The following is a 57,671-nucleotide window of genomic DNA, read 5'->3' as shown; positions in this document are numbered from 1 at the left end:
GGCCGACGAGGACTGGGACGCCGTCGTGGCGCTGGAGTCCGACGCCTACGCGGCGGACGACCTCTCCGAGGGCCGGGAGGCGCTGCAGTCCAGGGCGCGTTCCTCACCCGACACCTGCTTCGTGCTGGAGCACGGGGGCAAGGTCGGCGGCTATCTGCTGAGCCTGCCCTACCCGCTCTACCAGTGCCCGGACCTGGGGCAGGTGGAGGAGGCCGACTTCCAGTCGCGCAACCTGCACGTGCACGACTTCGTCATCGCGGAGCCGCTGCGCGGCAAGGACGTGGCGCTCCGGTTCATCCGCCACATCCGCGAGGAGGCGCAGGAGCAGGGCTTCGAGCGGATCTCCATGGTGGCGGTCCGGCGCAGCGACATCCTGCTCGCCCTGCTGGGCTACCGCACCCACCGCGAGGTCGCCGTTCCGGCCTGCTACGGCAAGCGCGCGGTGTACATGTCCATGGAGATCTAGCCGCACCCGCCGACTGGCGGTACGGCACAGGAGCCGGGAGCCGGGAGCCGGGAGCCGGGAGCCAGGAGGCAGGGCGAAGGGCACAGGAGGCAACGGACACCGGGCTCGCTCCAGCGGGCGGACCGCCCGGCCGATGTTCTCCCCATGAACACATGTCAGCCGCCCGTCGAGCGGCATGCCTCCTGGACCGAGCTCTTCTTCGACCTGGTCGTCGTCACCCCCGGCAGCCGGGTGCTGCGACTGGCGTAGGAGCGGATGGACCGCCTGATCAGAAAGCGGGGGACCGCCGAGCGCGTGCCGGTGGTCGAGGCGGCCTACGCCGACGCCCCGCACCTGGTGGAGCGGCTGGACCTGTTCGTCATCATCGTGCTGGGCGAGGGGGTCATCCAGATCACGTCGGTGGCGGGGGAGGCCGTCTGGCGCGCGGCCCTGGTCCGCGCCGCGGCGGGCGGCTTCGCGCTGCTCATCGGCTTGTGGAGCATGCCGCTGCCGCACGGGTACGGCGGTGTGCCGAAGGACGGCCCGGGCGACCTCCCGGTGCGCGTCATGACGGCGCTGCACGCTGCCACGACGTGCGCGCTCGCCGTCCTGGCGGCCGGGCCGGGCCCGGGCCTCGCGCACCCGTACGGCCACACCCCGGAGGGTGCGCGCCGGCTGCTGTGCGGGAGCCTCGTCGGGTACTTCGGGGTCGGCGTGCTGGCGGCCGCGGTGGCCGGGGCGTCCTGGCGGCGGACCCTGCGCTGGGCGCTGCCCTGCCTCGGGCTGACGCTGCTGCCGGCCGGGTGGTCCGGCCACTTCGGCGTGGGGTGGCTGAGCTGGGGGCTGACCGCGGCGGTGGACTAGCAACTCCTGTGCGCGTCGGGCGTACCGGCCCGCCCGGCCCGGCGCCGTGGCGTGTGAAGGACGCCCGGGCCGCCGTCCGCCCGGGCCGTACTCGCCGTCCCCCGGACCCCGTTCGCCGTTCGGCCGGAGTGATCGCGACGCGGCCTATACTCGGTCTGCTTGACCGGCGAACGGCACAACGGGGGGCGTTCATGGAGAGCTACACGGAGACTCCGCTGGGCCTGATCATCCTGGTCCTGGGCGGCGTCGCACTGGTCGTGCGGATGGTGTCCTTGCCGCTTCTGATGCGGGCTCAGCAGGCCACCCGCCATCGCGCGATCGGTCGCCTCGCGGGCGCGGGCGGGAGGGTGGCGGTGCCGTCGGGGCTGACGGCGGCGGCGGTCGGTGAACAGGTGCTCGTGCTGCTGAGCGCGGCCGGCCTGCTGGCCCTGCTGAACTCGACGATCGCCGAAACCGACTTCGTCTACATGATGCCGTCGATCGTCTCGGAGAGCCCGCTGGCCATCGCCCAGGCCCTGGACGTCCACTTCTCCATCACGCAGCCGATCTACCTCATCCCGGCGGTGGTCGCCCTGCTCGGCTGGGTGTTCCTCTGGCTCCTGACGCAGCGCAACCTGCTGGTCGTCGGCATGCCCCCGGGGGCCGGGACGACCACGGGCAGTATCGTCCGGCTGATCGGCGGCTTCGTCCTCCGCGCGGTGCTCGGTGCACTGGTGCTGCCGATCGGGGTGGTCGAGGGTGCGCTGATGTTCCAGATCATCGCGCTCGTGACCAGCCGGCGCCCGCTGGCCGGCGGTGCCGACCGCACGGCCCACGTCCCGGCGGATGCTCCGCCCGCCGCCCGGCCCGCGCCCTACCTGCCGATGCCCGCCGCCCCGGTCGACGCGCCGTGGTCCGTCCCCGCCCCACCGGCGCCGCAGGTCGCGCCGGCTCCGCTGCACCTCGGGCGCGTCGAACCCGCCGGGCAGGCCGGACCCGCCTCACCCGCCTCACCCGTCGGGCACGTCCCGCACCAGGCGCTGTACCCGCACGAGCCGCGGACGATCGGCGGGTACCAACTGCTCGGCCGGATCGGGGCCGGCGGCATGGGGACGGTCTACCTGGCCCGTCGGGAGGGCTCGGCCACCCAGGTCGCGCTGAAGACGATCAACCCCGAACTCCTCGGGGAAGCCGACCTGTTGCGTCGCTTCGAGCGCGAGGCGGAGGTGCTGGCGATGGTCTCCGGCGCCTACACCGCCCGGGTGCTGGACGCCGGTGTGGACTCCGGGCGCCCCTACCTGGCCATGGAACTGCTGGACGGCCGCCCGCTCGACGTCCATCTGCGCGAGCAGGGGCCGATCCGCTCCCCGGAGGCGCTGCGGGCCCTCGCGCTCGCGCTGGCCGTCGCGCTGCGCGGGGTGCACGGGCTGGGGCTGGTGCACCGGGACCTCAAGCCCGCCAACATCATGCTGACGACGGCGGGGCCGCGGCTGCTCGACTTCGGCATCGCGGCGATCGTCGACGGCACCCGGCTGACCCGCACCGGCGGCGGCCCGGGGACGCTGACCTACATGGCGCCCGAACAGTTCGGCGACGGGCCGGTCGGCCCGGCAGCGGACGTCTGGGCCTGGGCCTGCTGCGTGGTGTGCGCGGCCCACGGGGGGAGTCCGTTCGCGGCCGCCAGCACGGGGGCGGTGATCCGCCGGATCGTCGACACCGGCCCGGAGCCGACGGCTCTGGCAGCCCTCGCCGCGCTCGACCCGGCGCTCGCGGCGGTGGTCGGCCGGGCGCTGACCGCGGACCCGCAGACCCGCCCCGGCGACGGTGGCGCACTGCTGGACCTGCTGACGACGCGCCACGGCCCGGGCAGCACCGAGCCCGACGCGGGCGCGCTGCGCGAGGAGATCACCCACGGCTGGCGCACCCTCGCCCTCCGTGCGGACCAGGACTTCCCCCGACAGTGACCGCCTCCCCGGTTCCGGAGCGCTAGCCGGAGTCCGCTCCGGTACCGGCGAAGACCCGGGCACCGGCTCGGGCCGCCGAAAGGCTGACGGTCCTTGCCGTCGTACCCAGGGCGGCGCACCATCCGGCACACGGTGGCCGACCGTCCGGCCGCGGGCTCGGGGCCCTCTCGCAGGGCGAAGGGCCGGTACCCCAACGCCTGACCGACGACCTCGGGAGCCGTCGGCTGCCTTCCCTCGGGCCAGAGGATCAAGTCGCTGCCGTAGCCGCTCGGACAGCCGAGGGCCTTGCCCAACGCCACCACCACCCCGCACGGCTCGGCATCGTCGGCACAGTCCGCGTCCATGATCTTCTGCACCCACGCAACGGCCGCTTCACGAGCCGTCTCCGTCACAGCCACCCCTTCCCATGGGGGGCCGAGCCCGGCGCGTCACCTGATCGGCCGGACAGCTCCAGGGCGCGGTGCCGCTCCCACGGCCTCGCCGGTCCCCGCCACCGAAGCGTGCCGCAGCGAGTGCAGGACGGCGCCGGGCAGGCTCACCTGCTGGGGGGCCTCGACGTGCACCCGCTCGGCCCGGCCTCCCCGGAGGGCCGGCTGCGCGGGCCCGTCGACGAGTGCCGGGGGCCGCCAGCCCGCGTACCCCTTCTCCGGCCGGTCGGGTGCCGCGGTGCTCGCCGGGCGCCCCGGCCCGTCGCGGCGCAGGATGGAGATCCCGGGTGTCCGACGACGGCACCGGCGACACGGGAGGCTGCGGTGAACGGGAGGCTGCGGTGAACGGGAGGCTGCGGTGAACGGGAGGCTGCGGTGATCGGAATGGCTGACATCAGGGAGTGGCGCGGCCACGCCGTGGTCGACGAGAAGGACCACCGGATCGGCACGCTGGAGTCGGTGTACGTGGAGACGGCCAGTGACCAGCCGTTCTTCGTGACCGTCACGGTCGGCCTGCCGTCCCGGCGGCGGCTGGTGTTCGTCCCGCTCGACGGCGCCGTGGTCGGGCCCGGCTACGTCCGGGTCGCGTTCGCCAAGGGCGTGGTCAAGCAGGCGCCCTCGATCGGCACCGACGACGTGCTGCCCGCCGAGGACGAACCGGCGGTCTTCTCGCACTACGCACTCGCCTACACCCCCGGCGCCGGCGGTGAGCGGCGGCTGGCCAGGCGCTGAGCGGCCCGGGGGAGGGGTGCGTACGGGTCGGCCCCGGCGGCCGCGATACCCCGCGGGGTACGCTGGAGGCACGGTCACGACGGCGGAAGGCGGCTCCCGGGATGCAGGTGGACGAGGAAGCGGTGGGCGCCGTCCTGAACCGGCTCCGTCGGGCCCAGGGGCAGCTGGCCGGTGTGATCGCGATGATCGAGGCAGGCCGGGACTGCAAGGACGTCGTCACCCAGTTGGCGGCGGTCTCCCGCGCCCTGGACCGTGCCGGATTCAAGATCGTGGCCAGCGGGATGCGCCAGTGCATGGCCGCCGCCGACGGGGATGCCCCGCCGATGAGCGAGGCGGAGCTGGAGAAGCTCTTCCTGACCCTCGCCTGAGGCCGGACGGCCGGACGGCCCGGGCTCCGTCGCACGCCGTGACCAGCCGCGCCGATCGGCGGAGAATGGTCCCGGCGGAAGGTGGAGGCCATGGACGACATCGGCTTCGGCCGGGCGATGGAGGGCCTGCTGGCGGCCTCCCAGCGGATCGACCCCGGTGAGCTCGCTACGGCCGTCCGGGACGCGGCCCGGACGATGGGGCTCACCGACGCGCTGGTCCTGCTCGCCGACGTGCGGCAGGTGCAGCTCGCACCGCTGCTGCCACCGGGCCGGTCGTCGTGTCTCCGCTCCGGAGGCACTGCGGCGGCTGATCCACGCACTGCTGGAGCGCCAGGACCACCGGCTCACCGACGACGCCACGATCGTCCTGGTGGAATGGCACCCCGCCCTCTGATGCAGGGACCCCGCCCCGGCCGGCGACGCGGTGAGCTGCCCGCGGTTCCGCCCCGGATCCGGACCGGGCGTGAATTCCCGGCGCGCCGTGCCCCGTTCGGCGCACCGGGGTGGGAGGCTCGTCTGTCCCCGCAGGGCAGCCGCCGACCGGCAACCGCCCCGCGCACCGAACGCCGAACACCGCACCGCACCGCCGAACGCCGAACACCGCCTCCGCCGGACCGGCCGGACCGGCCGGACCCGCCCCACATCCACCCCACCACGACCCCCGGGCCACCACTGATGACCGTCTCCATCGCCCTGCTCACCCAGGATCTGCGCCTGCACGACAACCCCGTGCTCCGGGCCGCCGCCGAGGCCGCCGACGAGGTCGTGCCGCTGTTCGTCCTCGACCCCGAGGTCGACGCCGCCGGCTTCGCCCCGCCCAACCGGATGGCCTTCCTCGCCGACTGCCTCACCGACCTCGACGCCGCGCTGCGCCCGCTCGGCGGCAGGCTGCTGCTGCGCCGGGGCACCGCCGCCACCGAGACCGCCCGGCTGGCCACCGAGGTGGACGCCGTCTCGGTCCACGTCGCCGCCGGCGTGAGCGCCTTCGCCCACCGCCGCGAGCAGGCCCTGCGCGACGCCCTCGGCTCCCGTCTGCACGTCCACGACGGCGTGCTGACCGTGGCCGTACCGGGCGCGGTCAGCCCCGCCGGCAAGGACCACTACGCCGTGTTCACCCCGTACTTCCGGACCTGGCAGCAGGCCCCGCGCCGGACGGTGCACCGCGCGCCCCGGGCGCTGCGCACGCCCGAGGGCCTCGCGAGCGAGCCCGTCCCGGCCGTCACGCCGGATTCGCCGGGGCTGCCGCCGGGCGGTGAGCGCCCCGGCCGCAAGCTCTGGCAGGGCTACGCCCTGGAGCGGTACGAGGAACTGCACGACGACCTCGCCGCCGACGGCACCTCGCGCCTCTCGCCCTACCTGCACTTCGGCTGCGTCTCCGCGGCCGAGCTGGTGGCGTCCGCCGAACGACGCGGCGGCAGCGGTGCGGAGGCGTTCGTCCGGCAGCTGGCCTGGCGGGACTTCCACCACCAGGTGCTCGCCGCCCGCCCGGAGGCGGCGCACGCCGACTACCGGTCCAAGGGGGACCACTGGCTGCCCGACGACGCGGAGTCCGAGGCCTGGCGCCGGGGCCGCACCGGCTTCCCCCTGGTGGACGCGGGCATGCGCCAACTCGCCCAGGAGGGCTGGATGCACAACCGGGCCCGGCTGGTGACGGCCTCGTTCCTGACCAAGACGCTCTACAAGGACTGGCGGACGGGCGCCGCCCACTTCCTGCGGTTGCTGGTGGACGGTGACTTGGCCAACAACCAGCTCAACTGGCAGTGGGTGGCCGGGACCGGTACGGACACCCGGCCCAACCGGGTGCTCAACCCGCTCGCCCAGGCGGACCGGCTCGACCCGGACGGGGCCTACGTCCGGCGCTGGGTCCCTGAGTTGGCCGACCTGCCCGGTCGCTCCGTGCACCGCCCGTGGCGGCTGGACCACCCACCGGCCGACTACCCGGCACCGATCGTCGAGCCCGAGACGATCTCCGCCCGGCTCCGCCACGCCCGCGGCCTCGACTGAGCCCCTGACCGAACCGTCGGTTCGGGGCCCCTCGCGGGCCAGTAGGGGGACATGACGAGCGGTCAAGTATACCGGCCGGAGGTGTTCGAGCGGTTCTGACACGCATGGTCCCCGCCGACGGGGGTAGCCGGGCGTGCACCACTGCTGCAACAGAAGGGGGGCGCACGGTGCCCGAGATCGTCGAGGACGTCATCGAGGCCTGTCTCGTCGGCCCGGAGCCCCGGCCGGTGCCCATGGGGCTGCGCTACGACCCGGCCGACCCGTTCGCGCTGTCGCTCGGTTTCGGGGCCGGTGCCTCGCTCGGACTGGAGGGTGCACTGTCCTGGACGGCGGCCCGCGAGCTGTTCGGGGAGGGGCTGCGCAAGCCGTCCGGTCTGGGGGACCTACGGGTCCGGCCGTGGGCTCCCGGCGTGATCGCCGTCGAGTTCCACGGCGACGAGGGCTGTGCCGTCCTGGTGTTGTCCTCCCGGGACATGGTGCACTTCCTCCGCCGGACGTACGAGGTGGTCGCCCCGGGGACGGAGCACCGGCTGCTCGACTGGCCGGACACGGTGGCGGGCCTGGTGGGGGAGACCGGCTGAGCGGAGCGCGACGACCGGGGGCGGTGGCGACCTCAGCACGAGGCTGCGTCGCCGCCCCCAGTCATGGGCGGGGCTTCCGCCCGGAGCGGGCTTCGGGCGCAACCACCCGCGTCGGCCGGCGAGCCGCGGAGAGCCCGGTACGACGAACAGCCGACGCACGAGGATCGACCGGAGCACGACGAACACCACGGCCCGGGCGGGGAAACCGCCCGGGCCGTGGCCTGGGTCCTGCTGACCCCCGAGTGCCCTGACCCTGAGAGCCCTGAACCCCGAGAGCCCCTGAAGCCTGAGCCGCTCAGCGCCCGGGAGCGAGCCGGGCGGCATCGATCTCGACCCAGACCGCCTTGCCCTGCTCGTGGCGCTCGGCGCCCCAGCGGTCGGCGGCCCGCTGGATGATGAACAGGCCGTGGCCGCCGGGCAGCCCCGGCCGGTGCGGCAGGCGGGGCTCGGGGAGCGCGGACTCGCCGTCGCTCACCTCCACCCGGAGCCGGGCCGCGGACGCGTCCAGTACGAGTTCGAGCGGCCCGCCGCCGTGCATCATCGCGTTGGCCACCAGCTCGGCCACGAGCAGCACGACATCGTCCGCCACGTCCGGGTCCGCGCCGCTCTCCGGAGCCAGCCACGCCCAGTCGGCGAGCGCTTGCTGGGTGAAGGCACGCGAACGGGCCACCGGCTTGGGCAGGCCGGCCAGCCGCAGCCGCCGGCGTTGGCCGGCCTCCGGTAGCGTGGCTCCGGACCGGTTGTCGTCCAGGGTGCCCCGGCCCCTCGTCATATGCGGTTCACCCCTTCGTGCGGTTGCTGTGGCTCGTCGTCCGATCGGATTCCCGGGCAGCGCCAGGATATTCCTGTGACGGCCGTTCGACTGGTCGCCCGTGGTCATGGGCGGGCGGAGCGGGCCGGATCGCACGGTCGTGCTCAACGGACGAGCGCCGCGCCGACCGAGTCATGGATGGAGAACACGGCGCCGGCGCCGGTCAGTTCCAGGACGCGGGCGACCGGCGTGGCCACGGCCGCGAGGCGGAACTCCACCCCGGCTGCGGAGGCGGCCAGGCGGGTCTTCAACAACAGGTTCAGGCCGGAGGAGTCGCAGAAGCCGACGCCCTCCAGATCGACCACGACCAGGGGGGTGCCCTCGTCGACCAGGGAGGTCAGCGCCCGCTCGGCGGGCAGGAGGCTGTCGATGTCGAGATCACCCGCCACCGCGCAGACCGCCGCCTCGGCGTCGGCCCGCCTTATGTCCACGGTCAGCGCGGGCGGCAGAGTGCTCGCCGCCGCCGTGATCCGGTACTGCTCGTCCTCGACTGACATCGTGGTTGTCTTTCCCCTCCAGAGAGTTCCCTTCGACCATACGCGGGGGAAAGCCCGCGGCCAAGGCGCACGCCCCACAGGAGGAGTGACGCCCCGGCCGCCGGGGTCGCTCGGTCAGTCCTGGTCCAGACCGGCGCGGAGCCGGCCGAGGATCCGGCTGAGCAGCCGCGAGACGTGCATCTGGGAGACGCCCAGCCGGGCGCCGATCTCGGACTGCGTGAGCTCTTCGGTGAAGCGCATCGAGAGGATCTGCCGGTCACGCTCGGGCAGCGCGGCGATCAGGGGCTTCAGGGCGACCAGGCTCTCGATCTTCTCCAGCCGGCCGTCCTCCATGCCGAGCCGGTCGGCCAGGGAACCCCGGGAGTCGTCGTCGGTGGACTCGGAGCCCAGGTCGAGCGACCCCACGGTGTGGCCGTTGGCGGCGGTCAGCCCCTCGGTCACCTCCTCCGGGGTGAGCGACAGGTGCTCGGCCAGTTCGGCGACGGTCGGGGCGCGGTCGAGCCGCTGGGTGAGCTGCTCCTGGGCCCTGGCCAGGGTCAGCCGCAGCTCCTGGAGGCGGCGCGGCACGTGGACGGCCCAGGTGGTGTCACGGAAGTGGCGGCGGATCTCCCCGAGCACCGTCGGCACCGCGAACGTGGTGAACTCCACACCGTGCCGGGAGTCGAAGCGGTCGATCGCCTTGATCAGGCCGACGATGCCCGCCTGGACCAGGTCCTCCTGCGGCTCGCGGCTGGAATTGAAGCGCCGGGCGGCGTAGCGGACCAGGGAGATGTTCAGCTCGATCAGCGTGGCCCGGACATAGGAGTACTCCCGGGTGCCCTCCTCCAGTGCGTCGAGCCGGGCCAGCAGGGTCCGGGTCAGTTCACGCGCGTCGGCGGGGGAGACCTCGCTCGGTTCGGCGATCTCGGGGAGCTCGGGAAGCTCGGTGATCTCCGTGGTCGTCGAGAGGCCGGAGAGACCGGGCGTTCCGGAGGTGGCTCCCAAAGGCCCGGCGCTCGGCCGGGCCTGGCCCTGAAGGGGGAACACGGGGGCGAGGAGAGCATCACTGGACGGAGCCATGTCGGTCCTTTCATCGGTTCCGCGACGGTCTGTCCCTGTGTACCCGGGATCTTCGGACCGATTCCCCTTTGATGTGTGGTGATTCTGCAAAGAGGGTGTGATTACCCCGACATGTGAGCCTCGTCTCGTCCTGCGGCGCGGGCGACCGGCACTCGGGGCAGGGCGTGCGGATGGGTCTCGCACAGGTAGCCGACGAGGTGTTCGCGGACCTGGCAGCGCAGCTCGAACGCGGCGTCGGCGTCGGGCGCGGTCATCAGGGCCCGCACCACGATGGTGGTCGGTGTGGTGTCGACCACCTGGAGGGCGCTGCCCTCGCCGTCCCACAGCGAGCTCTTGGCGAGGAACGCCTCGAACTCCGCCCGCAGCTCGGGCACCGGGGTGCGGTGGTCCAGGTGGAACAGCGCGGTGCCGGTGATCTTGCTGGTGCGCCGCGACCAGTTCTCGAAGGGGCGGCCGGCGAAGTACGACATCGGCATCACCAGTCGCCGCTGGTCCCAGGTGGCGATCACCACCGAGGTGAGCGTGATCTCCTCAACCGTCCCCCACTCGCCGGCGACCACGACGACGTCGCCGATCCGGATCAGGTCGCCGAAGGCCATCTGGATGCCCGCGAACAGGTTGGCGAGGGTGCTCTGGGCCGCGATCCCGGCCACCACGCCGACCAGCCCGGCGGAGGCGAGCAGGCTGGTCCCGAGCCCCCGGACGGCGGGGAAGGTCATCAGCATCGCCCCGAGGGCGACCACGGCGACGGTGGCCTGGAAGATCCGGCCGAGCAGACCTGCCTGGGTCCGGGCCCGGCCCGCCCAGGCGGGGTTGCGCCGCCGCCCGGCGAGTTGCATCGCGCCGCTCGTCGCCAGGGCGATCAGCCGCGCGGCCAGCCAGGCGCAGGCGGCGATGGTCGCGAGCACCAGCAGATGCCGGACGGCGGCGTGCACGACCGGGGCGGTACGGGCCCACGGCTCCCCGGCGAGCATCAGTCCGCAGGCGGTGGCCGCCAGCAGGGGTGGCCGACAGGCGCGGAGCAGGGTCGGTGTGGGACCGGTGTGCCCGCGTGCGGCGACCAGTCGTGCCACGGCTTCCGTGAGCAGGTTGAGGCCGTAGGCGGCGACGGCGGCCGAAGCGGCGACGACGATCAGGCGGATGAGGCTCCACCCCATGGTGTGCGGTTCCCTTCCTCGGGTCGGTCCCGCGGGGGCGGTCCGCGGGAATGGGTCCCGCCTGCCCCCGGCTCCGCCGCCCACACCCGCCCCGGCCCCGCCGCTCGCCCCCCGGCCTGCCCGGCGGCCGATCGCCCCCCCGCCGCCGCCGGATCCGCGCTGGGCCGGCGGGGTGACGTCTGACGGATCGTCGGCCCGGGTGCATACCGGGGCGGGGCCGGGGCAGGCGCCCCTATGACCGACCGCCGGCCCGGCGGTCGGACCTCGGCGGAGAAGGGAAACGTGATGACACAGATCGAGGAGTCGGTCCTGGTCGACGTGCCGCTCGCGGTGGCGTACGAACAGTGGCGGAAGGTCGAGGACTTCCCGCGCTTCATGCGCGGCGTGGTCAGCATCGAGCGGCGTGGCAGGGAGCTCACCCACTGGGTGGTCGGCGTGGCCGGCGCGCACCGCGAGTTCGACGCCGCGACGACCGAGGTGGTGCCGGACGAGCGGGTGGCCTGGGCCGCGGTGGCCGGGGAGGTCCGGCAGTCGGGCGTGGTGACGTTCCACCGTCTCGGGGAGGACTGCACGCGGATCATGCTCCAGCTGGAGGTCGAACCGCAGGGTCTGCTGGAGCGGATCGGGGAGGCGCTCGGTTTCGTCGACCGTCAGGTCATCGACGACCTGCACGACTTCAAGGAGTTCGTCGAAGCCGCGCACGGCGGCCCGCCGAGCGCACCCCCGGGCGCCGACCCCGGCACGCCCCGGGCGGCCTGACCGCCCACCGGTCGGCACCGCCGCCCGTCCACCCAGCCGCCAGCGCGCCCGATCGACGCCCGCCGCGCCGGCGGCCCGGTCAGGGCCGGAGTTCCCGCAGCGCCCGACACCGCGTCATGCGTCGTTCACGTGGCGGTCGCCGACCTTGGGATGAATGGGGTCGCCCGCAGTTGTACAGCCAACTGCCGGTAACCCTCATCCCGATCTCCGTGACCAGCCGCGGACGGGCCCGGCCGTGCCCTCCCGCGGACCGGTCGCCCGGGCGCGGCGGACAGGACCACCGTGGCCGCAGGCAGCGCCCTGACGCTCAGCTCATCCGCCAACCCGGTCGAAGGCGACAGGCTCACCTTCCACTGGAGCACCGACGCCCCGGACCCCAAGAACTGGGTCGGCGTCTACGACGGCAGCAGGAAGCCCGGCACCGGCTCGTCGCTGCTCTGGAAGTACACCCCGGCCGCCGCCGGGGACGTGCAGCTCGACACCTCGGCGCTGACCGGCGGCCCGTACACCGCGTACCTGCTGGCGAAGGACGGCTACGGCGTCCTGGCGCAGACCGCGCCCTTCACCTTCCGGCCCAAGCCCGCCGTGGTCCGCCCGCACAGCGCGGTCGACGCGCTGACCACCGCGGCCGTGACGCCCGGGGGCGCCGTCTCGGTCAAGCTCGGCGGTCTCTGGTCCCGGCCGGCCGGCAACCCGGCGGGCACCGCGGCGTTCCGCAAGATCAGCGGCCCGGCCTGGGCCTCCGTCGGCTCCGACGGCACGCTCACCGGGACCGCGCCCGCCACCGCGCCGAAGAACCCGGAGGTGGTGGTCGTCGGCGTGAAGGACAGCGCGGGCGCCACCGACACCGTCACCGTGCAGATCCCGGTGGCGGACCCGGCAGGGCCGCTGCGGCTGAAGGTGGCGAGCTGGAACCTCGCCGAGGCCGGCGCGGCCTTCACCGACGCGGTGGAGAAGCAGCTGCGGGTGGTGCTCGCCCAGGGCCTGGACGTGCTCGCCCTCCAGGAGACGGCCGGCAGCGCCGCCCAGAGCCTGGCCACCGCGCTCGGCTGGTACGCCTACCAGAGCGCGGGCAGCGTCGGCGTCCTCAGCCGCTACCCGCTGTCCGCCGTCACCCCGGTCACCGCCGGGCTGCCCGCGGCCGGTGTGACGGTGCAGCTGCCCGGCGGCCGGGGCGTCCGCTTCTGGGCCGCCCACCTGGACGAGGCGAACTACGGCCCCTACGCGGTGCAGGACGGCCAGAGCGCTGCCCAGGTGACCGCCGGGGAGAGCGCCTCCGCCCGCCTCCGGCAGGCCACGGCGCTCGCCGCGGCCGTCCGCGCCGAGGCCGCCGCGCACACCCCGGTGGTCCTCGCCGGCGCGCTCTCCTCGCCCTCGCACCTGGACTGGACGGCGGCCACCGCGGCCAGCCACGGCGGGGCAGGCCCGCTGAACTGGCCGGTCACGGTGGCCCTCCAGGAGGCCGGACTGACCGACAGCTTCCGGGAGGAGAACCGGAACCCGGCCAAGGCGCCCGGGGCCACCTGGTCGCCGGTCCGCAAGCAGCGGGGCAGCAAACCGGAGCCGCAGGACCGGATCGACTATGTGCTGTACGCCGGCCCGCTGAAGCTGGTCGAGGCGCACACCCTGGTGGCGGACTGGCCCGCCACCGGGACCGACCCGGCCGCGATCGCCGCCAACCAGTGGCCCTCCGACAGCGCCGCCGCGGTCGCCACCTTCCAGCTCTGACGGCCTCCCGCCCCGTCCTGCTCCCTCCCCCGCCCCGAGAGGCCCGTTCGCCATGTCCGATCTCTCCCGTCGTTCCTTCGTCGGCGCCACCGCGGCCGCCGGCGCCGCCGCACTGACCGGCCTGCCCGCCGCGTCCGCGAGCGCCGCTCCCGCCGCCGGCCGGCCCACCGGCACCATCAAGGACGTCAAGCACGTCGTGGTCCTGATGCAGGAGAACCGCAGCTTCGACCACTACTTCGGCACCCTCAACGGCGTCCGCGGCTTCGGTGACAAGCAGGCCCTCCGGTTCCCGGACGGCACCGACGTGTTCCGCCAGCCCGACGCCGGGCGCGCCGACGGCGGCGCGATGCTGCCGTACCGGATGGACACGGCCAAGTACAACGCGCAGAACGCCGGCGGCCTCCCGCACGACTGGGCGACCGGTCACCAGGCGATCAACAACGGCGCGATGAACAAGTGGATCGCCGCCAAGGGCGAGCGCACCATGGGGTACTTCACCCGCGCCGACATCCCCTACCAGTACGCGCTGGCCGACGCGTTCACCCTCTGCGACGCCTACTTCACCTCGCTGGCCGGCCCGACCGACCCCAACCGGCTCTACCTGTGGACGGGCACCTCCGGCCCCGGACGGGACGGCACCACCGGCCCCTGGATCGACAACACCCCGGTGACCGACAACCCCGTCGCGGACTGGACGACCTACGCCGAGCGGCTGCAGGCGGCCGGCGTCTCCTGGCGGGTCTACCACAACCCCAGCAAGGACGACCGGACGGGCGACTACGACGACAACGCCCTGTCCTACTTCAAGCAGTTCCACAACTTCCCGAAGGACGACCCGCGTTACGTCAACGCGATGACCAGGTTCGACCCGGCGGCCTTCGACGCCCACTGCAAGGACGCCACCCTGCCGACCGTCTCCTGGCTGGTCGCGCCCTACCTGTTCAGCGAACACCCCAACGCGGGCCCGGCGTACGGCGCGCACTGGGTGAACCAGGCCCTCCAGTCGCTGATGTCCAACCCCGCCGTCTGGCAGCACACCGTCTTCCTCGTCATGTACGACGAGAACGACGGCTACTTCGACCACATGGTGCCACCCACCCCCGAGGCCGGTACGGCCGAGGAGTTCACCCAGGGCCGCGCGATCGGCCTCGGCAACCGGGTACCGCTCTGGGTGGCCTCCCCCTGGTCACGTGGCGGCTACGTCAACTCCCAGGTCTTCGACCACACCTCGGTCCTGCGCTTCATGGAACAGGTCACCGGGGTCGCCGAACCCAACATCTCCGCCTGGCGCCGGGCCGTCTGTGGCGACCTCACCAGCTGCTTCGACTTCGCGGCCCCGGACTTCTCCATACCGGACCTGCCCGACACCGTGGCCCTGATGGCCAAGGCCGACGCGGGGGCGGCGCTCCCCGGCGTCGCGCTGCCCGCCGCCGGCACCCAGTCGATGCCCGTCCAGGAGCCCGGCGAGCGCCCGCACCGTCACCTGCCCTACCAGCCCTGGGCGGACGTCGAGGTGGACCGGAAGACCGGCAAGGTCACCTGCACGATGAGCAACGACGGCTCGGTCGCCTTCCCCTACACCGTCTACCCCAACATCGTCCTCCCGTTCGCCGGGACGCCGTACACGGTGGCGCCCGCTGCCACCGCCACCTACGTCTGGGACGCCGCCGCCACGCACGGCCGGTACGACTTCACCGTCCACGGCCCCGACGGCTTCGTCCGCCGCTTCGCCGGCACCGTCGTCCGCGACGGTGAGGACGGCCAGAACGACATCGGCGTGCCGATCGTGACGGCCGATCTGAGCGGCTCCTCCCGGCTCACCCTCCAACTGGTCAACGACGGCCTGACCGACGTCGGCTTCACCGTGGTGCCCAACGACTTCGCGGGCACCGCGCAGACGGTCTGGGTCAAGCCCGGCAAGCAGGCCAACCTGGCCTGGCCGCTGGACAAGCAGGGCCGCTACGACGTCGTCGTGACGGCGGGCACCGGTCTGCGCTTCACCCAGCGGTACGCGGGCTGGGTGCACTGACCCCGGCGCCGCCGCCCGGGCCCGGGCGGGAACGGCCGGAGGCGCCGAACCGGTGACCTCCGGCCGTGGCTCGGCCGCCCGCCGCGGCCCGGCGGCTAGCGTCGGGCCATGCAGAAGATCACCACCTTCCTCTGGTTCGACGACCAGGCCGAAGAGGCCGCCCGCTTCTACACCTCGGTCTTCGCCAACTCCCGGATCACCGGCGTGACCCACTACGGCGAGACCGGCCCCGGCGAGCCGGGCCGGGTCATGACCGTCACCTTCGAACTCGACGGTCAGCAGTTCGTCGCCCTCAACGGCGGTCCGGTGTTCCACTTCACCGAGGCCATCTCGCTCCAGGTCGACTGCGCCGACCAGCAGGAGGTCGACGACCTCTGGGCCAAGCTCACCGCCGACGGCGGCGCGGCCAGCGAGTGCGGCTGGCTCAAGGACCGCTACGGGCTCTCGTGGCAGATCGTCCCCCGCGTGCTGACCGAACTGATCGCGGACCCGGACCCGGCCAAGGCCGCCCGGGTGGTGGCGGCGATGCTGCGGATGCAGAAGATCGAGATCCAGCCGCTCCTCGACGCCGCCCGGGGCTGAGACTGCCTCCGCCGCGTCGGTCCTGAGGACCGCTGCCCTCAGGACCCCTGCCCTCAGGACCGCTGCCCTCAGGCCCGCTGTTTGACCGCCCGCCGCCTCCGCAGCCGGCCCGGGTTCAGCCGCTCGCCCCGGGCCAGCCTCCGCAGCCGGGCGAACCGGGAGAACCGCTCCCGGTTCGCCACCGAGGCCCGGTCCAGTTCCTCCATCAGCCGCCGGCTGCGGTGCTCCAGATCGAGTTCGTCGAGGATCCGGTCCACCTCGGCCAGCAGCGAACCGTGCAGCTGCCAGGCCTCCGGGTGCTCCTGCACCCGGAGCAGCAGCAGATGGGCGACGTTCTCCCGACTGGCCCAGGCGGCGGCCAGCTCGGAGGTCAGCCGCCGCTCGGCCTCCTCGGCGTTGCGGCTCACCTGGGTGGTGACCAGTACCGCGAAGCTCACCAGCGCCCCGCCGAGGTGGCTCAGCAGCTCCTCCAGCGCGACCGCGACGTCGGCCGGGAACAGCCGCTCGCCCGGGGCCCGCCGCTTGGCGAGGTCGGTGAGCGACCGGGCCAGCACCCGGATCACCACCACGCAGATCTCCAGCGTGTCCAGACCGGTCCGCAGCACCAGCCGGGAGAGCAGCCCCTCGCTGATCCGGGGGTTGAGCCGCAGACTGTCCTCGGCCTGTCGCAGGGCGCCGTCGACGTCCGCGATGGCCTGGTCGAGCCGGCGGGCCTCGTACAGCCGTTCGGCCGCGCGCTCCACGGGGGTGGGCTCGCCGAGCTCCTCGGCGATGCCGAGCAGCAGGTGCCGGGCCCGCCGGGCGAGGTCCTCGATCGACTCGCCCGCCGTGTCGATCCAGACCGGCGGGGCGAACAGCAGATTGAACAGCAGTCCGACGGTGGCGCCGATCAGCGTCTCCAGCACCCGGTCCCAGGCTTGTGAGGTCACCTGGCTCACGCCCAGGATGAGCATCGCGCTGATCGCCACCTCCTGGACGAACTCGTCCACCCGGACGAACCGCCCGATGATCAGCGAGGCCAGGATGATCATGCCCAGGCTCCACCAGGAGAGCCCGACCACCGAGCTGAAACCGATCGCGATCAGCACCCCGACGACCACCGAGTTGACCCGGCGGATGCTGGTGGTCAGCGTCGAGTAGACGGTGACCTGGACGACCAGCAGCGCCGTCAGGGGGGCGGTCAGCGGCGCCGGCTCGCTGCTCAGCCGGGTGGCCACCACGTACGAGAGGGTGGCGGCCACCGTGGCCCGGACCGTCTGGACGACGAAGGGTTGTCGGGCACTGCGGCGCAGCGTGGTGGCGAGGGTCTCCGGGAGTAGGGCCATGCCGCCCTTCTTTCCCCGTCCTGGCAGCTCACACTGCTGATCCACCGCACCGGCACTCGAAAGAGCCGCTCGTCCGGCCGACGGCGCCGGCCCCGGTGCTAGGGCCGGCGGCGCTGTTCGCGCAGCAGCTTCCAGGGTGCGAGCGCCGATTCGAGCTGTACGCCGAGGCTCATCTTGGAGGTGCCCTGGACGCGTTCCTCGAACCGGATCGGCACCTCGCGGATCCGCATGCCCCGCTGGACGGCGCGGTAGTTCAGCTCCACCTGGAACGAGTACCCGTTGCTGTGCACCGAGGGCAGGTCGATCGCCCGCAGGGCCTGCGCGCGCCAGGCCTTGAACCCGGCGGTGGCGTCCTTGACCCCGAGGCCGAGGATGGTGTTGACGTAGAGGTTCGCCCAGGCCGACAGCGCCTTGCGGTGCCACGGCCACTCCTCGGCGGTCGAGCCGCCGGGCACGTAGCGCGAGCCGAGCACCACGGCGGTGCTCTCGTCGGCCAGCAGTGTCTCCACCATGACCGGGAGGACCGAGGCGGGGTGCGACAGGTCGGCGTCCATCTGCACCACCACGTCGGCGCCCTCCTCCAGGGCCCGGGTCATGCCCGCGACGTAGGCCCGGCCGAGGCCGTCCTTCTCGGTGCGGTGCAGTACGGAGACCGTGCCGGGCGCCCGGGCCGCGAGCCCGTCCGCGACCTCGCCGGTGCCGTCCGGGGAGTTGTCGTCGACCACCAGCAGGTGCAGACCGGGCAGCTTCAGGTCAGCGAGCAGCCCCGCGAGGACCGGCAGGTTCTCCCGCTCGTTGTACGTGGGTACGACGACAACGACCTTGGGGGAGGCCTCGACCATGTTCTGTCCCTCGCGCGATCCCCGGCCGGTGCCGCGCCGCCGGCGCCCGCAGCCGACCGGACAGGTGTCCACTTCGGTCGGGCGAGTCTAGCCGCGGTCGTACGTGCCCGGTCGCACCGCCCACCGGTGCTCCGGGCCGCGGCCGTCCGGCCGCCGGCCGGCACCCCGGTCCGGGACGTGTCGTCCTCGGCCGGGGTGCCGGGTGTGCCCTCCGGCTGCGGTGCCGGGTGCCTACCGGCTGGGGTGCGATCTGCTCCAGGCGGGGGCGACCAGGGCGATCAGGCCGACGGCGAAGGCGAGCTGGAGGATGTGGCGGATCCAGTCGATGCCCGAGGTGTGCCGCACGCCGACCCAGCCGGCCACCGCGTTGCCCAGCCAGGCGCCCGCGGCGCCGAGCAGCATCGTCAACCACCAGGGGATCGCCTGCGGGCCACGCAGGATCAGCTTGGCCAGAACACCCAGCACGAAACCGATGAGCAGAATCCACAGGAGCTGGAACATCGCATTCCACCTTTCGATGCGCGTTTCCCCATGATCGCCCGGATCACCCGCTTCGGCACGTCGGCGCGGGCCGCCCGGCGGCGGGCCCGGCCGGGCGCTCAGCGGTCGGCGTGGCTGAGGGCGGCCCCGGAGACCGGGTCGAAGACGTGCAGCCGGTCGGTGTCGATCCACAGCTCCAGCGGGCTGCCCTCGGCGGCCCGGGTGTCGGTGCCGATCCGGGCCACCACCTCGCGCCCGCGCGCGGTGGCGCCGGTGTCCCGCCGCTGCGCGGCCAGCTCCTCCAGCGCACCCGGGACGGCCGCCTCGCCCTCGACCGTGAAGTGCGCGAAGACGTCGGAGCCGACCGACTCCAGCACCTCGACGGCGACGGTGGCCGTCCGACCGCCGTGCGGGTGCTCCAGGAGGGCCGCGTCCTCGAAGTGCTCGGGCCGCAGCCCGACGACCACCTCGCGCGGCGCGTCCGCCGCGGTCAGCCGCTGCCGGAGCCGGTCGCTCACCGGCAGGTCGGCCAGCGCGGTGCGCAGCACGCCCTGCTCCAGGGTGGCGTCCAGGAAGTTCATCCCCGGTGAGCCGATGAACCCGGCGACGAACAGGTTGACCGGCTCGTCGTAGAGCTGCTGCGGCGCGCCGACCTGCTGGACGACGCCGCCGCGCAGCACCACCACGCGGTCGCCGAGCGTCATCGCCTCGACCTGGTCGTGCGTCACGTAGACGGTGGTGGTGCCCAGCCGGCGCTGGAGGCGGGAGATCTGGGTGCGCATCTGCACCCGGAGCTTGGCGTCCAGGTTGGAGAGCGGCTCGTCCATCAGGAAGGCCTTGGGGTCGCGGACGATAGCCCGGCCCATCGCGACCCGCTGGCGCTGGCCGCCGGAGAGGTTGGCGGGCCGGCGGTCCAGGTGCTCGGTCAGGTCGAGGATCCGGGCGGCCTCCTCGACCTTGGCGGCGATCACCGCCTTGTCGGTCTTCGCCAGCCGCAGGGCGAAGCCCATGTTCTCGCGGACGCTCATGTGCGGGTAGAGCGCGTAGCTCTGGAACACCATGGCGATGTCCCGGTCCTTGGGCGCGCGGTCGTTGACCACTTGGCCGTCGATCCGCAGGGTGCCCTCGGTGATGTCCTCCAGGCCCGCGATCATGTTGAGGGTGGTGGACTTCCCGCAGCCCGAGGGGCCGACCAGGATCACGAACTCGCCGTCCGCGACGGTCAGGTCGATGCCGTGGACGGCGACCGCGCCGTCCGGGTAGCGCTTGGTGATGCCGTCGAGGACGATCTCGGCCATGCCCTGCCTGCCTTCCTGGGACGCTTCCTGCGGGGTGCTTTTCGGGGGTCAGCCCTTGACGGCGCCGGCGGTGAGGCCGGCCACGATGCGGCGCTGGAACAGCAGCACGAAGACCACGATCGGGATCGTGATCACCACGGCCGCCGCGGCGATCGAGCCGGTCGGCTGCTGGAACTGCGAGCTGCCGGTGAAGAACGCGATCGCCGCCGGGACGGTCCGTGCGGCGTTGGTGGAGGTCAGCGAGATGGCGAAGAGGAAGTCGTTCCAGCAGAAGATGAAGACCAGGATCCCGGTGGTGAACACCCCCGGCGCCGCCAGCGGCGCGATCACCAGCCGGAACGCCTGCGCGGGCGTCGCGCCGTCCACCTTCGCCGCCTTCTCCAGGTCCCACGGGATCTCCCGGAAGAACGCCGACAGGGTGTAGATCGCCAGCGGCAGCGAGAACGTCATGTACGGGATGATCAGGCCCGGCCAGGTGTCGAAGAGGCCCAGGACCCGCTCGATGTTGAACAGCGGCGAGACCAGCGAGATCGGCGGGAACATCGCGATCAGCAGCGACATCCCGATCAGCAGCCGCTTGCCCGGGAAGCGCAGGCGGGCCACCGCGTAGGCGGCCATGGTGCCGAGGACGACCGCGATGGTGGTGGCGATGACGGCGATGCCGATCGAGTTGACCAGCGCGCGGGTGAAGTCCGAGGTCTGGAAGATGCCGCGGTAGTTCTCCAGCGTCCACTTGCGCGGGACGAAGTCGCCGTCGTTCAGCGTGCTCGGGTCCTTGAAGGAGAGCGCGGCGATCCACCAGACGGGGAACAGCGCGTAGAGCACCACCAGCAGGTTGACGACGCCCCAGCCGGCCGCCGCGCGCGTGCGTCGGGAGGTCATCGGCCCTCCGTCCCGCCACCGGGCGCCGAGGCGCCGAACACCTTGATGAAGACCAGCGCGATCGCCGCCACGCAGAGGAAGATCAGCACCGAGATCGCCGAGCCGATGCCCAGGTTGAGCGCGGTGAAGAGGTTGTCGTAGCCGAGGATCGACACCGAGCCGGTGTCGTTGGACCCGCCGGTCAGGACGTAGATGTTGTCGAAGACCCGGAACGCGTCGAGGGTGCGGAAGAGCAGGGCGACCAGGATGGCCGGCTTCATCAGCGGCAGGATCACCAGCCGCAGCCGCTGGCCGAAGGTCGCGCCGTCCACCATCGCGGCCCGGACGGTCTCCCCGGGGACGAGCGCCAGACCGGCCAGCAGCAGGAGCGCCATGAAGGGCGTGGTCTTCCACACCTCGGCCAGGATGATCAGCCCGATCGCCTGCCAGTGGTCGGTGAGCGGGGCGCTGCCCTCGGGCAGCAGCGCGGCCAGGTAGCCGGTGCCCGGCGTCCAGGCGTACTGCCAGGAGTAGGCGGCGACCACGGTGACGATCCCGTACGGCACGAGGACGGCGGTGCGCACCGTGCCCCGGCCGAACACCGCCCGGTGCATCACCAGCGCCAGGGCGAGCCCCAGCACCAGCTCGATGGCCACCGAGACGGCGGTGATCAGCACCGTCACCCAGAGCGCCTGCCACCAGAACGGGGAGGAGAGCACGGCGGCGTAGTTGCCGAACCAGACGAACTCCGCCTGCTGGGGGAAGCGCAGGTCGTAGCGCTGGAGGGAGAGGTAGACGGCGTAGCCGACCGGGTAGGCCGTCACGGCGGTCATCACCAGCACGGCCGGGGCGCAGAGCAGCCAGCCGAGCCGGCGCTCCTGGCGCGAGCCCTCGGACAGGCCCTTCGGGGCTGTCGCGGGGAGGGTGGGCGGCCTGGTCACGGGATCAGCCCCTTCGAGCCGAGCGCGTCCCTGAGCTGGCCGTTCAGCGCGGAGACGGTGCTCTCCGGCTGCACGGCGGACGGTGGGGAGAGCGCGTGCGAGATCGCGATCGAGACGTTCTGGTAGGCGGGCGTCTGCGGCCGGACGGAGGCGGAGTCCAGCGCCGCCAGCACGTCGGCGGCGAACGGGTAGCTGTCGGTCAGCTCGGCGGCGGTGTAGAGGCTGCGCAGCGACGGCGGCAGGCCGCCCTTGAGCGCGTTGGTCAGCTGGTTGTCGCGGTTGCGCAGGCAGAGGGTGGCCTCCTGGGCCAGCTCGGGGTGCCGGCTGTAGGCACCGACCGCGAGGTCGATCCCGCCGATGGTCACGCTCGCCGGGCGGTCCGGGAGGACGGCCGGGTAGGGCGCCCAGCGGAAGTGCGGGAACAGCTCGGGCTGGTCGGCCTTCATCGCGGGGTAGACGAACGGGTAGTTGAGCTCGAAGGCGGCGGAACCGGACTCCATCGCCAGCCGGTTCTGGTCCTCCATCTGGTTGGAGAGCGAGGGGTCGGCGGCGGGGGAGTGGGCGAGGTCCCGGATGACGCCGGCGGCGGTGACGGCCGGCGGCCCGAGCGAGGGGGCGGTCGCGTCGGGGGTGAGCACCGAACCGCCGGCGCTGGTCACCAGGGTGTTGAACCAGACCGTCAGGCCCTCGTACTGGGCGCCCTGGACCTCGACGAAGTGCGGTTTGCCGGCCTTGGCCAGCGCGTCGGCCATGCCGAGCATCTCGGCCCAGGTGCGCGGCGGGGTGGGGACCAGGTCGTCGCGGTACCAGAGCAGTTGGGTGTTGGAGTTGTACGGGACGGCGTACAGCCGGTCCTTCCAGGTCGCGGTCTTCAGCGCGGCGGCCAGGGTGTCCGCGCCGGCCTGCTCCTTGAGCGCGCCGGTCCACTCGCGGATCCAGCCGGCCTCGGCGAACTCGGGCGCCCAGGTGACGTCGAGGCCCATGATGTCCACCCCGGCGTCGTGCGCCGCGAGCCGGCGCACCAGCTGCTGGCGCTGGCCGTCGGCGGTGCGCGGCAGCTTGTTGTAGCGGATCGAGTAGCGCCCGCCGGAGTTGCGGCCGCAGGAGTCGGCGGCCTGCTGGAGGGCGCCGGAGTCGTCGGGGAAGTTGTACCAGTCGAGGGTGACCGGTCCGCCGCCCCCGTCGGCGCCGCTGCCGCAGGCGGCGAGGGCCAGGGTCAGCAAGTGGACCAGGACGAGTGCGGCCCGGTGACGTGGTCTCGGCACGGCTCTCCCTCCGGTGGCGGCCTGCGGGTGGTCACGCTAGGGCGCGGGGCGGGGGCGGGCCGGGAGCTGACGGTGCGACACACCCGATACCCGCCGGGTGGGCTAGAGCTGGTCCGACCGCCGCCGCCGCGTGCGGCGGGAACGGTCGGACCGGGCCCGGCGCCGTTCCGCTTCGATCGGCGCCGGCCGGCCGGTGGCTCTGGCGGGCCGGCCCGCACAGCCGCTACGGTCTGGACCATTCACCCGTTCGGCCGATCGGCCGCAGTCCCCGTCCAGGCCCTTCCGGGAGTCGTCATCAACACCCGATCCACCGTCAGCACCCCGCTCGCCCTGCCCGATCTGCTGGACGACCGGGCGGCCCGGCACCCCGGACGGACCGCCCTGCTCGTCCCCGGAGGCGCGCCGCTGGACTACCGCCGGTGGCGCGAGCGCGCCGTCCGCGCCGCCCACGGACTCGCCCGCGCCGGGGTCCGGCCCGGGGACCGGGTGCTGCTGCTGTTCACCAACCACGGCTGGGACGCGTACGCGGTGGCCTTCCTCGCGGTCCACTACGCGGGCGCGGCCGGGGTGGTGGTCCGCGAGGACCTCGGCCCGGAGGACACCGCGCGGCTCGCGACGGCGAGCGCGGTGCGCCTGGCGGTGGCCGGCCCGGCGGAGGACCCCCGGGCGGCCGCGGCCGGCGTGCCCTGCCTGCCGCTCGCCGCGCTGGAGGCGGTGACCGGCGCCCCCGACGAGCCGCCGCACCGGGCCCGCCCCGAGGACCTGGCCCAGGTGATCGGCACCTCCGGCACCACCGGGGCGCCCAAGGGCGTGCACGCCGCGCACGCCAGCCTCACCGCGGGGCAGCGGCTGGATCCCAGACCCCGGCCGTACGCCCACTCGGCGCACGCCGTGCACGCCTTCCCGATCGGCACCAACGCGGCCCAGGTCGTCCTGGTCAACGCCCTGGTCGCGGCGCCCACGACGATCTGCCTGCCGCGCTTCGACGCCGAGGAGTTCGGCCGGACCGTCGAGGAACACCGGGTCGGCACCGTCTTCCTGGTGCCCTCGATGGCCGTGGAACTGCTGAACTCCGGCGTGGCCCACCGCCGGGACCTCGGCAGCGTGCTGCTGGTCAGCTCCTCGGCGGCCGCGCTGCCCGCGCCGGTCGCGACGGCGCTCACCGCCGCGCTCCCCACCGCCACCGTCGTCAACACCTACACCTCCGCCGAGTCCTCCCCGGCCCAGATATCGGCCGTCGTGGACGCCCGCCGGCCGGGCTCGGTCGGCCGCCCTGCCAACCCGGCCGACCTGCGGCTGCTCGGCGCGGACGGGCACCCGGTGGAGCCCGGCGCCGTCGGCGAGGTCTGGCTGCGCCAGCCCGGCCCGCCGCGCGGCTACGTGGCCGGACCGGGCGAGTCGGCCGCCGTCTTCCGGGACGGCTGGGTGCGGATGGGCGACCTCGGCCGGCTCGACGCGGACGGCTACCTCTACCTGGTGGACCGGGAGAGCGACCTCATCAAGTCCGGTGCGCTGAAGGTCTCCACGCTGCGCATCGAGGACGTGCTGCACGCCCACCCGCGGGTCGCGGACGCGGCCGCGCTGGGCGTCCCGCACCCGGTGATGGGCGCCGTACCGGTCGCCGCCGTGGTGCCCGCCGCGGACGGCCTCGACCTCGACGAGCTGCGGCTGTTCCTGAGCGCCCGGCTCGGTCGCGCCGAACTGCCCGTCCGGATCCTGGTCACCGACCGCCTGCCGCGCAACCCCAGCGGCAAGGTGGTGAAGCACGAACTGCGGGCCCGGTTCACCGAATCGGCCGACCCCGCCCCCGGCACCCCGCCCGCCACCGACCGCGAGGTCGCCCTGGCCGGGCTCTGGCGGCGGGTGCTGGGCCGCCCGGTGCGGGCCGTCGAGGACGAGTTCTTCGCCCTCGGCGGGGACTCCTTCCGGGCCGTCCAGCTGGCCGCCGCCATCTCCGCCGAGTTCGGCGTCACGGCGAGCACCGCCCTGGTCTTCGAACGGCCCTCGCTGCGCGCCCAGGCGGCCTGGCTCAAGGAGGCGCCGACGACGGTCCGGGAGCCGGGCCCACCGGCCGAGGAGGAGGTCTCGGACTTCCTCCGGGAGCTGCGCGCCCAGCCGCACGACGTCCCGCTCACCTCCCAGCAGGAGAACTTCCTGCGCTGGACGGCCGAGGCCGAGGGCCGCAACGTCGGATCGGTGGCCGTGATGTTCCGGGTCACCGAGCCGCTGCGCACCGACCTGCTGGCCGAGGCGCTGCACGAGGTGGCGCGCCGTCACCCGGCGCTGCGGACCCGGTTCGTCCCGGTACCGGGAGCCGGGCAGCCGGGAATCCGGCGCGCGGTGGTCGACGCGGACCCGGGCGTGGAGGTCGTCCCGGTCGAGGCCCCGGGCGAGAGCGACGACGAGGTCTCCGCCCGGCTGGTCGCCGTCCGGGACCGGCTGACCGACATCGCCGAGGGGCCGATGACCCGCCTCGCCGTGGTCACCCGCGGCCCGGACGACCACGCCGTGCTGCTCGCGGTGCACCACATGGTCGCCGACGGCTGGTCGATCGGGGTGCTGCTGCGCGAGCTGGGCGTGCTCTACTCGGCGCTGCGGCGCGGCCGGTCGGCGCCCGCTCCCCGGCCGGGACCCGAGTACCGGGAGCTCGTCGCCCGGTCCAACGCCCACTGGCCGGCCTCCCGCGCCCACTTCGCCCGCACCCTGGCGGGCGCGCCGCCGGCGGTGGAGCCGTTCCCGGGGCGGCGGTCCACCGAGGTCGTGCTGAGCGCGGCCCACCGGCTGGCCGTCGCGCCGGAGCGGGCCGCGGCCCTGCGGGCCCGCGCGGCCGAGGCGGGCGCGACGCCCTTCCAGGCGCTCGCGGCGGTCTGGCTGGGCCTGCTGGCGGAGCGCAGCGGCCAGGGCGACCTGGTGCTGATGACCCCGGTGCCGGGCCGGACCGAACCGGCGGCCGAGCGGGCCGTGGGCTGCTTCGTCCAGTCGCTGCTGCTGCGGATCGACGCGACGGGCGCACCCGGGTTCGCCGAACTGCTGGCCCGGGTCCGGACCGCCTCGACGGCCGCCCTGGACCACCAGCTCTACCCGTTCGCGGAGTTCAGCCCCCGGGTGCCGTTCGCCGCCTGGCTCCGCTACGAGAGCTGGAGCGCGCCGGCCCAGCTGCCCGGGCTGGCCTGCACCGCCTGGGAGGTGCCGCGCAGCGCGACCGTGCCGTACCCGATGCCGGGCGGGGACCGGCATGTGCCGGAGCTGGCGGCGGTCGAGCAGCCGGACGGCGGGCTGGTCTGCTGGCTGCGCTACAACGAGCACGCCTTCGCTCCGGAGACCGTCGCGGAGCTGGCGCAGGCCCTGGAGGCCCGCTTGCCGGAGGCCGGGTGAGGAGGAGGCGGAAGGGGTGCGTGCACGGGGTCGGCAGCGGGCGGAAGCGGCCGATTTGAACCGGTCGTCCGTCGGCGTCCGTTCTTTCCTGCACAATCGTGCATACGTTCGTCCCTTCGTACAGGAGTCTCGCCCCACCATGTCGCCGCAGACCTCGGACCGCCTCCGACCCGCCGCCACCGTCCTTCCGACGCCCCGGGTGCCACGGCCGGCGCTCCGGTGCGGCCGCCCCACGGCGGGGAGCGGCCGATGAGGGGCCTCGGGGGGCTCCGGCGCGGCGGGGGCTCCCTGCCCGCCGGAGCGAAGCTCTGGGCGGGCGGGCTCGCCGTGGTGCTGATCGGCGCCCTGACCGCCGGCCTGCTGTGGTGGAAGCCTTGGGCCCCGCCCGCCGCCAAGTCGCTGGACCCGATGGCGTTCACCACGGCCACCGGGGGCTCCCCGCCCTTCGGCAGCGGCGAGCACGTCTACCGTTACAAGGTCCGGGCCGAGAAGGGGCTCAAGGAGAGCCCCGAGCAGTTCGCCGCCGCGGTCGACGCCGTCCTCGGTGACGTCCGGCGCGGCTGGGCCGCCGACGGCACGCGCTCCTTCCAGCGGATGCCCGCCGACCCGGTGGACTTCACCGTCTACCTGGCGAGCCCGAAGACCACCGACCGGATATGCGGCCAGTACGGGCTGGACACCGGCGGGTCGGTGAACTGCGGGGTGGGCCACCAGGTGGTCATCAACGCCAAGCGCTGGAACGAGCTGACCGAGTTCTACACCGGCCAGCCGGAGCAGTACCACGCGCTCGCGGTCAACCACGAGGTCGGCCACATCCTCGGCCTCGGCCACGTCGACTGCCCCGGCCCGGGTCAGCCGGCGCCGGTGATGATGCAGCAGATCAAGGGCCTGCACGGGTGCGTGCCGAACGGCTGGCCCTACTCCGAGACCGGCACCCTGCTCACCGGTCCCCTCCTCCCGCCCGCCACCCCGGCCCCGTAGCCACCCGTGACGCCGGTCGCCCCGCCGAACCTCCGGCGGGGCGACCGGCGTCACGCGCTCCGGGCGGTCAGCCGGTGAGCCGGGCGGCGGCCTCCTCCTCGCTGAGGGCCTCGATCTCGGCGATCAGCAGGTCCTCGATCCGGGCGGCGAGGGCGGCGGCGGTGGAGAGTTCGAAGGCGTCGCGGATCGGGACGTCCAGGCCGACGGCGGCGCGGATCCGGGCGACCACGCGGGTGACCAGGAGGGAGTCGCCGCCGAGGGCGAAGAAGTCGTCGAGGACGCCGACCCGGGGGAGGCCCAGGACCTCCCCCCAGAGGTCGGTGACGAGCTGTTCGGCGTCGGTGCGCGGGGCCAGGTACTCGGCGGTGGCGGTCGGGTCGGGGGTGGGGAGGGCAGCGGTGTCGAGCTTGCCGTTGAGGGTCAGCGGCAGCCGGTCGAGGAGGACGACGGTGTCCGGGACGAGGTAGGCGGGCAGCGACCGGGCCAGGTGCTCGCGCAGGGCAGCCGGTGCGGGTTCGGCGCCGGGGGCCGGGACGGCGTAGCCGACCAGGCGGCGGCCGGCGAGGACGACGGCGGCTGCTCCGGCCACCTCCGGGTGGCCGCTGAGGGCGGCCTCGATCTCGGCCGGTTCGATCCGGTACCCGCGCAGCTTGATCTGCTCGTCGGTGCGGCCCAGGTACTCCAACTGCCCGTCGGCGCGCCAGCGGGCCCGGTCGCCGGTGCGGTACATCCGCGCGCCGGGGCTCGTGCCGGTGAAGGGGTCGGGGCGGAAGGCGGCGTCGGTGAGGTCGGGGCGGCCCAGGTAGCCGCGGGCCAGGCCGGCGCCGCCGATGTGCAGCTCGCCCGCGGAGCCGCGCGGGAGCAGGGCGCCGTTCTCGTCGAGGACGTAGAGCCGGACGCCGGGGAGCGGGCGGCCGAGGGGCGGGCGCCGGGTGGTGTCCGGGGCGGTGAGGTCGGCGGCGGTGACGATCACGGTGGCCTCGGTCGGGCCGTAGGTGTTGACCAGCCGGACGGCGTCGCCGTGCCGCTCCCGCCAGCGGGCGACGGAGTCCGCGCGGGCCTCGGAGCCGCCGAGCACCACCAGCCGCAGGGCGGCCGGCCAGGGCGTCCGCCCGTCGAGGGAGACCAGTTCCTCCCAGTACGCCGTGGGCAGGTCGAGCACCGTGACCGACCGGCCGTGCGGGCCGCGGAGCAGTTCGGGCAGGGTGCGCCCGCCGCCCGGGAGCAGGACCACGCAGGCGCCGGCGGCGAGGGCGGGCCAGAGCTCCTCGGCGTGGGTGTCGAAGCCGATCGAGGCGAACTGGACGATCCGGTCACCGGGCGCCAGCCGGTAGCCGTCCGGGCCGGCCATCCAGTCGACCCGGGCGGCGAGGGCCGGGTGGTCGACGGCCACCGCCTTGGGGGTACCGGTGGAGCCGGAGGTGTAGAGGACGTACGCCAGCCCGGCCCGGTCCGCACCCGGGGAGGGCGCGGCGGCCGGGACGATCCGCGGGCCCGCGCCGCTCTCGGCGCCCTCGCCGTCGCCCTCGCTGTCCTCGTCGGTGAGCAGCAGGACGGCGCCCGACTCGCGGAGCATCAGCCGCCGCCGCTCCTCGGGGTGGGCCGGGTCGATCGGCAGGTAGCCGGCCCCGGCCTTCCAGACCGCCAGCAGCGCGACCACCAGGTCGAGCGAGGGCGCCAGCCGGACCGCCACCAGCTGACCGGCGACGGGTCCGAGCCGGGCGGCCAGGTCGTCGGCCCGCCGGTCGAGTTCGGCGTAGGAGAGGGTGCGGCCGTCGCACTCCAGGGCCGGGGCGTCCGGCGCGGCGGCGACGCGTTCCGCGAAGCGGGGGAGCCACGGGCGCACCGGCCCGGTGTGGCCGGGCGCCGGTCCGGTGCCGAGCGCGAGGAGTTCGGCCTCCTCCTCCGGCCCGATCAGCCAGTCGCCGTGCAGCGGCAGCGCCGCGTCCTCGACGACGGCGGCGAGCAGGGCCCGGCAGCGGGCGCCGAGCGCGGCGACCGTCGTGTCGTCGAGGACCTCCCGGTCGAAGGCGAAGGAGAGCGTCAGACCGCCGTCCGGCGTCCGCCAGCTGTCGAGCAGCAGATCGGTCTTGGCGCGTTCGAAGCCGGAGTCCATCGAGGCGGTGCGCACCCCGGCCGGCAGGTCGGCGCCGCCGTCGCCGCCGGCCAGGTCGTACTGGCTCTGGTGGACGAACACCGCCTGGTAGAGCGGCGCGGCGCCGGCCTCGGCGGGCAGGCCCAGGTGGGTGGCGAGCCGCTCCACCGGTACCTCCTGGTGGCTCAGCGCGCCCAGGGTGGCCGTCCGCACCCGGTGCAGGACCGTCCGGAAGTCCGGCTCGCCGGTGAGGTCGGCGCGGATGATCCCGGTCCGGGCGAAGTAGCCGACCAGTGCCTCCTGGGCGGCCTCGGTCCGACCTGCCAGGGGGGTGCCCACCAGGAAGTCCCGGGTGCCGGTCCAGCGGGCCAGCACGCACTGGTAGGCGGCCAGCAGCACCATGAACGGGGTGCAGCGCTCGCGCCGGGCCAGTGCGTCCAGGGCCGCCGTGAGTCCGGGGCCGAGCTCGACCGGGGCGAAGCCGGCCGGATGCCGCGGGTGGTCCGGCCGCGGGTGGTCCAGCGGCAGCCGCAGCCGGCCGGTGCCGGCCAGCTTCTCGGCCCAGTAGCGGAACGCGGCCTCGGCGCCGCCGGCCGCCGCGCGCTCCCGCTCGGCGCGGGCGACGTCGCCGTACCGGAGGGCGAGCGGTGCCAGGCCGGCCGGCGCCTCGCCGGTCTCCTCCCGGTAGAGGGCGAGCAGTTCGCGCCAGAGGATCCGGAACGACCAGCCGTCCGAGACGATGTGGTGCACCACCACGGCCAGCGCGTGCTCGTCCGGCCCGGCGGAGACCAGGACGGCCCGCAGCGGCGGCCGCTCGGCCAGGTCGAAGGGCGCGTTGACGGCCGGCCGGCAGGCCTCGGTGAAGTCGCGCTCGCTCGCGCCGGGGGCCAGCTCGACCAGCGCGAGCGGGACCGGCGCGGGCGGCTCGACCAGCTGGACGGGCGCCTCGCCGTCCAGGGCGAACCGGGTGCGCAGGGTCTCGTGGCGGGCCGTCAGCCGGTCCAGCGCGGCGCGCAGCGCGCCCTGGTCGAGCGGACCGCTCCAGCGCCGGCAGAGGTACATGGTGAAGCCCGTGTCGGCGGGGTTCAGTTGCTGGAGGAACCAGAGGCGCCGCTGCTCCTCGGTGAGCGGGTGGGCGGCCTCGGTCGGGCGGGCGGCGCCGGTCGTCTGGTCGGTGCTGGTCATCGGACGGCGGCCTCGGTTCCGGTACGGCGCGCGGGCGGGGTGTCGGCGGGCGCGGTGGTGAGGATGGGGGTGGGGGTGGGGGTGGGCTGGGCGGTCGTGGTGGCGCGGCCCGTCAGGGCGGCCAGGCCCACCAGGTCGTCGGGCTCGGCGTCGGGGACGTCGCGGTCGAAGTGGCGCAGCGCGGGAACGGCCAGGCAGGCCAGCACCAGCAGCACCATGGCCAGGCCGAACAGCAGGTAGAGCAGGCCGATGCCGCGCCCCTCGCCGGTGCCGATCAGCCGTCCGACGGTGCCGGCGAGCGCGCCGTCCTCGTCGACCCACGGCTGGACCAGGCGCGGCCCGAGCGGCGCCACCACGGCGAAGCCGACCGGCAGGGTGGACCAGGCGACCATGGTGTTCACCGCGATCACCCGGCCGTGGAACCGCAGCGGGACCTTGGTCTGCACGATCGTCGCGTAGACGCCGTTGACCAGAGCCAGTGCGTAGGCCATGCCGAAGGCGCCGAGCGCCACCGGCAGCACCGAGGGCCGCAGACCGGTCAACAGGCAGGCGCCGGCCAGCCCGAGGGTGGCGAACAGGACGCCGCGCAGCCGCAACCGCCGGGGCCCGCCCCAGACCAGCAGGGTCAGACCGCCCAGCACGGCGCCCAGGCCGGCGGCGACGGCGACCCACCCGGCCGCCGCGAGCGGGGCGAAGGAGAGCACCAGCGGGGTGGTGAGCAGGAACAGCGGGGAGAGGAAGATGTTGAGGACGGCGAAGAACAGCAGCATCGCGCGGAAGTGCCGGCTGCCCAGCGCGCGCCGGAACCCGGCCCGGATCTCGGCGGCGACGCTCTCCCGCCGCCGGGCCGCCATCACGTCCGGGAAGCGCACGGCCAGCGTGACGGCGGTGGCCACCACGTAACTCGCCACGTCGAGGGCGAGGATGCCGCCGAGGCCGAGCGCGGCGAGCAGTCCGACGGCGAACAGCGGCACCAGGAACTGGGCCAGCCCGAAGGCCATCTGGACGATGCCGTTGGCCCGGCCGAGGAACCGCTTCGGCACGAGCTGCGGGACGGCCGAGTTCCAGGCCAGCCGCTGGAAGGTGAGCGCCGTCGAGAGCACCGCGATCAGGACGTACGCGTGCCAGACCCGCAGGCCGTCGGCGAGGAACAGCAGCAGCATCACCGCCTGGGTCAGGCCGGCCGCGACGTCGCCGTACAGCATGATCCGGCGCCGGTCGCCGCGGTCCACGACGGCGCCGGCGATCGGCGCCGCCAGGATGCCGGGCACCAGCCCGCAGGCCGCCAGCAGGCCGAACTGGGCGAGGGAACCGGTGGTCAGGTAGATCCAGACCGGCAGGGCGAACTCGGTGAGCGCCGAGCCGATCATGGAGATCTGCTGCCCGGCGGCGACGCCGAGGAACCGCCGCATGGTCGGCCGTGCCGCCGCCGGGCTCTTCGCGCCGGCCGGGGTGCGCGCGCCGGGCGCGGCGGGGCGGGCGTCGGCGCTCTGCTCGGCGCCGTCCCGGGAGAGGCCGGCCAGCCACCAGGTGGCGCCGTCGGCCCGTTCGTGCCGCCGCTCCCGCCCCGCCGCGACCGAGCGGTGCACGGTGGTCAGGATCTCGGCGAGTTCGGCGGCCCGGTACTTGAGATAGAAGTGGCCGGCCTCGTCGAGCACCACCACACCGGTGGTGTCGCTGAGCCGGTGCCACTCCCGGTACCGCTCCTCGTAGAACTCGGTGGCCGGGTCCCGGTCGCCGCAGACCGCGATCACCGGTGCGGAGATCCGGCCGTCCTCGCTCTCGAAGAGCCGGGTGAAGTACTGCTCGGCCTCCTTCGTGCCGGTCCGGCGGTTGCGCACCATCAGGCGCAGCTGCTCGGCGCCGACCTCGTCGGTGTCCAGACCGGCCGCCGCCAGGGCGTTGACCATGCCCTGGTCGCTGCGGAGCCGGTCGGCGATCCGCGCCCACCGCTCGCCGACGGCGGCGCCGCGCCCGCGCGGCCGGGCGAACGGGAAGATCCCGCCGAGGTGCACGGCCTCGATCTCCCGCCCGGCCGCCTCGACCAGGCGGGCGACCTCCACGGCGAGCCGGACCCCGACCCCGCAGTGGCCGTAGAGGACGATCCGCCCCTCGACGGTGTCGACGATCTCCTGGGCGCAGCGGGCGGCCACCTCGTCGATGTCCATCGCCTCCTCGCCCAGCTCGTGGCCGGGGACGGCCAGCGAGTGCAGCGCCCAGTCGGCGGGCAGCGCGTCGGCGAGCGGCTTGTAGATGAGCGCGCTGCCGCCGCCGTACGGGGTGCAGACGATGCTGGCGGTGGTCCGGCGGCCGGCCGGGGTGAGCCGGTGCAGCAGGCGGCGGGGGCCGCGGTCGGCGTCCGGGTCGCTGAGCAGGGCGGCGAGGCGCCGGACGGTGGGGTACTTGAAGAGGTCCATCACCCCGACCGGAGTGGGGAGTTCGGGGTAGGCCCGGCGCAGCCGGGCGACCACCTGGGTGGCGAGCAGCGAGTGCCCGCCGAGTTCGAAGAAGTCGTCCAGGGCGCCGACCCGGGGGACCCCGAGCAGTTCGGCCCAGAGCCCGGCGAGGAACCGCTCGGCCTCGTCCTGCGGTTCGACGAACTCGCCGGCGGCGGCGGGCTCCTCGGGCTCGGGCAGCGAGCGGCGGTCGACCTTGCCGTGGGCCAGCAGGGGGAGCCGGTCGAGGACGACGAAGCGGGCCGGCACCATGTAGTCGGGCAGCACCTCGGCGAGGGCCTCGCGCAGCTCGGCGGGCGCGGGCGCCGGGCCCCCGCCCGGGTGTTCGAGGTAGCCGACCAGCGCCTGCCGCAGTCCCTCGCCGCGCGCCAGCACCACGGCCTGGGTGATGCCGGGCAGGGCGGTGAGGGCGACCTCGATCTCGCCCGGCTCCACCCGGTAGCCGCGCACCTTGATCTGGTCGTCGCCGCGTCCCAGGTAGTCGAGGGCGCCGTCGGGCCGCCAGCGCGCGAGGTCGCCGGTGCGGTAGAGCCGGTCACCGGGCGCACCGAACGGGTCCTCGACGAAGCGCTCGGCGGTCAGGTCGGGGCGGCCCAGGTAGCCGCGGGCGAGCCGGTCGCCGCCCAGGTACAGCTCGCCGGTGACGCCCGGCGGCACGGGCTGCAGCGCCTCGTCGAGCACGTGGCAGCGGGCCCCGGCGAGCGGGGTGCCGATGGGGGTGCTCCCCGGACCGGCCGTGCCGGCGGTGACCTCGTGGACGGTGACGCCCACGGTCGCCTCGGTGGGGCCGTAGTGGTTGAACACCGCGCAGCGGTCCAGGGCGGCCAGTTCGGCGGCCCACGGCCAGGCCGAGGCCTCGCCGCCGAGCACCAGCGCCCGGCGGGGCAGCAGCCGCTCCAGCGGGGCGTCGGAGCCGAGCGCGGCCAGGTGCGAGGGCGTCATCTTGAGGTAGTCGAGCTCCAGGGCCTCGATCTGCTCGGCGAGTTCGGCGCCGGCGATCCGGCGGGGGAGCAGGTGGACCCGGCCGCCGCTGCTCAGCGCCAGGTAGAGCATCGTGATGCTGAAGTCGAAGGACAGCGACTGCAGCAGCCCGTAGCTCGCGCCGGGCTCGATCCGCAGCCGCTCGCGCACCCCGGCCAGGTAGTTGAGGATCTGCCGGTGCTGGACGGCGACGCCCTTGGGGGCGCCGGTCGAGCCCGAGGTGTAGATCACGTAGGCCAGGTGGTCCGGGCCGGCGGCCTCGTCCAGCGGTTCCGGATCGGGCGTGAGGGGCCCCGGGCCGGGCGGACCCGGGTCGAGCAGCAGCTCGGCGCCGGTGTAGCCGGGGAAGCGCCCCCGCAGCGCGGTGTCGGTGACCAGCACCCGGACCTCGGCGTCGGCCACCAGGTGGGCGAGCCGGGCGGGCGGCTGCTCCGGGTCCAGCGGCAGGTAGGCACCGCCGGACTTGAGCACGCCGACCAGGGCCGCCGCCAGCTCGGGGGACTGCTCCAGGCAGACCGCGACCCGGTCGTCGGGCCGCACACCGAGCGCCCGCAGCCGCCGGGCGAGGCCGGTGGCCCGCTGCTCCAGCTCGCGGTAGTCGAGCGTGCGGTCCCCGAGGACCACGGCCGGGCGCTCCGGGTGGTCCCGGGCGGTGGCGGCGAGCAGCGCCGTCAGGGTGTCCGGCGCACCGGCGGTGGCGGGCAGCGGTGGGCCGGCGGCCCAGGTCTCCAGGACGTCCCGCCGTTCGCCGGGGGTGAGCAGCGGCAGCCGGGAGATCGGGCGGGCCGGGTCGGCCACCGCGGCGGCGAGGAGCAGTTCGAACCGCTCGACCAGGCGCCGGACGGTCGCGGCGTCGAAGAGGTCGGTGCGGTAGGTGAGCAGCCCGTACAGGCCGCCGTCGGACTTCTCCCGCAGGTAGAGCGCCAGGTCGGTGCGGGTGGTGGTGGCCTCGTGGCCGAAGCCCTCCCCGGCCGGAGCGCCACCGGGGCGGGTGTTGGTGCCGGTGCTCGTGTGGGTGCTGCTCGCGGTGCGGTCGCCGTAGTTCTGGAAGGCGAAGCTCACCTGGAAGACGGCCGACCGGCTGACGTCGCGCTCGATCTCCAGGTCGGCCACCATCTGCTCGAAGGGCACCTCCTGGTGGGTGTACGCGTCGAGGGTGGTCTCGCGGACCCGGCCGAGCAGCTCGGTGAAGGTCGGGTCGCCCTCCAGCCGGGCCCGGATCGGCAGGATGTTGACGAACAGCCCGACGACGTCCTCCAGTTCGCGGTGGAGGCGGCCCGCGACGGCCGAGCCGACGGCGAAGTCCCGCAAGCCGGTGTGCCGGCCCAGCAGGGTCTGCAGCGCGGCCATCAGCACCATGTACGCCGACGCGTTGGCGGAGCGGGCCAGGGCGTTGACGCCGCTGCCGAGTTCCGCATCCCAGTGGAACTCCAGGGCGGCGCCGTCGAAGGTCAGCACCGGGGGCCGCGGTCGGTCGGTGGGCAGGTCGAGGACGGGGACGTCGCGCAGCTCGGTCCGCCAGTAGGCGCGGGAGGCGGCCAGCGCGCCGCCGGTCAGCCGCTCGCGCTGCCAGTGCGCGTAGTCGCCGAACCGGACGGCGGGGGCCGCCAGGCCGTCCGGGGTGCCGTCGGCGTGCCGGGCGTAGAGCGCGTCCAGCTCGCGGTGGAGGATGTCCAGCGACCAGCCGTCGCTGACGATGTGGTGCATCACCAGCGCGAGCACGTGTTCGTCGGGGGCGATGCGGACCAGCAGGGCGCGCAGCAGCGGTCCGGCGGCCAGGTCGAAGGGCTCGGCCGCCAGGGCGCCGAGTTCGGCGGTGGCACGCCCGGCCGGGTCCGGGTCGGCGGCGGCGTCGACGAACCGGGCCGCGCACGGGGCGGGTTCGGCGACGCGGACCTCGGCGGTGCCCTCGGGGGTACCGGGGAAGGACATCCGCAGCGCCTCGTGCCGCGCGACCAGGTCGGTCAGGGCGGCGTCCAGCGCGTGGCGGTCGAGCGGCCCGCGCAGCCGGCGGGCCGGGGCCAGCGTGTAGGCCGTGGAGCCGGGGGCGAACTGGTCCATGAACCAGAGCCGTTCCTGGCCGCTGGAGAGCGGCGGGGCGGTGCCGGGCGGTCTGGCCGGCACGGTTCTGGCGGGGGCCGAGGCGGTCCGCAGCCGCTGGGCGAGCAGGGCGCGCTTGGTCGCGGACAGCCCGGCCGTGGGGTCCTGGATGTCGGTCATCGGTGATCCATTTCGGCGCACGTCGGAGGTGGCGGTGCCCTCGGGGCGGGAGCGGCCGCGGGGTGAGCGGGCGGGCGCGGTGCAGCGCGCCCGCCCGGGAGGTCAGCGCAGGTCGCGGACGGCCGCGGCGATGCCGAGCGGCGTCGGGGTGGCGAAGAAGACGTCGAAGTCGAGCTCGACGCCGAGCAGGTCGCGGATCCGGGCGGTGATCTGGATGATCGTCAGGGAGTGCCCGCCGAGCTCGAACAGGTCGTCCTCGGGGCGCAGGTCGGGCAGTCCCAGCACCTCGGCCCAGATCCCGAGCACGGCGTCGAGCACCTCGTCGTGCTCCTGCTGCCCGGCTGCTCCGGTCGCCCCGGTCGAGCCCTGGCTCGCGGCGTCGGCCGGGCGTGGGGGGACGGGCAGCGCACGGCGGTCCAGTTTGCCGTTCGGCGTCAGGGGCAGCCGGTCGAGCACCGCGAAGCGCTGCGGTACGGCGGCGGCCGGCAGCGTCCGCTGGAGGAGGGCCCTCAGCTCGGCGGCGTCCGGCACGACTGCCCCGGGCGCCGGGACGAGGTAACCGGCGACGAACGGCTCCGCGTCGCCGGCCGCTTCGTCCCGCCGGACGGCGGCGGCCGCCTCGGCGATCGCGGGGTGGGCCAGCAGCGCCGACTCGATCTCGCCGAGCTCGATCCGGTGGCCGCGGATCTTGACCTGGTCGTCGAGCCTGCCGAGGAACTCCAGTTCGCCGTCGGCGGTCCAGGCCACGAGGTCGCCGGTGCGGTAGAGCCGCTCGCCGGGCGCGCCGAACGGGTCCTGAACGAAGCGTTCGGCGGTCAGCCCGGGCCGGTCCAGGTAGCCCTCGGCGACCCCGTCGCCGCCGAGGTACAGCTCGCCCGGCACACCGATCGGGAGCGGCCGGCGCCGCCCGTCCAGCACGTACGCGCGGGTGTTGGCGATCGGTCGGCCGATCCGGACGGCCTCCGGTGCGGCCGGGACCTCGGCGCAGGTGGACCAGACGGTGGTCTCGGTCGGTCCGTAGACGTTGAGGAGCCGGTCGGTGCCCGCCCGCAGCTCGCGGGCCAGCGGCAGCGGCAGGGCCTCCCCGCCGACCAGGGCGGTCAGGCCGGGCGGCAGCGGTCCGGCGCCCAGCAGGACCCGCCAGCCCGAGGGGGTGGCCTGGGCGTGGGTGACGCCCTCGCGCTCCACCAGCGACCGCAGGCCCGGGCCGTCGACGGCGAGGCCGTCCGGCGCGAGCACCAGCCGCCCGCCGGTGACCAGCGGCAGCAGCAGTTCGAGCGCGGAGATGTCGAAGGAGAGCGAGGTGAGGCCGAGCCAGACGTCCCGGGGGCCCGAGCCGAGCCGGTCGGCGAAGCCGGAGAGCAGGTTGACCAGCGCGCGGTGGCCGATCTCGACGCCCTTGGGGCGGCCGGTCGAGCCGGAGGTGTAGAGCACGTAGGCGAGCCGGCCGGGCGCGGTCCGGGTGGTGGCCGGGTCGTCTGCCGGCGCGTCGCCCGCCGTGTCGCCCGCCACGTGGGTGAGCCGCAGCAGCGTCGGGGCCGCGGCGGCCACTTCGGGGGCCGGCTCGCGGTCGGCCAGCAGCAGCGTGGCGCCGGAGTCCGCCAGGACGAGGGCGAGCCGTTCGGCCGGGTAGCCGGGGTCGAGCGGCAGGTAGGCGGCGGCGACGGTGTGCACGGCGAGCAGCGCGGCCGGCAGGTCGGCGGTGCGGCCGAGGTGCAGAGCGACCAGGTCGTCCCGGCCGACGCCGGCCGTGGTCAGCGCGTTCGCCAGCCGGTCGGTGCGCCGCAGCAGCTCCCGGTACGTCAGGCGCTCGGCACCGGCCACCACCGCGAGGGCCTCGGGCGTGGCGCCGGCGCGCTCGCGGACCAGGTCGAGCACCGTCCGGTCGGCGGGGTAGGCGTGCTCGGTGGCGTTCCAGGTGCTCGTGACGAGCCGCTGCTCGGTCTCGTCGAGCAGCGGCAGGTCCGCCAGGGCCGCTCCCGGGTCGGCGGTGGCGGCGGCGAGCAGGGCGGTGAGGTGTCCGGCGATGCGCCGGGCGGCGGCGGGGGAGAGGACGGCCGGGTCGTACTGGAGGGAGAAGCCGACGGCCCCGGCGTCCTCGACCGCCTGGAGGTGAAGCGTGTTGCGGGAGGCGTGCGGGAACACCGTCCAGTCGACCCGGGTGGTGCTGCCCGGGAACACCGGGTCGGCGGTGGTGCGGCGGCGGTAGCCGAACGAGACGGGCGCCAGCCCGGTCCGCGGCGTGAGCCCGGGCACGGCGGCGCCGAACGGGACGGCGCGGTGGGCCGAGACCAGGCGGACCTCGGCCCGGACGGCTCGGGCGTACTCCGCGAACGTCACGTCCTCCCCGGCGCCGGCCGGGGCGTGCACCGGCAGCTCGTTGACGAAGAGGCCGATGTCGTCGCGCCGTTCCGGACGGCGGGTGGCGAAGGGGACGGCGACCGGGACGGCCTCGCCGCCGTAGCGCCGCAGCAGGCCGTGCAGGCCGGCGAGCAGGAACTCGAAGACGGTGACCCCGCAGTCGCGCGCGGCGTCGACCAGGGCGGTCCGGCCGGCGCCGTCGAGCCGCCAGGTGACGGCCTCGCCCCGGCCGGCGTCGGTGGTGGCCCGGGGGCCGTGGGGCAGCACCGGGTCGGTGGCGGCGGCCCACCGGGGGCCGTGGAAGGCGGCCGCCCGGCGGACGGCCTCGGGCCCGGGTTCGGTCCTGAGGGCGTCGCGCCGGTTGTCGGGGGCGGCGGGGTTGAGGGACGCGGGGTCGGAGGTCGCGGGGTCGGCGGCGGGGGAGTCGGCGGCGGCCGGTCCACCGGCTCGCGCGGCGGCGTAGGCGGTGGCGAGGTCGGCGGCCAGGACGTCCTTGGAGTGCCCGTCGAACACCGCGTGGTGGGCCACCACCAGCAGGTCGGCCGCCCCACCGGCCCGCCGGAGCAGGGTGAACCGGGCGAGCGGTCCGGCGGCGAGGTCGAACGGGAGGGCCAGTTCCTCGGCCAGTCGCTTGGCCAGGCCTTCGCCGCTGTCGGCCGTCGCGTCGACGACGGTGAGGGCGGGCGGCCGCCCCGCCGGGACCTCGCGGACCAGGCCGTCCTCCTCGACCAGCGCCGCCGCGAGCGCGGGGTGGCGGGTGACGGTGGCGGCGACGGCCCGTGCCAGGGCGTCGGCGTCGATCCGGTCGAAACGGAACCGCAGGGCGAGGTGGAAGGCCTCGGGGACGACGGTCCGCCTGGTCGTCAGCCAGATCCCGTGCTGGGCGGGGGAGGCGGGGCGCCCGGCCCGGGCCGGAGTGTTCGCCGCTCTCGCGGGCTCCTCCTCCGGTGCGGCGGACGGGCCCGGTGTGATGGAGGAGACTGGTGCGGCGGACGAGCCTGGAGTGGCGGCGGAGTCGACGGGGGAGGGGGACATGACGGGCTCGATTCGGGAGTCGGAGGCGGGGCTGCGGTGACCCGTCCGACCGGGTTCCGCCGCGACGGTGCGGCCCGGTGGAGGGCGCGGCCGTCGGATGCGGTCCGGGCCGCCCCGCGGACCGGTCGACAGGCCGCTGGAGCAAGGCCGACCCGACTCCCAGGTTCCCCCCTGATGCGTCAAGCGGTCCGATCTTCTCCCCCGTGGAAAGATCATTGGCCTGGACCTGTCGTGAGATTTCCACAGACCACATGCCTCGTCAAGGGTTGTTCACGACCCGGGCGGGGCGGTCCGACGGTTCGTCAACTATCTTCCGCCACAAGCCGTCCCGGTGGCGGTCTTGAGGGCCGCCCCGACGGCGGGTTCGGACCGGGGCCGGACCGGGGGCGACGGCGGTCGGGGGCGGCTGCGCGGGCGGCGGCGGGAGGGATGACAGGTGCAGTCAAGTTGTCTGTACAGCTCGGGGTTCTCTGTCCGTCATCGAAACGCCATCGAACCGGTCCACTTCCGTTGATCTCGGACGCCTATACATAACGGGTCTGGGCCGAAACGGAGGCCCAGCATCCGTGATCAAGGAGCCGTCCCCCGATGATTCCGATGCCCGAACTGTCGCGCCGCACCCTGCTCGGCGGCGCGGCGGCGGCCGCCGTGCTGTCCGCCCTCCCGCTCAGCGTGCGTGAGGCGCTCGCCGCGCCGGCCCGCCCCGGCAAGCTGGCGGACATCCAGCACGTCGTGGTGTTCATGCAGGAGAACCGCGCGTTCGACCACTACTTCGGTACGCTCCCCGGCGTGCGCGGCTTCGGCGACCGGACGGCGGTGCGCGGGGTCAACGGGCGCTCGGTGTTCCACCAGCCCGACCCGGGGCGCAAGGAGGGCCACCTGCTGCCGTTCCCGATGAACGCGGCCCACACCAACGCCTACCAGCAGGGCGCCCCGGCGTTCGGCTTCGTCGACTCGATGAACGCCTGGAACGACGGCCGCGCCGACGGTTCGGTCACCCGCCGCTCCGGCGGCTGGCTCGGCCAGGGCTACTACGAGCCCGCCGACATGCCCTTCTACAACGCGCTCGCCTCGGTCTTCACGACCTGTGACGCCTACTACGCGTCGGTGCAGTGCAACACCAACACCAACCGCGAGCACCTGATGACCGGGACCAGCGGCGGCACAGTGCGGGACACCCCGGTGACCGACAACACCGAGATCCCCGGCGGCTACGAGTGGACCACCTACGCCGAGCGGCTGCAGAAGGCCGGGATCAGCTGGAAGACCTACCAGGCGCTGGACAACTTCGACGACAACGCGCTCGCCTGGTTCACCCCCTTCGTCAAGGCCAAGCCGGGCGAGCCGCTCTACGAGCGCGGCCTGCGCGCGGTCGGTGACCCGGCGAAGAAGGACGACCCCTTCGCGATGGGCGACGCCCTCGTTGAGGCGTTCACCGCCGACGTCCAGGCCGACCGGCTGCCGCAGGTCTCCTGGCTGGTCGCGCCCGCCGCGCTCTCCGAGCACGCCAACTACGCCCCGCCGAACGGCGAGCACCTGACGGCCCGGCTGCTCGCCGCGCTCGCCGCTAAGCCGGAGGTGTGGGAGAAGACCGTCTTCATCCTCAACTACGACGAGCACGGCGGCTTCTTCGACCACCAGCTGCCGCCCGTCCCGCCGCTGGCCGCCGGGCGCGGCAAGTCGACCGTCTCGGTCGACGGCGAGGTCGTGGTCCGGGTCTCCAAGGGCGGCTCGACCTACCACCGGGTGGTCGGTCAGGACGGCAAGTACCGGGTGAAGGCCGCCGACGGCTCGCTCTCCTGGTCCGACACCCTGCCCGCTGGCGAGACCCTGGTCTCCGGCCCGTACCCGATGGGCCTGGGCGTGCGCGTCCCGATGATCGTCGTCTCGCCGTGGACGCGCGGCGGCGTGGTCGACTCCACGGTCTACGACCACACCTCGGTGCTGCGCCTGCTGGAGCAGCGCTTCGGAATCGAGGAGCCCAACATCAGCCCGTGGCGCAGAGCCGTGACCGGCGACCTCACCAACGTCTTCGACTTCTCCGGGCGCAACCCGGTCTGGCCGCAGCTGCCCGACACCAGCGGCAACCGGCAGAAGGTCGTCGACACCGGCAAGCTGCCCGCGCCCACGGTGCCCGATCCGCAGGCCTTCCCGCAGCAGCAGCGCGGCACCCGCACCGCCCGGATCAGCCCGTACGACCTGCTGGTCAAGCCGAAGCTCAAGGGCGACGAGCTGACCGTCGACTTCATCAACCAGGGCCGCCAGGCCGCCGTCTTCGCCGTCTACCCGGCGCCCGGCACCGCGCCGCGCCACTACACCGTGGGCGCCAAGAGCCGCCTCTCCGACGTCTGGACGGTCGGCCCCGAGGGCTACGACCTGCGGGTGCACGGCCCGAACGGCGCGCTCTGGCACCTGCGCGGGGACGCCGCCTCGGCGTACGAGATCTCGCTCTCCGAAGAGCAGAACGGCAAGGTGCTGGAGGTCGACGTGATCAACCGCACCCGCACCGCCCAGACCTTCCTGGTCGGCGACCTGGCCTACGGCGACGGGCTGCGCGAGGTGCGGGTCGCGGCGGGTGACGACCGGACCGTCAATGTCAAGGTCGGCCCGGAGGGCTGGTACGACGTCGCGGTGGGCGTCCGCGGCGAGCTCGGCTTCCGCCGCCGGATCGCCGGGCGCTTCCCGTGGGACGGCGACCACCTGGTGACCGACCCGGCGATGGGCCTCGCCGACCCGCTGGCCTTGGACGTCACGCTCAAGGCCGCGTCCACCACGATCGACGAGGCGATCCTGCTGCCCGGCCGTCCGGCCCGGGTCGCCGCCCGGTTCACCGCGACCGCCGCGCTGACCGCGATCGAGGTCCAGCCGGTCGTGCCGGCCGGCTGGACGGTCACCGCCGTCACCCCGCCGCCCGCCTCGCTCGCCGCCGGTGCCACCGCGATCGCCGAGTGGGACGTCACCCCGCCCGCCGTGCTGCCGGACGGCGCCACCCACCGGATCCTGGTCACCGCCCGCGCGGCGGCCGGCAGCCGCTTCGCGATCGCCGACGGCGAGATCGCGGCGCGCACCGCCCCCGTGATGGCCGGTCACCTGCTCGGCGAGGACTTCGAGTCGCTGGCCGGCTCCCTCCAGCCGCTGGCCGGCGTGCTCGGCTGGACGCCGCAGGCGCCGCAGGGCTGGTCGGTGGTGAACGCGCCGGCCATGCCGCAGGGCACCACCCGACTCCAGGGCTGGACGTTCCACACCAAGCGCGCCTGGTCCACCCCGGCCGGGCAGGACCGCGGCAACTTCAGCCGCGGCCTGGGCATCCTCGCGGTCGCCGACCCGGACGACTGGGACGACACCGGTTCGCCGTCCCGCAAGGGGGTCTTCGACTCCACCCTGGTCTCGCCCGCCGTCCAGCTGCCGGCCGGCGCGAGCACCCTCCACCTCGCCTTCGACTCGCACTACCGGCAGGAGGCCCCGCAGAAGGCGGCCGTCACCGCCGTCTTCGACAACGGCACCGAGACCCGGCTGGTCTACTACAGCAGCGACCCGACCGGTAACGACAACGCCGGCAAGGACGTCCAGAACGCCTTCGTCACCAAGCAGTTCGCCGTTCCGGCGGGTGCCCGCTCGGTGACCCTGAAGTTCCGGATGTACGACGCCGGCAACAACTGGTTCTGGGCCGTCGACCACGTCCGCCTCGACACCAAGCCGATCACGGGCTGACCCGGTAGATCCTGCTCGCGGCCCGCGTACCCCAAGGGGGTGCGCGGGCCGTTCGGTCGGGCCGGGGGCTTGTCGTCGGGCATCGGGTCGGGTCGGCGGGTCGGTGCGGCGGGTCGGGTCGCCGAGTCGGGGTGGCGGATTTCGGCCGGGCGCGCGCGTCCGGCCGGGTGTTGTCGGACCTCTCTGGTGTCGTAGGAGGGCGAACGCCGCCGCCCGGTCACCACGACAGCACGGAGGACACCATGACGACCACGTCGGACGATTCGACCTCCTCGCTGCCCGGGCGCCCGCCCGTGGTCGACCTGGCGACCTGGCAGGCCGCCCGGGACGAGCTGCTGGTCCGGGAGAAGGCCCACACCCGCGAGGCCGACGCCATCGCCGCGGCCCGGCGACGGCTGCCGATGGTGGAGCTCGACGGGACGGTCGAGCTCGTCGGCCCCGACGGCCCCGTCCCGTTCCCGGACCTGTTCCAGGGCCGCGACGAACTCGTGGCCTACCAGCACATGTGGACCCGCCCGGGAGCGACCCCGGAGGAGACCCTCGGCCGACACGGCCACCACTGACGGCGGTGGGACTTCCGGCCCGCAGGCGCCGCGAACCGCCCAGCCTTCCTCCCGGACCCACGGGCCGTCCACGAACCTCGCTCACCGACCTCGCCCACCGACGTCGCCCACCGACTCAGGGAGATCCGCGCTATGAACTCTCGTCTGCTCCGGCTGACCGGCGCCGCCACCGCCGTCTACGGCCTCGCCGTGACCCGCCGACCCGCCCTGCTGGCCGCCCCCTCCGGACTGACCGCCGCCGACGGCTCGCTGCCGCGCTCCACCGCGGCCTGTCTGCGCCCGCTCGCCTTCCGGGACGCCGCCTGCGGCCTGGCGATGGCCTTCGCACCCGACGACTCCGCGCTGCGCGCGGCCACCCTGGTGCGCATCGCCTCCGACCTGGGCGATGCCGCCCTGCTGGCCACCGCGCTGCCGGAGCGCCGGCACCGGGTGATGGCGGTGGCCGTCTCCGTCGGCTGGGGTGCGCTCTCGGTGGCCGGGCTGCTCGGGGGGAGTCGGAAGCAACCGTCGGGCCGCCATACCTCTTGATGGCCAAGTCTCTCAATCATCGAGAGATATGATGCGGAGGTCCGTCACCTGCCCCCGCCCGAAGGGCGCTCCGCGATGCGCACCGGTCCAGCCGCTCCCCGCCCCGCCTCCCGGCGTCGAACCAGACTGCTGGTTCCGCTCGTCCTGCTGGCCGTCTGGCTCGGCCTGGGCGGCGCCTTCGGCTCCTACGCCGGGAAGCTCTCCGAGGTGGCCACCAACGACCGGGCCGCCTTCCTGCCCCGCAGCGCCGAGTCCACCGAGGTGGCCCGGCTCGGGGAGGACTTCCGGACGGCGGCCACGCTCCCGGTGATCGTCGTCTGGGAGAGTCGCACCGGAGCGGTCGGCGAGGCCCAGCGCGCCGCCGCCGGCCGGGCGCTGCAGGAGGCCTCGGCCGTCCCCGGTGCCACCGGCCGGGTGTCGCCCGCCGTGCCGTCCGAGGACGGCCGGGCGCTCCAGGGCGTCGTCCAGCTCCGCTCCGACCTCGGCCGGCAGACCGGGGACAGCGTCCGCGCCGTCCGCGAACTCGCCGACCAGGTCCCGGACACCACCGTCGGCCTGGCCGGTCCGGCGGCGGTCGCGGCCGACCTCGGCGGTGCCTTCGCCGGCATCGACGGACTGCTGCTCGGCGTGGCCCTCGGCGTGGTGCTGCTGATCCTGCTCGCCGTCTACCGCAGCCTGCTGCTGCCGCTGCTGGTGATCCTCGGCGCGGTGTTCGCCCTCGGAGTCTCCTGCGCGCTGGTCTACCTGCTCGCCGACCACGGCCTGGTCCGGGTGGACGGCCAGGTGCAGGGTTTGCTGTCGATCCTGGTGATCGGCGCGGCCACCGACTACGGACTGCTGCTCTCCGCCCGCTTCCGCGAGGAACTGCACCTCCACGGTGACCGGTTCGCGGCGATGCGCACCGCCTGGCGGCAGTCCGTCGAGCCGATCGCGGCCTCCGGGACGACGGTCGCCCTCGGCCTGCTCGTCCTGCTGCTCTCCGACCTCACCAACAACCGGGCGCTCGGCCCGGTCGGCGCGATCGGCATCGGCTGCGCGGTGCTCTCCGCGCTGACCTTCCTGCCGGCCGCGCTCGTCCTGCTCGGCCGCGCCGCCTACTGGCCGGCCCGGCCGGCTGCCGACGGGCGCGCCCCGGTGAACGCCGTCTGGCAGCGGGTGGCCGCCCTGGTCGGGAGCCGGCCGCGGGTCACCTGGGCCGCCGGCCTGGCCGTGCTCGCCGCGCTGGCCGCCTTCGCGCCGACCCTGGACTCGGGCGGCGTCCCGCAGAGCGAACTCTTCATCAAGGCCCAGCCCTCGGCGGCCGGGCAGGCGCTGCTCTCGAAGCACTTCCCCGGCGGCGCCGGCAATCCGGCCGTGGTGATCGCCGCCGCCGGGCGGGCCGAGGCGGTCGCCGCCGCGGCAGCCGTCCCCGGGGTGGCCGGTGTCCGTCCGTACACCGGCGGTGCGCCCGGCGGTGCCCCGGCGGAGGTGGACGGGCGGGTCCGGCTGGACGTCACGCTCGCCGACCCGGCCGACAGCGACGCGGCCATCGCCACCGTCCGGAGCCTGCGGCAGGCCGTGCACGCGGTGCCGGGCGGGGACGCGCTGGTCGGCGGCTACACCGCGCAGCAGTACGACACCCGGATCACGGCGGAGCGCGACCGGGCACTGATCATGCCGGTCGTGCTGCTCTGCATCCTCGCCGTGCTCGTGGTGCTGCTGCGCTCGCTGCTCGCTCCGCTGCTGCTCGCCGGTACCGTCGCGCTGTCCTACCTCGCCACGCTCGGCGTCAGCGCGGTGGTGTTCGACCACGTCTTCGGCTTCTCCGCCATCGACCCCTCCGTGCCGCTGTACGGGTACGTGTTCCTGGTCGCGCTGGGGGTGGACTACAACATCTTCCTGATGACCAGGGTCCGTGAGGAGACGATGCGGGTCGGCACCCGGGAGGGGGTGCTGCGCGGGCTGACGGCCACCGGCGGAGTGATCACCTCGGCCGGGGTGGTGCTGGCCGCGACCTTCGCCGCGCTGGGTGTGATCCCGCTGGCCTTCATGGCCCAGATCGCGTTCATCGTCGCCTTCGGCGTGCTGCTGGACACCCTGCTGGTGCGCTCGCTGCTGGTGCCCGCGCTGGTCCGGGACCTGGGCGAGCGGGTCTGGTGGCCGGCCCGGCCGGGTCGCACGGCGGTCGGTACGGCGGCGCCCGAGCCGGTCGGCGAGCCCGCCCGAGGGTGCCCGGCCGGTTAGGCTGAACGGGTAACAGCGGGTGGAACACCGTAGGCGACCGGAGCGGATGACCTTGTCGGAGCAGGACCCGAGCACGCCCCCGCCCGCCCCGGCACCGTCCGCCGCCCCGGTACCGTCCGCCGCCCCGGCGCCTGCGGACCCGTCCGCGACCGTACCCTCCGACACCCCGGCGCTCGGCCGGCTCCTCCAGGCCCTCGCCTCCGAGATGAACCTGCTCGGGCACGGCTTCGCCGCCGCCAGCGGGCTGCACGCCACCGACGTCCAGGCGCTGCTCGCCGTGATGCGGGCCGAGCCCGGCCGGGGCGGGATCACCCCCGGCCGGCTCGGCGAGGAGCTGGCCCTCACCTCGGGGGCGGTCACCGCCGTACTGGACCGGCTGGAGCGGGCCGGACACATCCGCCGGACCAGGGACGCCGCCGACCGCCGGCAGGTCCTGGTGCACTACCTGCCCGGTGCCGGGCGGATGGCCGCCGAGTGGTTCGCGCCGGTGGCCCGGCGCACCGAGGCGGTGCGCGGCGAGTTCACCCCGGTGGAGCTGGCGGCGGTGGCCCGCTTCCTCGGCCGGATGACCACCGAGCTGGAGGACCTGCGCCACTCGCGCCGACCCGCGTAACCCGCGCCGACCCGCGCTGACCCGCGCTGATCCGCGCTGACCCGCGCGCCACCGCTGACGTGGGCTGACGGCCGGACGCCCGTCAGCCCGTCAGCCCGTTCCGCCGGGCGATCAGGGCCGCCAGGCCGTCCAGGATGCGCTCCAGGCCGAACTCCAGTGCCCGGTCACGCCCGTCCCGCACGGCCATCGCCGCCGCGAGCGCCGGGAAGCGGTCGGCGTGCTCCTGGACCAGCCCGCCGACGACGGCCAGCAGCCGGGACTCCGGCTCCCCGCCCGGTCCGGCCGCGCGCGCCTGTGCGGTGATGCTGCGGACGTGGCCGGCCAGCAGGACGGCGGTGTCCATCCGCTCCGGCCCGGTCAGTCCGGTGCCGTCGAGGGCGGCCACCACCCGCTCCAGCCAGCCGAGTTCCTTCGGGCCGAGCACCCGCGGGCCGACGGTGGCGTCGATCAGCCAGGGGTGCGCGCCGAAGGTGGTAGCCAACTGGCCCGCCCAGGAGTGGAGTTCGGCACGCCAGGCGGGCGAGGCGCCCGCCAGCTCCCGGTTCGCCGCCGGGGCCCCCGGTGCGGCCCCGGCCGGTTCGTCGATCGCCGTCTCGACCATCAGGGCCACCAGTTCGGCCTTGCCCGGCACATAGCGGTAGAGCGCCATCTTGGTGTAGTCGAGCAGGCCGGCCACCCGCTGCATGGAGACGGCGCCCAGTCCCTCCGCGTCCGCGATCCCGATCCCGGCCCGGGCGATCCGGTCCAGGCTGAGCGCCGGTTTGGGCCCGCGGGTCGGCTTCGGGGGCGGCCCCCAGAGCAGCCGTGCCGTCGCCTCGGCCCCGTCGCCGGATGTGCTGCTCAAGCTCCCGCTCCCGTCCCGTTCCGGGTCGGCCCTTGCCGAACCTACCTAACTGTGTCTACCGTACACAGCAGCAATCAGTGTCTAGTAGACACAGTTTCTCGGCTCTCCCGGACGGAGTGGTTCACATGGGTACCAAAGTCCTCATCTCGGGCGCGAGCATCGCCGGCCCGGCACTGGCGTACTGGCTCGGGCAGTACGGCTTCGAGCCCACCGTCGTCGAGCTGGCTCCCGCCCTGCGCGGCGGCGGCCAGGCCGTCGACTTCCGCGGCGACGCGCACCTGACGGTGCTGCAACGGATGGGCCTGCTCGACGAGTTGCGCCGGATCGACACCGGTGGCAGCCCGATGGACTTCGTCGACCGGCACGGTCGGCGCCGGCTCCACCTGCCGGCGGACTTCGCCGGTGGCGAGGTCGAGGTGCCGCGCGGCGAACTGGCCCGGCTGCTCCACCGGCACAGCCTGCCGTCCACCGAGTACGTCTTCGGCGACACGGTGACCGCGCTGGAGGAGACGCCCGACGGCGTCCGGGTGGAGTTCCGCCACGGGTCGCCGCGCGAGTTCGGCCTGGTGGTCGGCGCGGACGGTCTGCACTCCACCGTCCGCCGGCTGGCCTTCGGCCCCGAACAGCGCTTCGTCCGCCACCTCGGCTACTACGCCGCCACCTGGCAACTGCCCAACTACCTGGGTCTGCAGCCCGGTTCGGTCGGCCTCAACGTGCCCGGGCGGCTCGCCGCGGTCGGCGCGGACCACCGGGACCGGACCCGGGCCGGCGCCTTCTTCCTGTTCGCCTCACCCGAGCTGCCCTACGACCGGCACGACCAGGAGCAGCAGAAGGCGCTGCTCGCGGACGCCTTCGCGGGTCTCGGCTGGGAGGTGCCACGACTGCTGGAGAGTCTGCGCGAGGCCCCGGAGCTGTACTTCGACTCGATCAGCCGGGCGGACGTCCCCGCCTGGTCCGCCGGCCGGATCGCCCTGGTCGGGGACGCCGCCTGCGGCGCGACCATCGGCGGCATGGGCACCGGTACCGCGATGGTCGCCGCGTACGTCCTGGCCGGCGAACTCGCCCGCGCCCGGGGCGACCACCGCACCGCCTTCACCCGGTACGAGGACGCCGTGCGCGGCTACGCCGAGGGCTGCCAGCGGGGCGGCGACCGGACCGGGCCCTTCCTGGCGCCGGGCACGGCGGCCGGACTCCGGCTGCGCGACGGACTGTTGGGCCGGCGCTGGGTCCTGAACCGGATGCTGGAGCTGGGCCGGAAGGTCAGCAGCACGATCGCCCTGCCCGACTACCAGACCGAGTTCGCCACCCGCTGATCCTCGGCGGCCCCCTCGTGCGGGGCGGCCGCGGCGCCGGACGGGTCGCCGGGCGCCGGTCCCTTCGACCGTGCGGCGTGTCCCATCCGGTAGCCGATCCCGCGGACGGTGATGATCCACCGGCTGGAGCCGAGCTTCGCGCGCAGGGTGCTCACATGGGTGTCGATGGTGCGGCTGGCCTGCCCCCAGTCGCTGCCCCACACCTTCGCCATCAACTCCTTTCGCGAGACCACGGTCTCGGAGTTGGCGGCGAGGATGTAGAGCAGCTCGAACTCCTTCGACGTCACCTCGATCAGCCGGTCGCGCAGGCGCACTTCGCGGGTCCGCGGATCGATGTGCAGCGGGAGCAGCGAGATGGCCTCGGGCGCCGCCGGCCCGGAGCGGCGGGAGGACCGGCGGAGCACCGCGTCGATGCGGGCCCCCATCTCCCGGAAGCCCCAGGTCTGGGCGACGCAGTCGTCGGCTCCCGCCTTCAGGGCGAGCACCCGCTCCAACTCGTCGTCGCGACGGGTGAAGGCGATCAGTGGGACGTCGCTCTCGGTCCGCAGGCTCCGGCACACCTCGATGCCGTCGACGTCCGGCAGTTCCAGCGAGAGCAGCACCAGATCGGCCTCGCGGTACGTGCGGAGGGCCTGTGCGCCGGTGCCCACGCTGCGGGCGACGAAGCCCTGCCGGCGCAGGTCGCGCACCATCGATTCGGCGGAGCTGATCTCCCGTTCCACCACGAGTACGGTCCTCATCTTCCCTGCTCCTCCTCCGGACGCCACGCCCCTCCGTGCCCACCCTCGTCCGCTCCCCGGGTCGCGGCCCTGGGCGTCGTTCGCACAACAAAAGTACCGCTTGGCACGGCAACCAGGCGGAACCCGGCCGACCGGCCGGATATCCGCTCCGACCTGCGGAGACACGCTGTGGAAATGCTCCCGGCACAGATCCGGCGAGGCTGCCCGCCCGGCCGGCGGCCGGCGGCCGCGGGCGTACCCGAAGTCCTTCGGCCGCTGGTCAGCGGGCTGTGGGCGGGCGGGCGGCGGCTCCGGCCCGGGCGGGTACGGACGGCAGCCCCGGCGCTCGTGTCAACAGCTCATGAAATCTGCCGCGACACCCGGAACTTGGGCCGCACGGCGCGACACGGCGGGGAGCGGGAGGCAGTCGGGCACGGCGGGTACGGCGGGTACGGCGGGTACGCGGAGAGGCGGAGAGGCGAGCGAAGAGGCCGGGGGAACGCCGGAAGCCACCGAAGGCCCGGGGGTCAGGTTGCCTTCGGTGGCCGTTCCGGGGAGGGCGGGATCACTGGACCCCGCCCGGTCGCGCTCCAGGAGGCCTGCGAGCCTGGGAGCCTACGAGCCCTGGGGCGTGGGCCGCTTGGCGGGGAAGCCGTGGCTGCGGGCCACCAGGACCACCACGAGCACCGGCAGCAGGAGCAGCAGCACCGTCCAGGGGAAGGAGTCGCTGCCGCTCACGTCGAGCAGGACACCGCCGATGATGCCGCCGGCGGCCATCGCGACGTTCCACAGCGTCACGAGCATGGTCTGGGCCGCGTCGGCCTGGTCACCGCCCGCGTCGGCCACCGCCGTCTGCAGCAGGGTCGGAATGCCGCCCCAGCCCAGACCCCACAGGGCGGCCGCGATGTACACCAGGGCCGTGGTGTCGGCGAGCACCGCGAGCAGCAGCGCGGCCACCGCGACGAGCAGGGTGCTGGCGACGGTGAGCGCGCGCAGCTTGGCGTGGATCTGCGAGCCGACGATCCAGATGCTCGCGAGCGAGGCGCCGCCGAAGACCAGCAGCACCAGGTCGGTGCTGTCGCCCAGGCCGTGGTCGTCGAGGAAGGTGGCGATGTAGGCGTACAGCACGGTGTGCGCCAGGACGAAGACCAGCGTCACGAAGAGCACGGGGGTCACCCCGGGCACCTTCAGCGCCCGCAGCATCTTCGGCCGCTCGCCGGCCTGCTGGCCGGGGTAGTCGGGGACGGTGGCGGAGATCCACACCAGCAGCAGGACGGTGAGACCGGTCATCACGAAGAACGGCACGCGCCAGTCGGTCTGGGTGCCGAGGAAGGTGCCGGCCGGGACGCCGAGCGAGAGCGCGACCGGGATGCCGGCCATCGCGATGGCGATCGCCTTGCCCTGGAGTGCCACGGGAGCCATCCGCCGTGCGTAGCCGGCGAGCAGAGCCCAGGCCAGACCGGCGGCGACACCGGCGACGAACCGCGCGACCATCGTCAGCCCGTAGATCGACGACACCGCCGTGACGGTGTTGGCCACGGCGAAGCCCGCCATGGCCGTCAGGAGCAGCCGCTTGCGCCGCCAGCCGGCGGTGGCCGAGGCGAGCGGGATCGCGGTCAGGGCGGTGCCGATCGCGTAGATCGTGACGGTCTGGCCGGTCGCGGACTCGCTCACCGCGAGGTCCGAGCTCATCGAGGGGAGCAGGCCGGCGGGGAGGGTCTCGGTGAGGCTGGTGATGAAGACGGCGGTGGCGAGGGCGATCAGGGCGAGCAGCGGAAGCTTCTGCGGTTCCTCGCCCCCCGCCGCCGCGGGGGGCGAGGAGCGGGTCTCCGTGCCGGGAGCGTCGGTGATGTCGGGTGAGGTGCTCATGGGGCGTGCTCCGGATGTTCCAGGGGACGGGGCGGACGGGTGGTGCGAAGAGGAGGTCGTGGGGCGGGCCAGGCGTGGCCCAGCCCGCCGTCGACGGGGAGCCGGGCGCCGGTGGTGAAGGTCGCGTCGGTGGCCAGGAAGAGCGCGGCGCGGGCGACCTCCTCGGCGGAGCCGAGCCGGCCGAGCGGTGGCAGCGCCGGGCCGCCCGCGGGCGCCGCCTCGATGCAGCCGGGGGCCACCGCGTTGACCCGGATGCCGCGCGAGACCAGTTCGGCGGCGAGCGCCCGCACGGCGTCGGAGGGCGGCGCCGGGGCGGTGAGCACCACCGCGCCGCCGTCCCGGAGGTACGGCAGCAGCGGGCGGACCCCCGCCACGGCATCGGCGAACAGGAGGTCGGTGTCGTCGAGACCGGTACCGCCGTCCTCGGCGCGTTCGACGACGGTGGCGGTGGAGCCCAGCTCGGCCCTGGCCCGGGCGCGTTCCCCGGCGGTGCGGGCGGCCAGCAGGACCAGCGCCCCGCCCTCCACCAGGCGTTTGGCGATGGCCAGGCCGATGTCGGTGTCCTGGCCGAGGACGACGGCCCGGCGGCCCGCGTACCTGGTCATGTCGGTCACTCCTTCCCGCCGCTCGGCGACTCGGTGGTTCCGACCCTGCCCGAGGGCCCTTCCGGGCCGCTGCGGATCCGCTGTGGATCCGCTGAGGGTGCGCTGACGGCCGGCTGACGGCCCGTCGAAGATCCCCCCGGGCCGGTCCGGCGCCACCGGGGCGCGGTACGGTGACCGACATGCGGTTTGGGGTACTGGGACCACTCGTGGTGTGGGGCGACGACGGCGAGGAGATCACCGTCCCCGAGGTCAAGGTCCGGGGACTCCTCGCCGACCTGCTGGCGCACGGCGGCGGACCGGTCTCCGCCGACCGCCTCATCCAGGACCTGTGGGGCGACGAACCGCCCGGGAAACCCGAGGGCGCGCTCCAGGGCAAGGTCTCCCAGCTGCGCCGGGTGCTCGGCCGGGAGCGGGTGCTGCGCCAGGGCGCGGGCTACCGCCTCCGGCTGGACCGCGGCGCCGGCGAGCTGGACGCCGACCGCTTCGGCGCCCTGGTGGCCGACGCAGGTGGCGTCCGCGACCCGCGCGCCCGGGCGGAACTCCTGACCGAGGCCCTCGACCTGTGGCGGGGGCCGGCGTACGCGGACTTCGCCGACGAGGACTTCGTCCGGTCGGCGGCGTGCCGCCTCGCCGAGCAGCGGCTCGCCGTCCTGGAGGACCAGGCCGAGGCGCGGCTCCTCGCCGGTGACCACGCGCTGCTCGCCGGCGAGCTCGCCGCGCTCGTCGCCGGGCACCCGCTGCGCGAGCGGCTGCGTGCCGTCCAGATGCGCGCCCTCTACCTCGCGGGCCGTCAGAGCGAGGCGCTCGCGAGCTACGAGGACCTCCGCGCCCGACTCGCCGAGGAGCTGGGCGTCGACCCGGCCCCCGCGCTGACCACCCTCCACCGGGCCGTCCTGCGCCAGGACCCCGGCCTGGACCCCGGCCTGGACCCCGGCCCGGGCACCGCGCGGGCCGGTTCGGCACCGGCCGCCGCCGCCTCGCCCGCCCCGCCCGTAGCCCCCGCCGCCGCGACGCCCGCCCCGCCCGTGGCCCCCGCCCCGCCCGCCGGCGAACACCCCAACCTGCCGGTCCCGCTGACCCGCCTGATCGGACGGGACGCGGCCGTCACCCAGGTGTCCCGGCTCCTGGACGACACCCGCCTGGTGACCCTGGCCGGCGCCGGCGGCGTCGGCAAGACCCGGCTGGCCGTCGCGGCCGCCGCCGCCGTGGCCGCGCGGGAGCCGGCCGGGAACCGCCCCGACGGGATCTGGCTGGTGGAGTTCGCGGGGGTCCGCGGCGGCACCGCCGCCGACCTGGCCCAGGTCGTCGCCACCACGCTCGGCGTCCGGGACGACGCCCCCGCGCCGCCGGGCACGGGCGGCGGGGCGGGGCCCGCCTCGCCCGTCCACCGGCTCGCCACGGCGCTGCGGGACCGCCGCACCCTGCTGGTCCTGGACAACTGCGAGCACGTCGTCGACGCGGCGGCGGAACTCGCCGAGCTGCTCCTGCGCACCGCACCGGACCTGCGGGTGCTGGCCACCAGCCAGGAGCCGCTGGGCCTGACGGGCGAGGCGGTGTTCCTCGTCGAGCCGCTGCCGACCGACGACGCCGTGCGGCTGTTCAGCGAGCGCGCCGCCGCCCACGACCCCGGCTTCCCCCGCGACCCGGACGGCGGCGACCTCGCCGACCGCGAGGCCGTCGCCGAGATCTGCCGCCGGCTGGACGGCATCCCGCTCGCCCTGGAACTCGCCGCCACCCGCGTGCGCACCCTGGGGGTCCGGGAGCTGGCGACCCGGCTGGGCGACCGGTTCCGGCTCCTGAGCTCCCGCCGCCGCGGCGCCCCGGCCCGCCAGCAGACCCTGCGCGCGGTGATCGACTGGAGCTGGGAGCTGCTCAGCGCACCCGAACGGATCGTGCTGCGCCGCCTGGCGGTGCACAGCGACGGCTGCGACCTGGACGCCGCGGAGGCCACCTGCGCGGGCGACGGCGTGACCCGCTACGAGGTCCTCGACCTGGTGACACGGCTCGTCGACCGCTCCCTGGTGGTCGTCGTGGACCAGCCCACCGGGCGGCGCTACCGCCTCCTGGAGTCCGTCGCCGCGTACGCCACCGAACGCCTGGACGAGATGGCGGACCTCGCCGCCGTGCGCGGCCGCCACCTGCGCCACTACCTCGCGCTCGCCGAGCGCGCCGAGCCCCGGCTGCGCGGCGCGGACCAGCGGCCCTGGCTCGCCCGGTTGGACGCCGAGGCGGGCAACCTGCGCGCGGCCCTCGACGAGGCGCTGCGCCGGACCGCGGAAGGGGACGGCGACGAGGCGGTCCGGCTGGCCACCGCCCTGGCCTGGTGGTGGCTGCTGCGCGGCCGGCTCACCGAGGGCCGCCGCAGCCTGGCCGCCGCGCTCGCCGCCGCTCCCCGGCCCAGCTCCGAACTCGCGCTCCTGCACGGCGCGTTCGCGCTCCTCACCGGCGACCGCGCGGAGGCGCACGCGCTCGCCTGCACGGTCGCGTCGGCCGGTGCGGTGCCCGACCCGGTGCGCCGCGCCCGGGCCCTGTGGCTCTGCGCGTACGGCCTGTTCAGCGCGGGCGAGGCCGCCGAGGGTGAGGAGCTGAACGCGCGCGCCCTCGCGGTCTTCGCCGATGAGGGCGATCAGTGGGGCACGGCCGCCGCACTCGGTCTGCGGGCCACCCTCGCCCTGGTCCGCGGCGACCTCGCCGGTCTCGGCCGCGACGGTCTGCGCAGTGCCGCGCTCTTCCGCGAACTGGGCGACGGCTGGGGCGAGTTGCAGACGGTCTCACCGCTCGCCGCGCTCGCCGAGATCAAGGGGGAGTACCCGGAGGCGGCCCGCCGCCAGCGTGAAGGGCTGCACATCGCGCGGGAGTTGGGGCTGGAGGCCGAGGTGTCGGCCCGGCTGTCCGGGCTGGGCCGGCTCGCCCTGCTGGCCCACGACTGGGAACGGGGCCGGGAGTTGCACGAACAGGCCCGCCGGATCGCCGCCGAACAGGGCTACAAGTACGGGGAGATCCACTCCGAGATGGGCCTCGCGCTCGGCGCCCGCCGTTCGGGGGACCTGGCCGCCGCCGAGGCCCATCTGGTGCACATCCGCGACGGCTACGCGGAGGTGTCCTCGGAGGCGGGCGACCACCTGCTCCTCGCGGAGCTCGGCTTCGTCGCCGAACTCCGTGGCGACGCCGACCTGGCGGCCGACCGGCACCTGAGCGGTTGGGCGGTCGCCCGCTCCCTCGACGAGCCGCGCGCGCTGGCCCTCTCCCTGGAGGGCCTGGCCGGCGCGGCCGCGGTCGCCGGCCGGGGCGCGGCCGGGCGGCGCGGCGCCGAGTGCGCGGCCCTGCTGCTCGGCGCCGCGGACGCGGCACGCCGGGGTGTGGGGGCCCCGTTGCCGCCCGCCGAGCGCGGCGACACGGACCGGATCGCCGCGGCCGCCGTGGAGGTCCTGGGGGCGGCCGCCTTCGCGGCGGCGTTCGCCCAGGGCGGCCGGCTCACCGCGGTGGAGGCGGTCCGCCGCGGCTGCGAGGCCCTCGGCCGACAGCCGGCGGGCGACCCCGCCGCGGCGCACCGCTGATCAGGCCCGCCGCGGCGCACCCCAGAGCGCACCGGGCCGAGGTCAGACCCGCGCGTACCGGTTCGCCGGCCGCTCCAACCCCAGGTGCCCGCGCAGTGTCGTCGCCGTGTAGGCCGTGCGGAAGGCACCCCGGCGCTGCAACTCCGGTACCAGGGCGCGGGTGATCGCTTCGAGGTCGTGCGGCAGCGCCGCCGGGCGGAGCCGGAAGCCGTCCAGCCCGGCCGAGCGCCAGTCGAGCAGCAGATCGGCCAGAGCGGCCGCGGTGCCGGTGAACACCACGGCGTCCGAGGCGAGTTCGGCGCCTGCCAGCTCGTCCAGCCGGGCCTTGCGGTCGGTGGCGGCCGCCGGACTGTCGTCCAGCAGCACGATCAGGTCCGCGAACCGCCGCAGCGGCCTGGCCCGCAGGTCACGGCCGGTGGCGGCGACGGCCTCGTCGACCTGCGCGAGGATCCGTTCGACGCCGGGGCGGTCGTGCGGGGTGACGAAGACGACGTCCGAGGCGCGGGCCGCGAACTCGTACGGCGTCGAGGCGTGGGCCAGGCTCGCGACCAGCGGCTGGCCCTGCGGCGGGCGCGGGGTGATCGCCGGCCCCCGGACGCTGAAGTGCTCGCCCTCGAAGTCGATGTGGTGCAGCTTGTCGCGGTCGATGAAGCGGCCGGTCGGCACGGACCGGATCTCCGCGTCGTCCTCCCAGCTGTCCCACAGCCGTCGTGCCACCTCGACCACGTCGGCGGCCTCCGCGAAGAGCGGGCGGAGCCGCTTGGCGATCAGCTCGGGGTTGCGGATGTCGTCGTCGGTGAGCTGCGGGGTGGTGCGGCGGCCGAAGTGGGCGGCGTCCGAGGCGCGGGAGGCGATCTGCGGCCGCCAGCCCGCCCGGCCGCGGGCGGCGTGGTCCAGGGTCGCGATGGCGGTCGCGAGGTGGAACGGTTCGGTGTGGGTGACGTTCGTGGTCGGTACCAGGCCGATGCGGTCGGTCAGCGGCGCGAGCAGGGCGGCCAGCAGTACGGCGTCGACGCTGCCCCGGACCCGGTCGGTGCGGTCGTCGGGGCGGTGGAAGGGCTCGGACTGCAGACCGAGGCCGTCCTCCAGGGTGACGAAGTCGAGCAGCCCCCGCTCGGCCTCGGCCACGAGGCCCGCCCAGTAGCCGGGGGTGAACAGCTCCGACGGCCTGGCGTCCGGGGCCCGCCAGGCGGCCGGGTGCCAGCCCGCGCCGTCGAGCGCGACGGCCAGGTGCAGCGGGGAGTCGGACGGGGTGGCAGTCACGAGGTCTCCTTCGGGGAGCCGAGGCCGAGATGGTCGCGGAGCGTCGTTCCGGTGTACTCCTCGCGGAACACGCCCTTCTCCTGGAGGAGCGGAACCACCCGGTCCACGAAGTCGCCCAGGCCGTCGGGCGTCAGGTGCGGTACGAGGACGAATCCGTCGGCCGCCTCGCTCTGCA

General features: G+C 74.8%; 39 protein-coding genes and 1 pseudogene (2 of these 40 only partly in view). 20 read left to right on the top strand and 20 right to left on the bottom strand.

Features of this window, described 5'->3' with window-relative positions:
• From ACIF6L_RS16045 to ACIF6L_RS16015, 7 genes are all read left to right on the top strand, one after another.
• Positions 1-466, top strand: the 3' portion of a protein-coding gene (locus ACIF6L_RS16045; protein WP_396487515.1) for a GNAT family N-acetyltransferase. The gene continues 29 nt to the left of window position 1, outside the view; 466 of the gene's 495 nt are visible here — the last part of the coding sequence; its start codon lies off the left edge, out of view; it ends in the stop codon at positions 464-466.
• A 255-nt stretch (positions 467-721) separates the two neighbouring features.
• Positions 722-1,309, top strand: a complete 588-nt coding sequence (locus ACIF6L_RS16040) for a low temperature requirement protein A (protein WP_396487514.1) — start codon at positions 722-724, stop codon at positions 1,307-1,309.
• A 191-nt stretch (positions 1,310-1,500) separates the two neighbouring features.
• Entirely contained in the window at positions 1,501-3,252 is a 1,752-nt protein-coding gene (locus tag ACIF6L_RS16035; RefSeq protein WP_396487512.1) for a serine/threonine-protein kinase, read from the top strand.
• 803 nt (positions 3,253-4,055) lie between these two features.
• A complete protein-coding gene (locus tag ACIF6L_RS16030) occupies positions 4,056-4,412 on the top strand; it encodes a PRC-barrel domain-containing protein (protein WP_359807140.1) in 357 nt (118 codons plus the stop codon).
• Between the two features lie 101 nt (positions 4,413-4,513).
• Positions 4,514-4,780, top strand: a complete 267-nt coding sequence (locus ACIF6L_RS16025; protein ID WP_329491330.1) for a metal-sensitive transcriptional regulator — start codon at positions 4,514-4,516, stop codon at positions 4,778-4,780.
• Positions 4,781-5,455: 675 nt separating this feature from the next.
• Entirely contained in the window at positions 5,456-6,784 is a 1,329-nt protein-coding gene (locus tag ACIF6L_RS16020; protein WP_396487509.1) for a cryptochrome/photolyase family protein, read from the top strand.
• Positions 6,785-6,951: 167 nt separating this feature from the next.
• Positions 6,952-7,365 carry an SsgA family sporulation/cell division regulator gene (locus tag ACIF6L_RS16015; RefSeq protein ID WP_396487507.1) on the top strand — a complete coding sequence of 138 codons (414 nt, stop codon included), beginning with the start codon at positions 6,952-6,954 and terminating at the stop codon, positions 7,363-7,365.
• Between the two features lie 295 nt (positions 7,366-7,660).
• Here the strand turns inward: ACIF6L_RS16015 and ACIF6L_RS16010 are convergent, their stop codons facing one another.
• From ACIF6L_RS16010 to ACIF6L_RS15995, 4 genes are all read right to left on the bottom strand, one after another.
• A complete protein-coding gene (locus tag ACIF6L_RS16010; protein ID WP_329491334.1) occupies positions 7,661-8,137 on the bottom strand; it encodes an ATP-binding protein in 477 nt (158 codons plus the stop codon).
• Between the two features lie 143 nt (positions 8,138-8,280).
• Positions 8,281-8,673 carry an STAS domain-containing protein gene (locus tag ACIF6L_RS16005; RefSeq protein WP_396487505.1) on the bottom strand — a complete coding sequence of 131 codons (393 nt, stop codon included), beginning with the start codon at positions 8,671-8,673 and terminating at the stop codon, positions 8,281-8,283.
• A 114-nt stretch (positions 8,674-8,787) separates the two neighbouring features.
• Entirely contained in the window at positions 8,788-9,732 is a 945-nt protein-coding gene (locus ACIF6L_RS16000; RefSeq protein WP_396487503.1) for a SigB/SigF/SigG family RNA polymerase sigma factor, read from the bottom strand.
• 101 nt (positions 9,733-9,833) lie between these two features.
• The gene (locus tag ACIF6L_RS15995) at positions 9,834-10,889 is read right to left on the bottom strand and encodes a mechanosensitive ion channel family protein (protein WP_396487501.1); all 1,056 of its coding nucleotides are present in this window, start codon (positions 10,887-10,889) and stop codon (positions 9,834-9,836) included.
• Positions 10,890-11,174: 285 nt separating this feature from the next.
• Here ACIF6L_RS15995 and ACIF6L_RS15990 point away from each other — a divergent pair, with 285 nt between their 5' ends.
• The 4 genes from ACIF6L_RS15990 to ACIF6L_RS15975 all read left to right on the top strand — a co-directional run bounded on the left by ACIF6L_RS15990 (position 11,175) and on the right by ACIF6L_RS15975 (position 15,987).
• On the top strand, positions 11,175-11,648 hold the full coding sequence (locus tag ACIF6L_RS15990; protein ID WP_396487500.1) for an SRPBCC family protein: 474 nt from the start codon (positions 11,175-11,177) through the stop codon (positions 11,646-11,648).
• Between the two features lie 282 nt (positions 11,649-11,930).
• Complete coding sequence (locus tag ACIF6L_RS15985) at positions 11,931-13,376, top strand: endonuclease/exonuclease/phosphatase family protein (RefSeq protein WP_396487498.1); 1,446 nt, start codon at positions 11,931-11,933, stop codon at positions 13,374-13,376.
• Positions 13,377-13,428: 52 nt separating this feature from the next.
• Complete coding sequence (locus ACIF6L_RS15980; RefSeq protein ID WP_396487496.1) at positions 13,429-15,405, top strand: phosphocholine-specific phospholipase C; 1,977 nt, start codon at positions 13,429-13,431, stop codon at positions 15,403-15,405.
• 108 nt (positions 15,406-15,513) lie between these two features.
• Positions 15,514-15,987: a VOC family protein gene (locus ACIF6L_RS15975; RefSeq protein ID WP_352295268.1), complete on the top strand. Its 474-nt coding sequence runs from the start codon at positions 15,514-15,516 to the stop codon at positions 15,985-15,987.
• Positions 15,988-16,055: 68 nt separating this feature from the next.
• Here the strand turns inward: ACIF6L_RS15975 and ACIF6L_RS15970 are convergent, their stop codons facing one another.
• From ACIF6L_RS15970 to ACIF6L_RS15940, 7 genes are all read right to left on the bottom strand, one after another.
• Positions 16,056-17,312 carry an aromatic acid exporter family protein gene (locus tag ACIF6L_RS15970; protein ID WP_396487494.1) on the bottom strand — a complete coding sequence of 419 codons (1,257 nt, stop codon included), beginning with the start codon at positions 17,310-17,312 and terminating at the stop codon, positions 16,056-16,058.
• 98 nt (positions 17,313-17,410) lie between these two features.
• A complete protein-coding gene (locus ACIF6L_RS15965; RefSeq protein ID WP_396487492.1) occupies positions 17,411-18,154 on the bottom strand; it encodes a polyprenol monophosphomannose synthase in 744 nt (247 codons plus the stop codon).
• 231 nt (positions 18,155-18,385) lie between these two features.
• Positions 18,386-18,655: a GlsB/YeaQ/YmgE family stress response membrane protein gene (locus ACIF6L_RS15960; protein ID WP_329491344.1), complete on the bottom strand. Its 270-nt coding sequence runs from the start codon at positions 18,653-18,655 to the stop codon at positions 18,386-18,388.
• Between the two features lie 98 nt (positions 18,656-18,753).
• Positions 18,754-19,932, bottom strand: a complete 1,179-nt coding sequence (locus ACIF6L_RS15955) for a sn-glycerol-3-phosphate ABC transporter ATP-binding protein UgpC (RefSeq protein WP_329491345.1) — start codon at positions 19,930-19,932, stop codon at positions 18,754-18,756.
• A gap of 48 nt (positions 19,933-19,980) precedes the next feature.
• A complete protein-coding gene (locus ACIF6L_RS15950) occupies positions 19,981-20,814 on the bottom strand; it encodes a carbohydrate ABC transporter permease (RefSeq protein WP_329491346.1) in 834 nt (277 codons plus the stop codon).
• Positions 20,811-21,734: a sugar ABC transporter permease gene (locus ACIF6L_RS15945; RefSeq protein ID WP_359807171.1), complete on the bottom strand. Its 924-nt coding sequence runs from the start codon at positions 21,732-21,734 to the stop codon at positions 20,811-20,813. Before ACIF6L_RS15945 ends, ACIF6L_RS15950 begins: the two co-directional genes overlap by 4 nt.
• On the bottom strand, positions 21,731-22,999 hold the full coding sequence (locus tag ACIF6L_RS15940; protein ID WP_396487489.1) for an ABC transporter substrate-binding protein: 1,269 nt from the start codon (positions 22,997-22,999) through the stop codon (positions 21,731-21,733). Before ACIF6L_RS15940 ends, ACIF6L_RS15945 begins: the two co-directional genes overlap by 4 nt.
• A 72-nt stretch (positions 23,000-23,071) precedes the next feature.
• On the opposite strand from ACIF6L_RS15940, the gene ACIF6L_RS15935 reads away from it, so the two are divergent.
• Both ACIF6L_RS15935 and ACIF6L_RS15930 read left to right on the top strand, forming a co-directional pair.
• Positions 23,072-26,374, top strand: a complete 3,303-nt coding sequence (locus ACIF6L_RS15935) for an AMP-binding protein (protein WP_396487488.1) — start codon at positions 23,072-23,074, stop codon at positions 26,372-26,374.
• Positions 26,375-26,623: 249 nt separating this feature from the next.
• The gene (locus tag ACIF6L_RS15930) at positions 26,624-27,355 is read left to right on the top strand and encodes a DUF3152 domain-containing protein (protein WP_396487486.1); all 732 of its coding nucleotides are present in this window, start codon (positions 26,624-26,626) and stop codon (positions 27,353-27,355) included.
• Between the two features lie 67 nt (positions 27,356-27,422).
• On the opposite strand, the gene ACIF6L_RS15925 is transcribed toward ACIF6L_RS15930, so the two are convergent.
• From ACIF6L_RS15925 to ACIF6L_RS15915, 3 genes are all read right to left on the bottom strand, one after another.
• A complete protein-coding gene (locus tag ACIF6L_RS15925; protein ID WP_396487484.1) occupies positions 27,423-30,635 on the bottom strand; it encodes an amino acid adenylation domain-containing protein in 3,213 nt (1,070 codons plus the stop codon).
• Complete coding sequence (locus ACIF6L_RS15920) at positions 30,632-36,292, bottom strand: amino acid adenylation domain-containing protein (RefSeq protein WP_396487482.1); 5,661 nt, start codon at positions 36,290-36,292, stop codon at positions 30,632-30,634. Before ACIF6L_RS15920 ends, ACIF6L_RS15925 begins: the two co-directional genes overlap by 4 nt.
• A 102-nt stretch (positions 36,293-36,394) precedes the next feature.
• Entirely contained in the window at positions 36,395-39,688 is a 3,294-nt protein-coding gene (locus tag ACIF6L_RS15915) for an amino acid adenylation domain-containing protein (protein WP_396487480.1), read from the bottom strand.
• A gap of 588 nt (positions 39,689-40,276) precedes the next feature.
• Between ACIF6L_RS15915 and ACIF6L_RS15910 the strand changes: the two genes are divergently transcribed.
• The 5 genes and pseudogenes from ACIF6L_RS15910 (at position 40,277) to ACIF6L_RS15890 (ending at position 47,326) form a co-directional block, all read left to right on the top strand.
• Positions 40,277-43,399: a phosphocholine-specific phospholipase C gene (locus ACIF6L_RS15910; protein WP_396487478.1), complete on the top strand. Its 3,123-nt coding sequence runs from the start codon at positions 40,277-40,279 to the stop codon at positions 43,397-43,399.
• A 242-nt stretch (positions 43,400-43,641) separates the two neighbouring features.
• Positions 43,642-43,908, top strand: a pseudogene (locus ACIF6L_RS15905) (DUF899 family protein); the annotation flags it as partial.
• Positions 43,909-44,094: 186 nt separating this feature from the next.
• Positions 44,095-44,490 (top strand): hypothetical protein, encoded by a 396-nt coding sequence (locus ACIF6L_RS15900; RefSeq protein ID WP_352295246.1) that lies wholly within the window; start codon positions 44,095-44,097, stop codon positions 44,488-44,490.
• A gap of 75 nt (positions 44,491-44,565) precedes the next feature.
• On the top strand, positions 44,566-46,713 hold the full coding sequence (locus ACIF6L_RS15895; RefSeq protein WP_329491355.1) for an MMPL family transporter: 2,148 nt from the start codon (positions 44,566-44,568) through the stop codon (positions 46,711-46,713).
• Between the two features lie 46 nt (positions 46,714-46,759).
• The gene (locus tag ACIF6L_RS15890) at positions 46,760-47,326 is read left to right on the top strand and encodes a MarR family winged helix-turn-helix transcriptional regulator (protein WP_359804629.1); all 567 of its coding nucleotides are present in this window, start codon (positions 46,760-46,762) and stop codon (positions 47,324-47,326) included.
• Positions 47,327-47,408: 82 nt separating this feature from the next.
• Here ACIF6L_RS15890 and ACIF6L_RS15885 read toward each other — a convergent pair whose 3' ends face one another.
• Positions 47,409-48,170, bottom strand: a complete 762-nt coding sequence (locus ACIF6L_RS15885; RefSeq protein ID WP_396487475.1) for a TetR/AcrR family transcriptional regulator — start codon at positions 48,168-48,170, stop codon at positions 47,409-47,411.
• Between the two features lie 125 nt (positions 48,171-48,295).
• Here ACIF6L_RS15885 and ACIF6L_RS15880 point away from each other — a divergent pair, with 125 nt between their 5' ends.
• Entirely contained in the window at positions 48,296-49,483 is a 1,188-nt protein-coding gene (locus tag ACIF6L_RS15880) for an FAD-dependent monooxygenase (protein WP_396487473.1), read from the top strand.
• Here the strand turns inward: ACIF6L_RS15880 and ACIF6L_RS15875 are convergent.
• The 3 genes from ACIF6L_RS15875 to ACIF6L_RS15865 all read right to left on the bottom strand — a co-directional run bounded on the left by ACIF6L_RS15875 (position 49,456) and on the right by ACIF6L_RS15865 (position 52,676).
• Positions 49,456-50,223 carry a response regulator transcription factor gene (locus ACIF6L_RS15875; RefSeq protein ID WP_359804635.1) on the bottom strand — a complete coding sequence of 256 codons (768 nt, stop codon included), beginning with the start codon at positions 50,221-50,223 and terminating at the stop codon, positions 49,456-49,458. The two genes, ACIF6L_RS15880 and ACIF6L_RS15875, sit on opposite strands and share 28 nt — an antisense overlap.
• A gap of 594 nt (positions 50,224-50,817) precedes the next feature.
• Positions 50,818-52,071 (bottom strand): MFS transporter, encoded by a 1,254-nt coding sequence (locus ACIF6L_RS15870; RefSeq protein WP_396487471.1) that lies wholly within the window; start codon positions 52,069-52,071, stop codon positions 50,818-50,820.
• Positions 52,068-52,676 (bottom strand): SDR family oxidoreductase, encoded by a 609-nt coding sequence (locus ACIF6L_RS15865; RefSeq protein ID WP_396487470.1) that lies wholly within the window; start codon positions 52,674-52,676, stop codon positions 52,068-52,070. The genes ACIF6L_RS15870 and ACIF6L_RS15865 overlap by 4 nt, the downstream gene beginning before the upstream one ends.
• A 179-nt stretch (positions 52,677-52,855) precedes the next feature.
• On the opposite strand from ACIF6L_RS15865, the gene ACIF6L_RS15860 reads away from it, so the two are divergent.
• On the top strand, positions 52,856-56,233 hold the full coding sequence (locus tag ACIF6L_RS15860; RefSeq protein WP_396487468.1) for an AfsR/SARP family transcriptional regulator: 3,378 nt from the start codon (positions 52,856-52,858) through the stop codon (positions 56,231-56,233).
• A 42-nt stretch (positions 56,234-56,275) separates the two neighbouring features.
• On the opposite strand, the gene ACIF6L_RS15855 is transcribed toward ACIF6L_RS15860, so the two are convergent.
• Both ACIF6L_RS15855 and ACIF6L_RS15850 read right to left on the bottom strand, forming a co-directional pair.
• Positions 56,276-57,496: an LLM class flavin-dependent oxidoreductase gene (locus tag ACIF6L_RS15855; protein ID WP_396487466.1), complete on the bottom strand. Its 1,221-nt coding sequence runs from the start codon at positions 57,494-57,496 to the stop codon at positions 56,276-56,278.
• A protein-coding gene (locus ACIF6L_RS15850) for an NtaA/DmoA family FMN-dependent monooxygenase (RefSeq protein WP_359804645.1) crosses the window boundary here: on the bottom strand, positions 57,493-57,671 show its 3' portion. 1,180 nt of this gene lie beyond the right edge of the window; only the last 179 of its 1,359 coding nucleotides appear in the window; its start codon lies off the right edge, out of view — the gene reads right to left on this strand; its stop codon occupies positions 57,493-57,495. The genes ACIF6L_RS15855 and ACIF6L_RS15850 overlap by 4 nt, the downstream gene beginning before the upstream one ends.

The organism is Kitasatospora sp. NPDC086009 (assembly GCF_044540385.1).
Taxonomy (GTDB): Bacteria; Actinomycetota; Actinomycetes; order Streptomycetales; family Streptomycetaceae; genus Kitasatospora.
Note: the sequence above shows the minus strand (reverse complement) of the source record. Positions and strands in the feature narration are given on the sequence as shown.

Bases quoted from the DNA above. Each gene is read 5' to 3' on its own strand.
- ACIF6L_RS16010 (WP_329491334.1), bottom strand. From the start codon at position 8,137: ATGACGAGGGGCCGGGGCACCCTGGACGACAACCGGTCCGGAGCCACG.
- ACIF6L_RS16005 (WP_396487505.1), bottom strand. From the start codon at position 8,673: ATGTCAGTCGAGGACGAGCAGTACCGGATCACGGCGGCGGCGAGCACT.
- ACIF6L_RS15960 (WP_329491344.1), bottom strand. From the start codon at position 18,655: ATGTTCCAGCTCCTGTGGATTCTGCTCATCGGTTTCGTGCTGGGTGTT.
- ACIF6L_RS15875 (WP_359804635.1), bottom strand. From the start codon at position 50,223: ATGAGGACCGTACTCGTGGTGGAACGGGAGATCAGCTCCGCCGAATCG.
- ACIF6L_RS15900 (WP_352295246.1), top strand. From the start codon at position 44,095: ATGAACTCTCGTCTGCTCCGGCTGACCGGCGCCGCCACCGCCGTCTAC.
- ACIF6L_RS16025 (WP_329491330.1), top strand. From the start codon at position 4,514: ATGCAGGTGGACGAGGAAGCGGTGGGCGCCGTCCTGAACCGGCTCCGT.
- ACIF6L_RS16000 (WP_396487503.1), bottom strand. From the start codon at position 9,732: ATGGCTCCGTCCAGTGATGCTCTCCTCGCCCCCGTGTTCCCCCTTCAG.
- ACIF6L_RS15970 (WP_396487494.1), bottom strand. From the start codon at position 17,312: ATGGCCCTACTCCCGGAGACCCTCGCCACCACGCTGCGCCGCAGTGCC.
- ACIF6L_RS15870 (WP_396487471.1), bottom strand. From the start codon at position 52,071: ATGAGCACCTCACCCGACATCACCGACGCTCCCGGCACGGAGACCCGC.
- ACIF6L_RS16035 (WP_396487512.1), top strand. From the start codon at position 1,501: ATGGAGAGCTACACGGAGACTCCGCTGGGCCTGATCATCCTGGTCCTG.
- ACIF6L_RS15965 (WP_396487492.1), bottom strand. From the start codon at position 18,154: ATGGTCGAGGCCTCCCCCAAGGTCGTTGTCGTCGTACCCACGTACAAC.
- ACIF6L_RS15955 (WP_329491345.1), bottom strand. From the start codon at position 19,932: ATGGCCGAGATCGTCCTCGACGGCATCACCAAGCGCTACCCGGACGGC.
- ACIF6L_RS16020 (WP_396487509.1), top strand. From the start codon at position 5,456: ATGACCGTCTCCATCGCCCTGCTCACCCAGGATCTGCGCCTGCACGAC.
- ACIF6L_RS15865 (WP_396487470.1), bottom strand. From the start codon at position 52,676: ATGACCAGGTACGCGGGCCGCCGGGCCGTCGTCCTCGGCCAGGACACC.
- ACIF6L_RS15895 (WP_329491355.1), top strand. From the start codon at position 44,566: ATGCGCACCGGTCCAGCCGCTCCCCGCCCCGCCTCCCGGCGTCGAACC.
- ACIF6L_RS15860 (WP_396487468.1), top strand. From the start codon at position 52,856: ATGCGGTTTGGGGTACTGGGACCACTCGTGGTGTGGGGCGACGACGGC.
- ACIF6L_RS15920 (WP_396487482.1), bottom strand. From the start codon at position 36,292: ATGACCGACATCCAGGACCCCACGGCCGGGCTGTCCGCGACCAAGCGC.
- ACIF6L_RS15990 (WP_396487500.1), top strand. From the start codon at position 11,175: ATGACACAGATCGAGGAGTCGGTCCTGGTCGACGTGCCGCTCGCGGTG.
- ACIF6L_RS15975 (WP_352295268.1), top strand. From the start codon at position 15,514: ATGCAGAAGATCACCACCTTCCTCTGGTTCGACGACCAGGCCGAAGAG.
- ACIF6L_RS15890 (WP_359804629.1), top strand. From the start codon at position 46,760: ATGACCTTGTCGGAGCAGGACCCGAGCACGCCCCCGCCCGCCCCGGCA.
- ACIF6L_RS15950 (WP_329491346.1), bottom strand. From the start codon at position 20,814: ATGACCTCCCGACGCACGCGCGCGGCGGCCGGCTGGGGCGTCGTCAAC.
- ACIF6L_RS15925 (WP_396487484.1), bottom strand. From the start codon at position 30,635: ATGACCAGCACCGACCAGACGACCGGCGCCGCCCGCCCGACCGAGGCC.
- ACIF6L_RS15880 (WP_396487473.1), top strand. From the start codon at position 48,296: ATGGGTACCAAAGTCCTCATCTCGGGCGCGAGCATCGCCGGCCCGGCA.
- ACIF6L_RS15915 (WP_396487480.1), bottom strand. From the start codon at position 39,688: ATGTCCCCCTCCCCCGTCGACTCCGCCGCCACTCCAGGCTCGTCCGCC.
- ACIF6L_RS15930 (WP_396487486.1), top strand. From the start codon at position 26,624: ATGAGGGGCCTCGGGGGGCTCCGGCGCGGCGGGGGCTCCCTGCCCGCC.
- ACIF6L_RS15995 (WP_396487501.1), bottom strand. From the start codon at position 10,889: ATGGGGTGGAGCCTCATCCGCCTGATCGTCGTCGCCGCTTCGGCCGCC.
- ACIF6L_RS16040 (WP_396487514.1), top strand. From the start codon at position 722: ATGGACCGCCTGATCAGAAAGCGGGGGACCGCCGAGCGCGTGCCGGTG.
- ACIF6L_RS15980 (WP_396487496.1), top strand. From the start codon at position 13,429: ATGTCCGATCTCTCCCGTCGTTCCTTCGTCGGCGCCACCGCGGCCGCC.
- ACIF6L_RS15910 (WP_396487478.1), top strand. From the start codon at position 40,277: ATGATTCCGATGCCCGAACTGTCGCGCCGCACCCTGCTCGGCGGCGCG.